50 protein-coding genes (2 of these 50 running past the window's edge) are annotated in these 56,691 nt (G+C 70.7%); 23 read left to right on the top strand and 27 right to left on the bottom strand.

Features of this window, described 5'->3' with window-relative positions:
• The 3 genes from ACESMR_RS21700 to tgt all read left to right on the top strand — a co-directional run.
• Positions 1 to 492, top strand: the final stretch of a protein-coding gene (locus ACESMR_RS21700) for a SpoIID/LytB domain-containing protein (protein WP_373049222.1). It extends 606 nt beyond the left edge of the window; 492 of the gene's 1,098 nt are visible here — the last part of the coding sequence; the start codon falls outside the window, past its left edge; it ends in the stop codon at positions 490 to 492.
• 95 nt (positions 493 to 587) lie between these two features.
• Complete coding sequence (gene queA, locus ACESMR_RS21695) at positions 588 to 1,640, top strand: tRNA preQ1(34) S-adenosylmethionine ribosyltransferase-isomerase QueA (RefSeq protein WP_373049221.1); 1,053 nt, start codon at positions 588 to 590, stop codon at positions 1,638 to 1,640.
• Positions 1,641 to 1,664: 24 nt separating this feature from the next.
• On the top strand, positions 1,665 to 2,807 hold the full coding sequence (gene tgt / locus ACESMR_RS21690; RefSeq protein ID WP_373049242.1) for a tRNA guanosine(34) transglycosylase Tgt: 1,143 nt from the start codon (positions 1,665 to 1,667) through the stop codon (positions 2,805 to 2,807).
• Between the two features lie 42 nt (positions 2,808 to 2,849).
• On the opposite strand, the gene ACESMR_RS21685 is transcribed toward tgt, so the two are convergent.
• From ACESMR_RS21685 to ACESMR_RS21675, 3 genes are all read right to left on the bottom strand, one after another.
• Positions 2,850 to 3,584 (bottom strand): hypothetical protein, encoded by a 735-nt coding sequence (locus ACESMR_RS21685; RefSeq protein WP_373049220.1) that lies wholly within the window; start codon positions 3,582 to 3,584, stop codon positions 2,850 to 2,852.
• A 158-nt stretch (positions 3,585 to 3,742) separates the two neighbouring features.
• The gene (locus ACESMR_RS21680; RefSeq protein ID WP_373049219.1) at positions 3,743 to 8,656 is read right to left on the bottom strand and encodes a sigma 54-interacting transcriptional regulator; all 4,914 of its coding nucleotides are present in this window, start codon (positions 8,654 to 8,656) and stop codon (positions 3,743 to 3,745) included.
• A 66-nt stretch (positions 8,657 to 8,722) separates the two neighbouring features.
• Entirely contained in the window at positions 8,723 to 9,859 is a 1,137-nt protein-coding gene (locus ACESMR_RS21675) for a KamA family radical SAM protein (protein WP_373049241.1), read from the bottom strand.
• A 367-nt stretch (positions 9,860 to 10,226) separates the two neighbouring features.
• Between ACESMR_RS21675 and ACESMR_RS21670 the strand changes: the two genes are divergently transcribed.
• The 3 genes from ACESMR_RS21670 to ACESMR_RS21660 all read left to right on the top strand — a co-directional run bounded on the left by ACESMR_RS21670 (position 10,227) and on the right by ACESMR_RS21660 (position 13,234).
• On the top strand, positions 10,227 to 11,462 hold the full coding sequence (locus ACESMR_RS21670) for a KamA family radical SAM protein (protein ID WP_373049218.1): 1,236 nt from the start codon (positions 10,227 to 10,229) through the stop codon (positions 11,460 to 11,462).
• Between the two features lie 159 nt (positions 11,463 to 11,621).
• Positions 11,622 to 12,089 carry a CHRD domain-containing protein gene (locus ACESMR_RS21665; RefSeq protein ID WP_373049217.1) on the top strand — a complete coding sequence of 156 codons (468 nt, stop codon included), beginning with the start codon at positions 11,622 to 11,624 and terminating at the stop codon, positions 12,087 to 12,089.
• Positions 12,090 to 12,205: 116 nt separating this feature from the next.
• Complete coding sequence (locus ACESMR_RS21660) at positions 12,206 to 13,234, top strand: CHRD domain-containing protein (protein WP_373049216.1); 1,029 nt, start codon at positions 12,206 to 12,208, stop codon at positions 13,232 to 13,234.
• Between the two features lie 63 nt (positions 13,235 to 13,297).
• Here the strand turns inward: ACESMR_RS21660 and ACESMR_RS21655 are convergent, their stop codons facing one another.
• Positions 13,298 to 13,684 carry a RidA family protein gene (locus tag ACESMR_RS21655; protein WP_373049215.1) on the bottom strand — a complete coding sequence of 129 codons (387 nt, stop codon included), beginning with the start codon at positions 13,682 to 13,684 and terminating at the stop codon, positions 13,298 to 13,300.
• A 135-nt stretch (positions 13,685 to 13,819) separates the two neighbouring features.
• Complete coding sequence (locus ACESMR_RS21650) at positions 13,820 to 15,985, bottom strand: RelA/SpoT family protein (RefSeq protein WP_373049214.1); 2,166 nt, start codon at positions 15,983 to 15,985, stop codon at positions 13,820 to 13,822.
• Positions 15,986 to 16,189: 204 nt separating this feature from the next.
• On the opposite strand from ACESMR_RS21650, the gene ACESMR_RS21645 reads away from it, so the two are divergent.
• Together ACESMR_RS21645 and ACESMR_RS21640 are read left to right on the top strand one after the other, a co-directional pair.
• Positions 16,190 to 17,116, top strand: coding sequence for an FHA domain-containing protein (locus tag ACESMR_RS21645; RefSeq protein WP_373049213.1), 927 nt, complete (start codon positions 16,190 to 16,192; stop codon positions 17,114 to 17,116).
• Between the two features lie 173 nt (positions 17,117 to 17,289).
• Positions 17,290 to 18,216 carry an FHA domain-containing protein gene (locus ACESMR_RS21640; RefSeq protein WP_373049212.1) on the top strand — a complete coding sequence of 309 codons (927 nt, stop codon included), beginning with the start codon at positions 17,290 to 17,292 and terminating at the stop codon, positions 18,214 to 18,216.
• Between the two features lie 73 nt (positions 18,217 to 18,289).
• Here the strand turns inward: ACESMR_RS21640 and dksA are convergent, their stop codons facing one another.
• Entirely contained in the window at positions 18,290 to 18,649 is a 360-nt protein-coding gene (dksA, locus tag ACESMR_RS21635; protein WP_373049211.1) for an RNA polymerase-binding protein DksA, read from the bottom strand.
• A gap of 207 nt (positions 18,650 to 18,856) precedes the next feature.
• Here dksA and ACESMR_RS21630 point away from each other — a divergent pair, with 207 nt between their 5' ends.
• Together ACESMR_RS21630 and ACESMR_RS21625 are read left to right on the top strand one after the other, a co-directional pair.
• Entirely contained in the window at positions 18,857 to 19,735 is an 879-nt protein-coding gene (locus ACESMR_RS21630; protein ID WP_373049210.1) for a DNA integrity scanning protein DisA nucleotide-binding domain protein, read from the top strand.
• Between the two features lie 54 nt (positions 19,736 to 19,789).
• The gene (locus ACESMR_RS21625) at positions 19,790 to 21,574 is read left to right on the top strand and encodes a histone deacetylase family protein (protein WP_373049209.1); all 1,785 of its coding nucleotides are present in this window, start codon (positions 19,790 to 19,792) and stop codon (positions 21,572 to 21,574) included.
• Between the two features lie 46 nt (positions 21,575 to 21,620).
• Here ACESMR_RS21625 and ACESMR_RS21620 read toward each other — a convergent pair whose 3' ends face one another.
• Genes ACESMR_RS21620 through ACESMR_RS21610 form a run of 3 tightly spaced genes read right to left on the bottom strand, consistent with a single transcriptional unit; the run spans position 21,621 to position 23,607 of the window.
• Positions 21,621 to 22,523 (bottom strand): TIGR02757 family protein, encoded by a 903-nt coding sequence (locus ACESMR_RS21620; protein ID WP_373049208.1) that lies wholly within the window; start codon positions 22,521 to 22,523, stop codon positions 21,621 to 21,623.
• 29 nt (positions 22,524 to 22,552) lie between these two features.
• Positions 22,553 to 23,269: a molybdenum cofactor biosynthesis protein B gene (locus ACESMR_RS21615; protein WP_373049207.1), complete on the bottom strand. Its 717-nt coding sequence runs from the start codon at positions 23,267 to 23,269 to the stop codon at positions 22,553 to 22,555.
• A complete protein-coding gene (locus tag ACESMR_RS21610) occupies positions 23,269 to 23,607 on the bottom strand; it encodes a Rieske (2Fe-2S) protein (RefSeq protein ID WP_373049206.1) in 339 nt (112 codons plus the stop codon). Before ACESMR_RS21610 ends, ACESMR_RS21615 begins: the two co-directional genes overlap by 1 nt.
• A 69-nt stretch (positions 23,608 to 23,676) precedes the next feature.
• Here ACESMR_RS21610 and ACESMR_RS21605 point away from each other — a divergent pair, with 69 nt between their 5' ends.
• Together ACESMR_RS21605 and ACESMR_RS21600 are read left to right on the top strand one after the other, a co-directional pair.
• A complete protein-coding gene (locus ACESMR_RS21605) occupies positions 23,677 to 25,431 on the top strand; it encodes a helix-hairpin-helix domain-containing protein (RefSeq protein WP_373049205.1) in 1,755 nt (584 codons plus the stop codon).
• Between the two features lie 82 nt (positions 25,432 to 25,513).
• Positions 25,514 to 25,888 (top strand): hypothetical protein, encoded by a 375-nt coding sequence (locus ACESMR_RS21600; protein WP_373049204.1) that lies wholly within the window; start codon positions 25,514 to 25,516, stop codon positions 25,886 to 25,888.
• 33 nt (positions 25,889 to 25,921) lie between these two features.
• Here the strand turns inward: ACESMR_RS21600 and ACESMR_RS21595 are convergent, their stop codons facing one another.
• A complete protein-coding gene (locus ACESMR_RS21595; protein WP_373049203.1) occupies positions 25,922 to 27,619 on the bottom strand; it encodes a mechanosensitive ion channel family protein in 1,698 nt (565 codons plus the stop codon).
• Positions 27,620 to 27,747: 128 nt separating this feature from the next.
• Positions 27,748 to 29,028, bottom strand: a complete 1,281-nt coding sequence (locus ACESMR_RS21590; protein ID WP_373049202.1) for a PTS sugar transporter subunit IIC — start codon at positions 29,026 to 29,028, stop codon at positions 27,748 to 27,750.
• A gap of 87 nt (positions 29,029 to 29,115) precedes the next feature.
• Between ACESMR_RS21590 and ACESMR_RS21585 the strand changes: the two genes are divergently transcribed.
• The 3 genes from ACESMR_RS21585 (at position 29,116) to ACESMR_RS21575 (ending at position 31,726) form a co-directional block, all read left to right on the top strand.
• Complete coding sequence (locus tag ACESMR_RS21585; RefSeq protein WP_373049201.1) at positions 29,116 to 29,967, top strand: hypothetical protein; 852 nt, start codon at positions 29,116 to 29,118, stop codon at positions 29,965 to 29,967.
• Between the two features lie 132 nt (positions 29,968 to 30,099).
• A complete protein-coding gene (locus tag ACESMR_RS21580; protein ID WP_373049200.1) occupies positions 30,100 to 31,005 on the top strand; it encodes a dioxygenase in 906 nt (301 codons plus the stop codon).
• 106 nt (positions 31,006 to 31,111) lie between these two features.
• Positions 31,112 to 31,726, top strand: coding sequence for a YceI family protein (locus ACESMR_RS21575; protein WP_373049199.1), 615 nt, complete (start codon positions 31,112 to 31,114; stop codon positions 31,724 to 31,726).
• A 149-nt stretch (positions 31,727 to 31,875) separates the two neighbouring features.
• Here the strand turns inward: ACESMR_RS21575 and ACESMR_RS21570 are convergent, their stop codons facing one another.
• The 8 genes from ACESMR_RS21570 to ACESMR_RS21535 form a co-directional block, all read right to left on the bottom strand.
• Positions 31,876 to 32,631, bottom strand: coding sequence for a NuoI/complex I 23 kDa subunit family protein (locus tag ACESMR_RS21570; protein WP_373049198.1), 756 nt, complete (start codon positions 32,629 to 32,631; stop codon positions 31,876 to 31,878).
• A 56-nt stretch (positions 32,632 to 32,687) separates the two neighbouring features.
• Entirely contained in the window at positions 32,688 to 34,109 is a 1,422-nt protein-coding gene (locus ACESMR_RS21565) for a complex I subunit 1/NuoH family protein (protein ID WP_373049197.1), read from the bottom strand.
• Positions 34,110 to 34,122: 13 nt separating this feature from the next.
• The gene (locus ACESMR_RS21560) at positions 34,123 to 35,934 is read right to left on the bottom strand and encodes a 2Fe-2S iron-sulfur cluster-binding protein (protein ID WP_373049196.1); all 1,812 of its coding nucleotides are present in this window, start codon (positions 35,932 to 35,934) and stop codon (positions 34,123 to 34,125) included.
• A complete protein-coding gene (nuoD, locus tag ACESMR_RS21555; protein WP_373049195.1) occupies positions 35,931 to 37,160 on the bottom strand; it encodes an NADH dehydrogenase (quinone) subunit D in 1,230 nt (409 codons plus the stop codon). Before nuoD ends, ACESMR_RS21560 begins: the two co-directional genes overlap by 4 nt.
• Before the next feature lie 36 nt (positions 37,161 to 37,196).
• A complete protein-coding gene (locus ACESMR_RS21550) occupies positions 37,197 to 37,772 on the bottom strand; it encodes an NADH-quinone oxidoreductase subunit C (RefSeq protein WP_373049194.1) in 576 nt (191 codons plus the stop codon).
• Entirely contained in the window at positions 37,769 to 38,335 is a 567-nt protein-coding gene (locus ACESMR_RS21545; RefSeq protein WP_373049193.1) for an NADH-quinone oxidoreductase subunit B, read from the bottom strand. The genes ACESMR_RS21550 and ACESMR_RS21545 overlap by 4 nt, the downstream gene beginning before the upstream one ends.
• Positions 38,336 to 38,359: 24 nt before the next feature.
• On the bottom strand, positions 38,360 to 38,722 hold the full coding sequence (locus ACESMR_RS21540) for an NADH-quinone oxidoreductase subunit A (protein WP_373049192.1): 363 nt from the start codon (positions 38,720 to 38,722) through the stop codon (positions 38,360 to 38,362).
• 108 nt (positions 38,723 to 38,830) lie between these two features.
• Entirely contained in the window at positions 38,831 to 39,670 is an 840-nt protein-coding gene (locus ACESMR_RS21535) for a PHP domain-containing protein (RefSeq protein ID WP_373049191.1), read from the bottom strand.
• An 80-nt stretch (positions 39,671 to 39,750) separates the two neighbouring features.
• Between ACESMR_RS21535 and ACESMR_RS21530 the strand changes: the two genes are divergently transcribed.
• The gene (locus tag ACESMR_RS21530) at positions 39,751 to 40,206 is read left to right on the top strand and encodes an RrF2 family transcriptional regulator (RefSeq protein WP_373049190.1); all 456 of its coding nucleotides are present in this window, start codon (positions 39,751 to 39,753) and stop codon (positions 40,204 to 40,206) included.
• Positions 40,207 to 40,307: 101 nt separating this feature from the next.
• Here the strand turns inward: ACESMR_RS21530 and ACESMR_RS21525 are convergent, their stop codons facing one another.
• Positions 40,308 to 42,500: a choice-of-anchor D domain-containing protein gene (locus ACESMR_RS21525; protein WP_373049189.1), complete on the bottom strand. Its 2,193-nt coding sequence runs from the start codon at positions 42,498 to 42,500 to the stop codon at positions 40,308 to 40,310.
• Positions 42,501 to 42,683: 183 nt separating this feature from the next.
• Between ACESMR_RS21525 and ACESMR_RS21520 the strand changes: the two genes are divergently transcribed.
• The 3 genes from ACESMR_RS21520 (at position 42,684) to ACESMR_RS21510 (ending at position 45,028) form a co-directional block, all read left to right on the top strand.
• Positions 42,684 to 43,133: a hypothetical protein gene (locus tag ACESMR_RS21520; protein ID WP_373049188.1), complete on the top strand. Its 450-nt coding sequence runs from the start codon at positions 42,684 to 42,686 to the stop codon at positions 43,131 to 43,133.
• A 124-nt stretch (positions 43,134 to 43,257) separates the two neighbouring features.
• Positions 43,258 to 44,307, top strand: a complete 1,050-nt coding sequence (gene clpX, locus ACESMR_RS21515; protein ID WP_373049240.1) for an ATP-dependent Clp protease ATP-binding subunit ClpX — start codon at positions 43,258 to 43,260, stop codon at positions 44,305 to 44,307.
• A 109-nt stretch (positions 44,308 to 44,416) separates the two neighbouring features.
• Positions 44,417 to 45,028 carry a hypothetical protein gene (locus tag ACESMR_RS21510; RefSeq protein ID WP_373049187.1) on the top strand — a complete coding sequence of 204 codons (612 nt, stop codon included), beginning with the start codon at positions 44,417 to 44,419 and terminating at the stop codon, positions 45,026 to 45,028.
• Between the two features lie 169 nt (positions 45,029 to 45,197).
• Here the strand turns inward: ACESMR_RS21510 and ACESMR_RS21505 are convergent, their stop codons facing one another.
• The 4 genes from ACESMR_RS21505 to dnaK form a co-directional block, all read right to left on the bottom strand.
• A complete protein-coding gene (locus ACESMR_RS21505; RefSeq protein ID WP_373049186.1) occupies positions 45,198 to 45,923 on the bottom strand; it encodes a transposase in 726 nt (241 codons plus the stop codon).
• Between the two features lie 554 nt (positions 45,924 to 46,477).
• A complete protein-coding gene (locus ACESMR_RS21500) occupies positions 46,478 to 47,023 on the bottom strand; it encodes a CvpA family protein (RefSeq protein WP_373049185.1) in 546 nt (181 codons plus the stop codon).
• A complete protein-coding gene (locus tag ACESMR_RS21495) occupies positions 47,020 to 47,562 on the bottom strand; it encodes a J domain-containing protein (RefSeq protein ID WP_373049184.1) in 543 nt (180 codons plus the stop codon). The genes ACESMR_RS21500 and ACESMR_RS21495 overlap by 4 nt, the downstream gene beginning before the upstream one ends.
• A gap of 5 nt (positions 47,563 to 47,567) precedes the next feature.
• Positions 47,568 to 49,148 (bottom strand): molecular chaperone DnaK, encoded by a 1,581-nt coding sequence (dnaK, locus tag ACESMR_RS21490; protein ID WP_373049183.1) that lies wholly within the window; start codon positions 49,146 to 49,148, stop codon positions 47,568 to 47,570.
• A gap of 153 nt (positions 49,149 to 49,301) precedes the next feature.
• On the opposite strand from dnaK, the gene ACESMR_RS21485 reads away from it, so the two are divergent.
• Positions 49,302 to 50,111: a class II glutamine amidotransferase gene (locus tag ACESMR_RS21485; RefSeq protein WP_373049182.1), complete on the top strand. Its 810-nt coding sequence runs from the start codon at positions 49,302 to 49,304 to the stop codon at positions 50,109 to 50,111.
• A gap of 11 nt (positions 50,112 to 50,122) precedes the next feature.
• On the opposite strand, the gene mrtX is transcribed toward ACESMR_RS21485, so the two are convergent.
• The gene (gene mrtX, locus ACESMR_RS21480; protein ID WP_373049181.1) at positions 50,123 to 50,911 is read right to left on the bottom strand and encodes a myxosortase MrtX; all 789 of its coding nucleotides are present in this window, start codon (positions 50,909 to 50,911) and stop codon (positions 50,123 to 50,125) included.
• Positions 50,912 to 50,985: 74 nt separating this feature from the next.
• Between mrtX and ACESMR_RS21475 the strand changes: the two genes are divergently transcribed.
• On the top strand, positions 50,986 to 51,912 hold the full coding sequence (locus ACESMR_RS21475) for a peptidase (protein ID WP_373049180.1): 927 nt from the start codon (positions 50,986 to 50,988) through the stop codon (positions 51,910 to 51,912).
• A 63-nt stretch (positions 51,913 to 51,975) separates the two neighbouring features.
• On the opposite strand, the gene ACESMR_RS21470 is transcribed toward ACESMR_RS21475, so the two are convergent.
• Positions 51,976 to 52,701, bottom strand: coding sequence for a transposase (locus tag ACESMR_RS21470; RefSeq protein ID WP_373049179.1), 726 nt, complete (start codon positions 52,699 to 52,701; stop codon positions 51,976 to 51,978).
• Between the two features lie 265 nt (positions 52,702 to 52,966).
• Between ACESMR_RS21470 and ACESMR_RS21465 the strand changes: the two genes are divergently transcribed.
• Entirely contained in the window at positions 52,967 to 53,098 is a 132-nt protein-coding gene (locus ACESMR_RS21465; RefSeq protein WP_373049178.1) for a hypothetical protein, read from the top strand.
• 120 nt (positions 53,099 to 53,218) lie between these two features.
• Here the strand turns inward: ACESMR_RS21465 and ACESMR_RS21460 are convergent, their stop codons facing one another.
• On the bottom strand, positions 53,219 to 54,976 hold the full coding sequence (locus ACESMR_RS21460; protein ID WP_373049177.1) for a TldD/PmbA family protein: 1,758 nt from the start codon (positions 54,974 to 54,976) through the stop codon (positions 53,219 to 53,221).
• A gap of 352 nt (positions 54,977 to 55,328) precedes the next feature.
• Here ACESMR_RS21460 and ACESMR_RS21455 point away from each other — a divergent pair, with 352 nt between their 5' ends.
• Positions 55,329 to 56,691: the start of a DUF4215 domain-containing protein gene (locus ACESMR_RS21455; protein WP_373049176.1), read on the top strand. It continues 4,754 nt past the right edge of the window; the window shows 1,363 of its 6,117 coding nt (coding positions 1-1,363); the start codon lies at positions 55,329 to 55,331; its stop codon lies off the right edge, out of view.

Genomic DNA, 56,691 nt, shown 5'->3' with positions numbered 1-56,691 from the left:
CCGATCGAGGCCTATTTCTTCTCCTCCTGCGGCGGCCGCACCGAGGGCGGCGCCGAGGCGCTGGGCAGGCCGCTGCCCTACCTCACCGTCCACGCCTGCCCCGAGCGCGCCGACACGCCGGGGGCGCGCTGGAGCCTCACCCTCTCCGCCACCGACCTGGGCAGGCGGCTCGGCCTGGGGCCGGTCCTCGACCTCTCGGTCGAGACCCGGACCGCGAGCGATCGGGCCCGCACGGTGGAGGTCCGCACCGCCAAGGGGCGCAGGCGCTTCACAGCGGTGCAGCTGCGCCAGCGGATCGGCTACGGCGCCCTGAAGAGCCTCGCCTTCGAGGTGGACGAGCGCGGCGGGCGCTTCCACTTCCACGGCAGGGGGGCCGGGCATGCAGCGGGCCTCTGCCAGTGGGGGGCGCAGGCCGCAGCGCAGGATGGCAGCGCCTACCGCGAGATCCTCGGGCGCTACTACCCGGGCGTCGAGATCCGGCGGATGTACTGACGGCCGAAGTGCCAGCGCGGAAGAGGTCCCCGCTCCGCAGCCGTTCCGTTTAGACTGCGCGGCCCCCGACGCCCCGGGCTGCGAGACGGCTTGTGATGAAGACCTCCGACTTCGATTTCCAGCTGCCCGACGAATTGATCGCCCAGAGCCCGCTCGAAGCGCGCGACGCCTCGCGCCTGCTCGTGCTCCCCCGTGCAGGCGGCGCCCCCTCGCACCGCGCCTTCCGCGATCTGCCCGATCTCCTCCTCCCCGGCGATCTGCTCGTGCTCAACGACGCCCGGGTGATCCCCGCCCGCCTCCGCGGCGCCAAGGTCGAGTCCGGCGGCAGGGTCGAGCTCCTCCTCTGTGATCCGCTCGGGCCGGTGGGCGACCGCGCCGCATGGCGCTGCATGGGTGGATCGTCCAAGCCGCTGCGCCCGGGCAAATTCCTCCGCTTCACCGACGGGGCCGGCGCCCTCGACGCGGAGATCCTCGCGGTGCACGAGGGCGGCTTCGTCGACGTCGCCTTCGCCGCGGATCCCGACGCCTTCCTCGACAGGCTCGAGGGGCTCGGCGAGCTGCCGCTGCCTCCCTACCTGGGCAGGCCGCCGGAGGAGGCGGATCGCGAGCGCTACCAGACCATCTACGCGCGGGAGCGCGGCGCGGTGGCGGCGCCCACGGCGGGCCTCCACTTCACCGAGGCGATCTTCGCGCGCCTCGTCGCCCGGGGGATCGAGCGGGCCACCGTCACCCTCCACGTCGGCCCCGGCACCTTCCTGCCGGTGCGGGCGGACGACGTCTCCGAGCACCGGATGCACGCGGAGCGCTACCAGGTCCCGGACGCCACCGCCGCTGCGATCGCCCGCACCAGGGAGCGGGGCGGCAGGGTGATCGCGGTGGGGACCACCGCCCTGCGCACGCTGGAGAGCGCAGCGGACGGCAGGGGCGGCGTGCGCGCAGGCCCCGGCGTCTCCGAGCTCTTCGTCACCCCCGGCTACGACTTCCGCGTGGTCGACGGCCTCGTCACCAACTTCCACCTCCCCCGCTCGACGCTGGTGATGCTGGTCGCCGCCCTCGCCGGCCACCAGCGCCTCCTGGCCGCCTACGAAGAGGCGGTGCGCGAGCGGTACCGCTTCTACTCCTACGGCGACGCGATGCTCGTGGCCTGAAAGGCCCCGCCCGCGTCCCACGAGATCCCCGTGGCACTCCAGTTCGACCTGCTCGCGAAAGACCCCGACTCCGCCGCCCGCCGCGGCAGGCTCACCCTGCCCCATGGCGTGGTGGAGACGCCGATCTTCATGCCCGTGGGCACCGCAGCCAGCGTCAAGGCGATCGCCCCCGACGACCTCGACCGCATCGGCGCCCAGATCATCCTCGGCAACACCTACCACCTCTTCCTCCGCCCCGGTCACGAGCTGGTGCAGCGCCACGGCGGCCTCCACGGCTTCATGTCCTGGGACAAGCCGATCCTCACCGACTCCGGCGGCTTCCAGGTCTACTCGCTCGCCGAGGCCCGCAAGATCAGCGAGGAGGGCGTGGTCTTCCGCTCGCACATCGACGGCAGCAAGCGGATGCTCAGCCCCGAGGTCTCGATCGCGGTGCAGGAGGCGCTGGGCGCCGACGTGATCATGGCCTTCGACGAGTGCCCGCCTGCAGGCAGCGAGCGGCGTTACTTCGAGCAGTCGCTGGCGCGCACCACCCGCTGGGCGAAGCGCTGCAAGGAGGCCTGGCATCCGGAGGGCAATTCGAGCCTCTTCGGCATCGTCCAGGGCGGGCTCCACGAGGATCTGCGCAAGGCCCACGCCGAGGAGATCTGCGCCCTCGATCTGCCGGGCTACGCGCTCGGCGGCTATAGCGTCGGCGAGGCGATCCCGGCGATGTACGCCAGCGTCTCGACGTCTGCGCCGCTGCTGCCTGCGGAGAAGCCCCGCTACCTGATGGGCGTGGGCACGCCGGAGGACCTCGTCACCTGCGTGGGCCTCGGCATCGACATGTTCGACTGCGTGCTCCCCACCCGCACCGCACGCAACGCCCGGCTCTATACGAGCGAGGGGATCGTCAACATCAAGAACGCCCGCTACGCCGACGACGCGGGACCGCTCGATCCGAAGTGCCGCTGCTACACCTGCACCCACTTCTCGCGGGCCTACCTGCGGCACCTCTACAACGCGGGGGAGCTGCTGGCCTACCGGCTCAACACGCTCCACAACCTCACCTACTTCGTCGACCTGATGGCCGAGGTCCGCAAGGCGATCGAGGAGGGGCGCTACGCCGCGTGGTCGAAGGCGTGGCTCGAGGAGCGGGCGCTCCGGATCCGCGAGAACAAGGCGGGCTGATCGGCCGGCCTGCCCGCTGCCGGGCAGGCCGCGGCTGCAGAATTACTCCACGGTCACGCCGACCATGGTCGAGGCGCCGTCGGGGTCGGTGGCGCCTGCATCCGCCCAGCGGGCGAAGAGCGCGAGCCTGTCCCCCCTGCCTGCGGTGAGACGCGCCTCGAAGCTGCCGTCCGCTGCGGCGATCACCGTCACGATCGCCGCCCGATCGGTGTTGCCGATCACCACCTCGAGGCCAGGCTCCACGGTCTCGGGCGCTGCCCGGACCAGGGCCTCGCCGCTCGCCTCCGCCCAGGCGTAGATCGCCCTGCCCCCGGCGCCGGGCCCCGACATGATGTGGGTGACGGGCGGCTTCGGGGTGACCCCCTCCTCCTCCGGCGCGACGCGGCGCTGGATCGCGGGGCCGTCGATGGGCGCGCGGCCATCGGGTCGCAGGCGCGGGTAGATGCGCAGCGTGTCGTTCGCCGCAGCAGCCAGGCTGGTGGCGAAGGAGCCGTCGTCGCCGACCGCCGTCTCCCGGGAGAAGGCGCCACTCGGGTTCTCCACCACGACGAGGACCCCGGGCTCGAGCGCGCCGGGCAGGCCGACGACCGCGACCAGATCGCTGGGAGGCTCCTCGTGGGACTCGCTCTGCAACCCGCTGCTGGCGGAGAGCAGAATCAACCCGTCCTCCGGCTTCCCCAGGGGAGTGGGGATCGGATCGATCTCCCCCTTGCCGCCGCAGCTGGCGGCGGCGAGGGCGACGAAGACGAGAAGCGCGATTGCGAGCAGCCTGCGCATGGGACTCCGGTGCCTCGGGACGGGGCCGGTGGGGGGACGGATGATTCAACCGACAGTGAAGCAAAAGGGATGCCGACCCGCAACCATCCGTTCCCTGGTCGACAAGGCCGGGGCGTTCCCCACGTCCCCGGGGCAATCCACCCCAATCCGACAGAATTTCAAGCCCGCTCCAGCCGGCGGAGCTTGTTGTAGAGCGTCTTGCGGTCGATCCCGAGGAGCCGCGCCGCCAGCGCCTTGTTGCCGCCGGTCTTCTCCAGGGTGCGCTCGATCATCTCCAGCTCCGCCTCCGCCAGCGGCACCGTCTCCGGCGCCCGCTGCTCGGCGGCGACGCGGGGCGTAGCCATCCGGAGCCGGAGGAAGGAGAGGTCCGAGGTGCGAATGAGGTTCCCCTCCGCGAAGATCGCGGCGTTCTTCAGGGTCGCCTCCAGCTCGCGGACGTTGCCGGGCCACTCGTGGGTGGCGAGGAACGAGATCGCCGCGGGCTCGATCCGGAGCTTGCGCTTCTGCCCCGCCTCCCCGCGGATGTTGCGGAGGAAATGCTCCACCAGGAGCGGGATGTCCTCGGGCCGCTCCCGGAGCGGCGGCACCGGCAGCGTCACCACGTTGAGGCGGTAGAAGAGATCCTCGCGGAAGAGCCCCTGCTCCACCTGCCCGGCGAGGGGCTTGTTGGTCGCCGCCACCACCCGCACGTCGACCCGCAGCGCCGCCCTGCCGCCGACCTTCCAGATCTCCCCGCTCTGCAGGGCGCGGAGGAGCTTGGCCTGCATGCCGAGGCTCATGTCCGCCACCTCGTCGAGCATCAGGGTGCCGCCGTCCGCGAGCTCGAAGAGGCCGCGCCTGTCGCGATCCGCGCCGGTGAAGGCGCCACGCACGTGGCCGAAGAGCTCGCTCTCCAGCACCGTCTCCGCCAGCGCCGCGCAGTTGACCGCGACGAAGGGGCGGTCCTGCCGCGGCCCCACCGCGTGGATCGCCCGGGCCACGAGTTCCTTGCCGGTGCCGCTCTCGCCCTGCACCAGCACCGGCACCGCCACCGCCGCCACCTTCTCGATGGCGCGGCAGAGGCGGCGGATCGGCTCGCTCTGCCCGACGATCCCCGCCAGCGGCTGATCGCCCAGCACCTCGCGGGCGGTGGCGAGCTCGGCGGCCTGCTGCTCCACCTGCTCCTCGAGGCGCGCCGCCAGCTTGCGCACCTGCGCCGCCGCCTCGTCCGCGCGCTGCCGTGCCGCCTCGGTCTCGGCGAGGAGCCGCGCGTTGCCCAGCGCGATCCCCGCCTGATCGGCGAAGGACTCGAGGAGCGCCACCGCCTCGTCGTCGAAGACGCGGCTGCGGAGCCGGTTGTCGAGGTAGAGGGCGCCGACCCGCTCGCCGCGGAAGGAGAGCGGCAGGCAGATCACGCTGCGCAGGCGCAGGTCGTGGATCGAGAGCTGATCCCGGTAGCGATCGTCGTGGAGCGCGTCGACCGCGTGCTCCGGCTCGCCGCTGCGGAGCACACGCTCCGCGATGGAGCGGGAGACCGGCACGTCCTCGCCGGGATCGGCGAAGCCGCGGGCCATGCGGATCTCGAAGCTCCCCTCCGCCGCGGGGAGGAGGACGAAGCCGCGCTCCGCGCCGGAGAGCTCGATCGCCGCGTCGGTGATCGCGGCGAGGAGGCGATCGGCGTCGCGCTCCTCCCCGATGCGCCGGTTGAGGGCGAGGATCCGCGCCGCGCTTCCGTCGGCTCCCGCGATCGGGCCCGAGAGGGCGAGTTCCTCCTGCGCCCGGCGCCGATCCGGCCTCGCGAGAAAGGGGGTCCGATCCTGCTGCGGCACCTCCGCCGCTGCGGCGAGGAGCCGCTGCGCTGCCACCGCCTCGGCCCTGGCGAGATCGCCCTCCCCCGCCGCACGGTGGGCGAGGTGGAGCGCGCGGTGGAGGCGCCAGCGCACGTCGGGACGGGGATGGGATTCCGCCAGCGAGAGCGCCTCGAAGAGCGCGCGGCGGGCGGCGGGCACGTCGGGGGCGGCGCCGAGGAGGAGCGCCTCCGCGCGCAGGAGCAGCGCGCGCATCCGGATCGCGGGAAGCGACGCGCTCGCCTCCGCCACCGCTGCGGCGCGGGCGGCTGCGGCGCCGGCCTCGCCTGCAGCGAGCTCGGCCTGGCCGAGGGCCACCTCGATGTCGAGCTTCTCGGCGGCGCCGGTGGTGCCGGCGAGCCCCTCCTCGAGGAGCCCGCGGGCGCGGCTCACCTCGCCGCCGAGGAGGCGGGTCTCGCCCTCCACCGCGGTGGCGATGGCGGCGACGTGGGGTGCACCCGCCTTCATCGCGGCGCTGCGTGCAGCGGTGGCTGCGGCGATCGCGGCCTCGAGCCTGCCGACGAAGCGGTGGAGCACAGCGAGGTTGAGCTCGGCGCGGGCCACCGCGTGTGGATCGCCGAGGGCGCGGCCCACTGCCGCGGACTGGCGGTACTGCTCCGCGGCGCTGGCGGTGTCGCTGCGCTCCTGCGCGAGGGCGCCGAGGTTCAGGTGGCAGGCGCCGACGCGGGTGAGATCCCAGGCGTCACGGGCGTGGCGCAGCGCCTCGCCGTAGAGCGCTTCGGCCAGCGCGAGCTCGCCGCGGCGGTGGGCGACGATGGCGCGCCCGTTCGCGGCGGTGGCCCGGCGCCCCGGGTCCTCGGCGTCGATCGCCGCGGCCTCCGCCGCCTCGTAGGCGGCGAGCGCAGCGTCGGCCTCGCCGGCGAGGTAGTGGGCGAGGCCCCTGGCGCCGTGGAGATCGGCGGCGATGCCGGCGCGCTCCGGCTCCGGCAGGGAGGCGATCACCGCGAGCCCTGCCTCCGCGCGATCCCGCGCCTCGCCGGCCCTGCCCGAGAGCGCCAGCGCTTTGGCGAGGCTGGCGAAGAGCCGCGCGCGCAGCTGCGTCCCGTCGGCCTCCACGCCCTCCAACTCCGACACCGCCTCCCGGTAGGCGCCCCGGCGGATCAGCACCTCGGCTGCGCCGATGGCCGCCTCCGCCCCGGCGCCCTCCGCGTCCGCAGCGCGGTAGGCGTGCAGCGCGCCTTCCACGTCGCCGAGCGCGGCCTGCGCTGCGGCAAGGGCGCAGCGGGCAGGGCCGTCGCCGAGGCCGCGCTGCAGCGCAGCGCCGAGGAGCTCGACGGTCTCGCGGTGCGCGGCGCAGGTGGCACAGGCGAGGCCTGCCCGCAGCGCCACCGCGGGACCCTCCGGATCACCGCCGGCGAGCAGATGCCGCGCCCGCGCGGCGAGGAGCACGGTGGCTTCCGCGCCCCGTGCCCGCGCGGCTGCGCCTGCGGCGTGGGCGGCGAGGCGCAGATGCACGGCGGCAGCCGCCGCTGCCGGGAGCGCCCCTGCCACCGCAGCGGCGACGGCCTCACCGGCGATCCGGCAGAGGCCACCCTCCTCCAGCACAGCGGCGCCCTCTGCTGCGAGCGCCTCGACCTGCAGCAGCGCCGCTTCCTCGGAGAGGCCGAGGAGACCGGCGAGATCCACCACGGCGAGGGGCCTGCCCCAGAGGCCGAGGAGCACCGCCGTGTCGCGGGCTGCAAGGAGGGCGCGTGCGGCGGTTCTCCCAGCAGCCTCCGCCCTGGCGGGGAATTGTTCGTCGACGATCACCGCCGGCAGCGGGGCGGAGCTGCCGACGCCGGGAGCCGCGAGGCCGGAGGAGGCGAGCGCGCGCAGCGCTTCTTCGATCAGGATGGGAAGGCCACCGCTCCAGCGGTGGAGCGAGGCGGCGAAACCCTCGGGGACGGCGCGATCCGGGTAGACCCCTGCGAGCCAGCCCTTCACCGCCTCGAGGTCGAGGGGCGCCAGCGCGATCTCGCGGAGCGCCGGCGCATCGGGCGCCTCCTCGGCGGAGAGCACCACCGGCACGCGCTGCGCGAGGAGCTCGTACATCGCCACCCGCGAGACAGGCTCGAGGGTGTCGGCGCCGTCGAGGAGAACGAGGAGGCGGCGGCCCTTCGCCGCCGCCGCGACGATCGCCGCTGCTGCAGCGCCGAGGGCCGCAGCTGCAGGGGCCTTCGTCGCCGGCGCGCTGCCGTCGAGCCACGGCGCGAGGAGGCGGCGGGCCGCCTTCGCGTCGCCGGGCTGGAGCAGTGCCGCAGCGCCGCGGAGCACGGGAAGGAGCGGCTCGAGGGGCGCCGCGCCGGCGCCGCCACGGAGCACGATCCAGCCGCCACCGGCGCGGCGGCGGGCGATCTCGCCGAGGAGGCTGCGCCTGCCGCTCCCACCGGGGCCGAGCAGCGCCACGGGCCTGCCGCCGTCGAGGGCCGCCGCGGCGTCGGCGAGCGCGCCCCGCCGCACGATCGCCGGCACGTGGGGGATCCAGGCGGCCACTCCCGCAGCTTCGTCGGCACCGTCGAGCACGCCGCGCGCCGCGAGCTGCGCCAGCGCGGCGCCTGCGCTGGCGGGGCGCGTCTCGGGGTCCTCGCGGAGCAGCAGCCGCACCACCTCGCCGAGACCGCCGGCGATCGCAGCGGCGGCAGCCTCACGCTCCCGCTGCTGCGGCGGCGGGCTGCCGGTGGCCAGCGCGTGGGCGAGGGCGCCCACCGCGTGCAGATCGGTGCGGCGATCCACCGCCGCCCCGCGGAGCTGCTCGGGGGCCGCCCACGCCGGGGTGGCGCCGACGGCGCGGCTCCACTCGGCGCCGGCGAGGCCGAAGTCGAGGAGCCGGGTTCGCCCTGCCTCGACGAGGACGTTGGCGGGCTTGAGGTCGAGATGGAGGAGCCCGCGCGCATGAACGAAGGCCAGCGTCCGGAGGAGCTGCGCCACGAGCGCCAGCTTGCCCGCCTCGTCCAGGGAGGCGCCGGCGGTGAGGAGGTCGGTGCCGTCGACGAAGTCGGTGACCAGGAGTGGCCCGCGGGTGGCGTCGTGGCCGAAGCCGTGGAGTTTCACCACGCCGGGATGCTGCAGCCCCGCCAGCGCGGCGAACTCGGCGCGGAGGTTCCGCTCCCGCGCCGCGTCCGCGAGGACCTTCACCGCACGGTGCGCACCGCCGGCGAGCCGGTCGGCGGCGAGGAGAACCTCACCACCGGCGCCAGCCCCCAGGGTCCGCAGCACTTCCCAACGCCCGCCGAGAATGACCGTCATCCCGACAGCTTACCAGCAGGGCGGGGAAAATCGCCACAGGCCCCATGCGGGCAGGCGCGGATCTCCTCACTTCCCCCGGTAATAGACCTCGTCGTAGGGGCAGCTGCAGTCGGTCTCCCGGGGCTCCGGGTAGCGGTAGGTCTCGCCCTTGTAGTTGCGGAAGACGGTCTCGCGCTCCTCGAATGCCTGCGCGTAGGGCGGCGAGAGGGTGACCTTGCCGCCGCCGGCGGGTAGGTCCACCGCCAGGTGCGGGATCGCCAACCCCGTGGTCCAGCCCCGCATCTGCTCGATGATGTCGATGCCCGCGCGGATCGGCGTGCGCAGATGCTCGAGCCCCTCGGCCACGTCCATCTGGTGGAGGTAGTAGGGCCGGACCCGCCGCTCCAGCAGGCGGTGGTTGAGGTCGGTCTGGATCCGGGCGTTGGAGTTGATCCGCCGCATCAGCACCGCCTGGTTCTCCACCGGCACGCCGTGATCGATGAGGAGCTCGCAGGCGGCGCCCGCCTCCGCGGTGATCTCCTTGGGGTGGTTGAAGTGGGTCACCACGAAGAGCGGCGCGTGCTTGCGCAGCACTTTCGCCAGCGCCTCGTCCACGCGCATCGGATTGCACACCGGCACCCGGGTCCCGATCCGGATCATCTGCACGTGGGGCACGGCGCGGATCGCGGTGAGCAGATCGTCGAGGCGCTGGGTCGGCAGGAGGAAGGGATCGCCGCCGGAGATCAAGACGTCGCGGACCTCCGGGTGATCGTGGAGCCACTCCACCGCCTCGGTCACCGCCTCGCGATCGATCTCGGTCTCCGGCTGGCCGGTGATCCGGCGGCGGGTGCAATGCCTGCAGTAGACCGAGCAGCGGTCGAGGGCGAGGAGGAGCACGCGGTCCGGGTATTTGTGGACGATGCTGGTGGCGGGGCGGTGCAGGTCCTCGCCGAGCGGATCGGCGAGCTCGCCGGGCGACACGTCCGCCTCGGCCCGCACCGGGATCGACTGCCGCCGCACCGGGCAGAAGGGATGATCCGGATCGATCAGCGAGAGGTAGTAGGGCGTGATCGCGAGCTTGAAGATCGAGGCGGTCTCGCGCACGCCGGCGCGCTCGTCGTCGGTGAGGGAGACGTAGCGCTCCAGCTCCTCGAGCGTCCGCACCGAGCGCCGTGCCTGCCAGCGCCAGTCCCGCCACTCGGCCTCCGTGACACCGGGGAAGATCGCGCGCCAGTCGCGGGCGGGGGCCTGTCCACGAGGCGGGGTGGTGAGCGGCGGGCGGCGCGCCTCGGGGCGGCGGGGCCCATCGACGAGGGGGAGCGCTGTAGAAGACTTGCTCACGCGGGGTACATCCTTCCGTGTTGGCTGGCTCACAGGCAGGGCGCCCCTATACCACACGGCGACGAGCCTTGACCCCTGCGGGAGCCTTCCGTACGTTGGCTTCGAACGGCGCCCGAACAGGGCGTTTTTGCTTTTCTGCCCGAGAAACGCATTTCCGGGGGTGAATCCCTCCCGCTCGGGCGTTGCATGGAAATGGGGATAGGCGACCGGATACCCGCCGTTGCCCCGATGGTTCGACAGGAGGACGACGATGAGCTTGCCCAACGCCCCCGGTGACGCTGGCCTGATCCAGCTGCAGAAGAAGGTTCGCCCCACCGCGCGCGATACCCTCTCCGAGAGCGGCGATCCGCGCCCCGTGCAGCACATCCGCGATCGCTTCCCCAGCGGCGGCCGCGGCCGCGCGTACCAGAACGTCGCCCAGGAGGATTGGGACGACTGGCATTGGCAGCAGCGCAACCGCCTCACCTCCCTCGCGGACCTCGAGGCGCTGATCGATCTCACACCCGCCGAGCGGGAGGCCTTCGAGCGTTCGCACGAAGCCTTCCACATGGGCATCACGCCCTACTACGCGGCGCTGATGGATCCGACCGATCCCAACTGCCCGATCCGCCTCCAGGCGGTGCCCCAGCTCGGTGAGCTCACCGTGCTGCCCACCGACCTCGAGGATCCGCTCGCCGAGGAGCGGGACATGCCGGTGCCCGGCATCACCCATCGCTACCCCGACCGCGTGCTCTTCTACACCACGCACAACTGCCCGGTGTACTGCCGCCACTGCACCCGCAAGCGCAAGGTCTCCGACCCGACCACCGCCGCTGCAAAGAAGCAGATCGAGGACGGCCTCGCCTACATCGAGTCGCACCCCGAGATCCGCGACATCGTGATCTCCGGCGGCGATCCGCTCTCGCTCTCCGACGATCGCCTCGACTACATCCTCGGGCGCCTCCGCGCGATCCCGCACGTCGAGATCTTCCGCCTCGGCACGCGCAACCTGGTCACCCTGCCCCAGCGCGTCACCGACGATTTCGCGAAGATGCTGCGCAAGCACCAGCCCGTCTTCGTCAACACGCACTTCAACCATCCGAAGGAGTGCACCGCCGAGGCCTTCGAGGCGTGCCGCAAGCTCGCCGACGCGGGCTGCATGCTCGGCAACCAGATGGTGCTGCTCAAGGGCGTCAACGACGACCCGAAGATCGTCAAGGAGCTCAACCACAAGCTCCTGATGATGCGCGTGCGCCCCTACTACATCTACCAGTGCGATCTCTCGCAGGGCATCTCGCACTTCCGCACGCCGATCGAGACCGGCCTGCAGATCATCGAGGCGCTCCGCGGCCACACCTCCGGCCTCGCGGTGCCCCACTTCGTGGTCGACGCCCCCAACGGCGGCGGCAAAATCCCGCTCCTCCCCGAGTACATGGTGGGCCGCGAGGGCAAGAAGGTGATCCTGCGCAACTACGCGAACGAGCAGTTCGAGTACATCGAGCCGTAGCCGATCGCGCGCAACCGATCGAAAAGGGGCCGCCCGGCAACACGCCGTGGCGGCCCTTTCCCGTTCGAACCCCCACGCCGCGAGCCGGCGCCGGGGAGGTTGCCGCTGCAGCCCGGCGGCAGCACCATTGCCCTCTCACCCCGCACGGGAGGTTTGCAGATGTTCCAGGCAGAGGCACGGCGCACGGCGTGGGCGCTGCTGCTCACCGCTCCGCTGCTCATGGGCGTGACCTGCGGCATCACCGACGTCGACGTCGAGGAGAAGACCCTCACCGTCGATCTCCAGGGCGACCAGGCGGTGCCGCCGGTGGAGACCAGCGGCACCGGGCAGGTCACCGCGCGGCTCTTCGGCAACAACCTCGCGTTGCAGGGCAATTTCAGCGAGCTACCGAGCCCGGTCCTCGCCGGCGACGAGGCCGCCGTGATCTTCGGCCTCGGTGAGCCGGGGGAGGCGGGCACGGCGATCAACGCGGCGCCGGCCTCGAGCCTCGACGGCCGCACCGGCAGCTTCACCCTCGAGACGCTGATCGACGACGAGCTCGTCGAGATCTTCCTGAACGGCGGCACCTACGTCGAGCTCCGCACCGAGGATCACCCGGCAGGCGAGCTCCGGGCGCAGCTGCGCTGACGCTACACAGCCAGTGTGGGCCCTTCCCACACGGGTCTCCCCCGCCTCCCGGCCTCGCAGGCGAATGCCAACCTGCAACGGTCACGAAACGAGCCGACGGCTTAGGGGGGATGGAGATGAAACGGCACGCAGGTACCTGGCTGGTTCTCATGCTCGCGGTGGGCCTCGTCGCTGCTCCCGGCTGCGACACCGACGACGACGGTGGCGGCGGCGGTGCGGGCGGCACCGCGGGAACCGGCGGTACGGGTGGTACGGGTGGCACCGGCGGAACCGGCGGCAGCCAGGAGGTGATCCGCGAGGTCGAGATCACCGGCGCCCAGGAGGTCCCGCCCGTCGCTACCGACGCCACCGGCGAGGCGACGGCGACGCTCGCGGGCAACACGCTCACCGTCGAGGGCACCTTCACCGGTCTCGGTTCCGACCTCTTCGAGGTCTCCGGCAGCCCGGCCCACGTCCACCGGGCTGCTGCCGACGAAAACGGTCCCATCGTCTTCAACCTCGACGTGACGGCAGGGCCCGACAACCGCAGCGGCACCTTCACCGGCACCGCGGAGCTCGATGCGACGCAGCGGCAGGATTTCCTCGATGGCCTGCACTACGTGAACATCCACACGGTGAACTACCCGGGCGGCGAGATCCGCGCGCAGCTCTCCGACGACGCGCCCGCGGAGCCGGATCAGCTCTTCGCGATCGAGCTCACCGGTGCGCAGGAGGTCCCGGCGGTGACCACCACCGGCAGCGGCGTCGCCTCGATCTCCCGCACCGGCGATACCGTCACCGTGAACGGCAGCTTCCGCGATCTCACCAGCGACCTGCAGGACGTCGAGGGCAGCCCCGCCCACGTCCACCAGGCCCCCGCCGGTGAGAACGGCCCGATCGCCTTCAACCTCGAGGTGACGGCGAACGACGACGACCGGAGCGGCAGGCTCACGGGAACGGCCGAGCTCACCGCGGAGCAGCAGACCGCCTACGAGGCGGGCGAGCTCTACATCAACGTCCACACCAGCGGGAATCCCGGCGGCGAAGTGCGCGGGCAGATCCTCCCGCCCGGCGGCGGCGGTGGCGCTGGTGGAGCTGGCGGTGCAGGCGGCGCAGGCGGCGCAGGAGGAGCTGGCGGCGCCGGTGGAGCAGGTGGCGCAGGCTGATCCCGCAGGAACGCGCAGGCCCGCATCCCGGGTGGGTGCGGGCCTGCGCGAACGGCACGGTCCTCAGATCACCGCGATGCAGTCGATCTCGACCTGCGCGCCCTTGGGCAGCGCGGCGACCTGCACGGTGGCGCGGGCGGGCGGGTTGTTGGGGAAGTACTTCCCGTAGACCTCGTTCACCTTCACGAAGTCGCCGAGGTTGGTGAGGAAGATCGTGGTGCGCACCACGTTCTCGAACTTCGCACCGGCAGCGGCGAGCACCGCCTCGAGGTTCTTCATCACCTGCTCGGTCTGCTCGACGACGTCCTGGGAGTTGAACTCCATCGTCTCGGCGACGAGCGGCACCTGGCCCGAGCAGAAAACCATCCTGCCCGCGTCCACGCGGATCGCCTGGCTGTAGGGGCCGATCGCCTTGGGTGCCTTGTCCGAGTGAATCACTTCGCGTGCCATGGTGTGCCTCCCGCACAGGTAAGAGGCGGCCTACCTAGCGCGGCCCACGGCGCCGGTCAACGCGGGACGACGGGCGCAGGAAACGGCAACGGCGCCAGGCGGCGCCGCCGGCCTGCAACCGCGCGCGGAAAGAGCTCAGACGCGCTCGACCGCGAAGACGCCCTTGATCCGCTCGATCGCCTGCATCACGCCCTGCAGCTGCTTGAGGTCGGTGATCGCCACCTCGAAGGTGTTCACCGCCCGGTCGTCGCCGGTGGAGCGGCAATTGGCCTGCGAGATGTTCACGCCAGCGGCGGAGAACTTCTGCGAGATGTCCGCGAGCAGGCCCGGCCGATCGGCGGTGAGCACGCGCACCGTGACCGGTCGCTTGAAGTCGCCCTTGATGTCCCACTGCACGTCGACGCGGCGCTCGTGATCGGTGGAGAGCACCTTCTCGCATCCGACCGTGTGCACGGTGACGCCGCGGCCGCGGGTGATGAAGCCCAGCACCGCGTCGCCGGGCACCGGGTTGCAACATCGCCCGTAGCGGACCATCACGTCGTCGATGCCGTTGATCCGCACGCCGGTCTTCGAGGAGCGGCCCACCGCCTTCTTGAAGATCTCGGTGATCCGCGAGACGGAGTCGGCCTGCTCCTGCGGCGCGGTGAGCTTCTCCGGCGGCAGCACCCGCTGCAGCACCTGCGAGGGTGCGGTCTTGCCGTAGCCCACGGCGGAGAGGAGCTCCTCCGCCTGCCGCATCCCCATGTCCTGGAGGATCTTCGGCAGCACGTCGCCCTTGAGGAGCTTGCCGAAGTTGAGGCCGAAGCGCTTGAACTCCCGGTCGAGGAGCTCGCGCCCCAGCGCCATCGCCTTCTCGCGCTGCTGCGACTTGATGTAGCCGCGGATCCGCGCCTGCGCCCGGCTCGTCTTGACGAAGGTGAGCCAGTCCTTGGACGGATGGGCGTTGGCGTTGGTGAGGATCTCGACCGTGTCGCCGTTCTTCAGCTTGTAGCGGAGCGGGACGATCTTGCCGTTCACCTTGGCGCCGACGCAGCGCTCGCCCACCGCCGAGTGGATGGCGAAGGCGAAGTCCACCGGGGTGGCACCCCGCGGCAGATCCTTCACGTCGCCCTTGGGCGTGAAGACGAAGACCTCGTCGGTGAAGAGATCGACCTTCACCGTCTCGAGGAATTCCTTGGGATCCTTGAGGTCCTGCTGCCACTCCATCAGCTGGCGGAGCCAGGCGAACTTCGCGTCGTCGTCCTTGCGGACGCTGCTCTTGCCTTCCTTGTAGGCCCAGTGGGCGGCGATGCCCTCTTCCGCCACCTTGTGCATCTCGTGGGTGCGGATCTGCACCTCGATGCGCTCGCCGAAGGGACCGATCACCGTGGTGTGCAGCGACTGGTACATATTCGGCTTCGGGATCGCGATGAAGTCCTTGAACCGCCCCGGCACCGGCTTCCACATCGAGTGGATGAGCCCCAACGCCTCGTAGCAATTGGGCACGGTGCGGGTGAGCACCCGGAAGGCGATCACGTCGTGCACGCCCTCGAAGTCGATGCCGGAGGCCCGCATCTTCTTCCAGATCGAGTAGAGGTGCTTCCAGCGGCCGGCGACCTGCACGTCGAGGCCGTTCTCCCGCATCTTCGCCGCGATGATCTCGCAGACGTCGTCGACGAAGCGCTCGCGCTCCCGCTTGCGGCGCGAGACCTTCTCGTCGAGCTCGGCGAACTCCTGCGGCCGGATGTAGCGGAAGGAGAGATCCTCCAGCTCGGTCTTGATCCAGCTGATACCGAGCCGGTTCGCCAGCGGCGCATAGATGTCGAGGGTCTCCTGGGCGATGCGCGCCTGCTTCTCGGGCGCCATGTGCTCCAGGGTCCGCATGTTGTGCGTGCGGTCGGCGAGCTTCACCAGGATGACCCGGATGTCCTTCGCCATCGCCACGATCATCTTCCGGAAGTTCTCCGCCTGCTTCACCTCGGCGGAGGCCTCCTTCGAGATCTGGAATTGGGAGAGCTTGGTGACGCCGTCGACGAGCTGGGCGATCTCTTCGCCGAAGAGCTCCTTGAGCTCGTCGAGGGTCGCGAGGGTGTCCTCGATGGTGTCGTGGAGGAGGCCCGTGACGATCGACGCCTCGTCCAGCTTCAGTTCCGCCAGGATGCCCGCCACCGCCAGCGGGTGGGTGAGATAGGGCTCGCCCGATTTGCGGATCTGTCCCTGGTGGACCTTCGCCGAGTAGACGTAGGCCTTCTTGATGACGTCGAGGTCCGGATCGGGGTGGTATTCGGCGATCCGCTGGAGAATGTCGTTGAGACGGAGCATGTAAGTGTCGGGGCGTTGACGATCCTAGCATCCCGCCAATCGTTCGCAACGTTCGGGGTGAGCAGGACAATCCTCGACGCACCGCATCAGCTACTCTACGACGCCGAAGCGCCGATGCAAGGCAGGGTTTTCGAGCCGCAGGCCCGAGCAGACGTGCCACCGGGCGCACATTCGGGTATTTTCATCTGCGGCTCTGGAGGTTCGGTGGGAAGCCTGCTCGCACAGCTCGGGACGGTCTGCGAGGCCTGTTCGACCTGGTGTGCCCCGGGGGTCCTCTCCTGCACGGGCTGCGGCGGCGTCCCGCGCGCTGCCGCCCTCCTCCATGGCCACCCGACACCGCCCCCGGCGCAGCGTCCGCCCACGCCCCCTGCCCCTGGCCCCGGTTGCGGCAGCTGCGGGCGGAGCCACCCAGCAGGCCTCCTCTTCTGCCCCGCCTGCGGCGCCCGGCTCGGCGGCGCCGCCCAGTCGACCTCGGTCCCGCCGCGGCAGCTCCGCCTCCACCCCGGCGGCGTGCGCCTCGTCCTCCTCCGGGGCCTGGGCCCGACGGGATCCCCCTGGCCCCTCGCCGACGAGGTGACCCCGCTGGGCAGGGAGCGCTTCCCCGCCGACGACACGGTCCCCGCGCAGGCCGCCACCCTGCTCCTCCGGGAAGGCCGGCTCTTCGTCCGCGACGGCGGCGCCGGCTGCGTCTTCGTGCGGATCCGCCACCCCGAGGTCCTCCGCCCCGGCGCGCTCTTCGCCGTGGGCGATCAGCTCCTCCGCTTCTCCTGCCGCCTCGACGGGCCGGCCCGCGGCGCCGCCGGAATCCCCGTCTTCGGCAGCCCCCTCCCCGCCGCCACCCAGCTCCGGATCGAGCGAATCCACCTGGGCGGCGTCGACGGCGCCGCCTGGATCCGCCCGGCGCCGGTGCAGCTGGGCCGGGTCGGGGGCCAGATCCACTTCCCCGACGATCCATTCGTCTCGTCGCGCCACTGCGAGGTCGACGCCGACCCCGAGGGCGCCACCCTGCGCGACCTCGGCTCCGCCAACGGCACCTTCGTGCAGGTCCCCGCAGGTGCGGAGCGGGAGCTGTCGGTGGGCGATACCCTCCGCGTCGGCCGCAACATCCTCCGGGTCGAGGGCCGCGCCTGACCCAGCCCGACGTCGCAGCCCCAAGCGGACGGTATCCCCTGCCCGACACGACGCCCTACCCTCGGCAGCGGTTCCGAAGCTGCCCTGCCGGGTCGGCACGGGTAGGATGGCCGCTGGTTTGACGGGTCCGGAGCGGGGCGTTATGCCCTCCATCCGCCTGTGCGAGGGGCCCCATGATCCATTGCAACGCCTGCGGCAGGGAGAACGCCGCCAGCTTCAACTACTGCCTCGACTGCGGCGGCGAGCTCCGGCCCGCTGCCCCGACGATCCACGCCCCCGCTGCGCCGATCCCCGTGGGTGCGACGCCGGGCCCCGGCAACGCCTTTCTCCCCGAGCGCAAATGCCCCGCCTGCGCAACAGCGGCCCCGGCGAGCTTCGCCTTCTGCGGCTCCTGCGGCGTGCGCCTCGACGCGGAGACGCCGACGCGCAGCGGCACGATGTTCATGCACGCGGTGCCGCTGGCGAAATCCCGCGCCCGGCTGGTGAGCATCCAGCCCGACGGCACCGAGGGCGAGGGCTTCCCCATCGACGAGACCGAGGTGGTGGTGGGCTCCGGCCCCGGCGCCATCCGCTTCGCCGAGGACCCCTACGTCAGCCCCCGCCACTGCCGCTTCAGCTGGGTCCGCAACCAGCTCCAGGTCGAGGACCTCGGGGCCGCGAACGGCGTCTTCCGCAAGGTCCGCGGCGAGCTGGTCCTCCAGGCCGGCGACCACCTCCGCCTCGGGCGGCAGCTCCTCCGTCTCGAGCCGATGGCAGGCGCCGCCAGGGCCCGCGCCGATGGCACGAAGATCTGGGGCTCCCCCGATCCCGGCTACCAGGCCCGCCTGCTCCAGCTGCTCCAGGGCGGCGGCATCGGCGAGGTCTTCCCGCTCAAGGGCGGCGACAACCTCCTCGGCCGCGAGCAGGGCGACGTCACCTTCCCAACCGACCGCTTCGTCTCCGGCAGGCACGCGGTGGTCACGGTCGGGGTCGACGGCTTCCGCCTCCGGGACCTCGGCTCCTCCAACGGCACCTTCGTGCGGCTCACCCGCCCCGCCCCCCTCGAGGCCGGCGACTTCCTGCTGGTAGGCAACCAGCTCCTGCGGGTCGACCTGCGCTGACGGCCGGCGGCGGGTGCAAACGCAAAAAGGCCGCCCGGGGGCGGCCTTTCGCGTTTCCGGCTGGTGCGGCGGATCAGGAGTAGGACTTCTCCTTCTTCTCCTGCTCCTCCTTGCAGCGGATGCACAGGGTGGTCACCGGACGCGCCTCGAGGCGCTTCACGCTGATCTCCTCTTCGCACCGCTCGCAGATGCCGAACGAGCCGTCGTCGATGCGGGCCAGCGCCTTGTCGATCTTCTTGAGGAGGAACTTCTCCCGATCGCGAAGGCGGAAGACCATCGACTGGTTGTATTCCGAGGAGGCGAGATCGATCTCGTCGGGGAGATCGTCGGTGTCGAAGTTCGACTCCTCCAGGGTCCGCTTCGCCGACTGGAGAAGGGTCTGGCGGGACTCCTCGAGCATGGTCTTGAAGCGCTGCAGATCGGTCTGGTTCACCTGGTCTCCCCCTGGCGGGGCAGGACGCTGTTCGTCGCTGCGGTGTCAGACTCCCCGCCTCACGGGGAGGGCCGGCGTTTGTACCAGCGCAAAACGACAGCGTCAAGCGGCTAGGGCCGCGTGACGACTACGTTTTTGCGGACTCGACCCAGCTGCCGTATGGTGGGCCGATTCCCCGGAGGACACTCCTCCGGGACCTGGAAAAGCATGGCCGAACCAACGAGCAAGCTCGACCGCGAATTTCTCCGAAGTGCCCTCACCCTGGCGGCACGTCCGGAGATCGACCATCTCCTCCTGATCTCCGACTATCCCCTCGCTTCCGAGGAGCTCAAGGGACGGAGCTTGCGCCGGAAGCTAATCTACGCGGTCACCACCGACAACCTCGCCCGCGATCTGCGGGAGGACGGTTTTCGGGCGGTGGTCATCCCCGGCTACGATTATTCGCGGATGGAGAAGACCAAGGTAGCCCTGGTCGCAGCGGCCTCGACCTTCGGCGAAGGCGAGATGGTGCTCTGCGTCACCGGCCACAGGCGCTCCCTCGACACCATGGTGAAGCTCCAGGTCGGCGCCGAGGTGGACGACTCCCTCTCGGTCGAGGCGCTCCGCCTCCCGCCGGAGTTCAACCCGCAGGTGGTCGAGCAGGTCCTCGGCCTCGCCCTCGCCATCGGCCAGGAGGGCTTCGAGGGCCACCCGGTGGGCACCATCGTGGTGCTCGGCGACTCCATCGGCGTCCTCGAGAAGAGCAAGCAGCTCACCATCAACCCCTTCCAGGGGATCAGCGAGGGCGAGCGCAACATCCTCGATCCGAAGATCAAGGAGGCGGTGAAGAACTTCTCCGTCCTCGACGGCGCCTTCGTGATCCGGGAGGACGGCGTGGTCCTCGCCGCCGGCCGCTACCTGCAGTCGGGTGGATCGGACGAGCTCAAAATCCCCCTGGGGCTGGGCGCCCGGCACGCAGCCGCAGCGCTGATGACCGCCACCACGAAGGCGATCGCCCTGGTGGTCTCGCAGACCTCGGGCACGGTGCGCATCTTCCGCGGCGGCGAGATCATCTTCGAGCTGCACCAGTCCAAACGCCGGATCTGACCGGCAGGGCCCCGTGGAAGGGAACGGGGCGCCATCCGGTTCCCCTGCCAAGCCATGTTCCGGATCCGCCGCATCCACGACGACGTCGTGCCCTCGAACCGCAGCGCCATCGAGCAGGTGCAGGAGATCCTGCGCGCCCAATTCCCCCTCGCTCCCGAGAGCGAGGCGGCGGGGCTGCCCGAGAAGCTGCGCAACCCGCTCAAATACCGCTTTCGCTCGATCCTCTTCGTGGCGGAAGACGGCGCCGGCAAGGTGCGGGGCTTCGCCCTCCTCCTCCACGCCCCCGATCTCAAGTTCAGCTACCTCGACTTCCTCTCGGCGGCGACCACCCGCACCGGCGGCGGCATCGGCGGCGCCCTCTACGAGCGTGTCCGCGAGGAGGCGCTCGCCCTCGGCGCCACCGGGATCTTCTGCGAGTGCCTCCCGGACGACCCCGCCCTCTCGAAGGATCCGAAGGTCCGCGCCCAGAACGCGCGGCGGCTCGCCTTCTACGAGCGCTACGGCGCGCGCCCCCTCGCCGGCACCGCCTACGAGACGCCGCTCACGCCCGGCGACGACAACCCGCCCTACCTCGTCTTCGACGACCTCGGGCAGGGCAAGCCGCTCAAGCGCGAGCAGGCCCGGTCGATCGTGCGCGCCATCCTCGAGCGCAAATACGCGCAGCTCTGCCCCCGCTCCTACGTGGAGATGGTGGTGGGATCGATCCAGGACGATCCGGTCCGGCTCCGCGCGCCGCGCTACGGCACCGCCGAGCCGATCCGCCCGCAGCAGCGGGTGCCGGAGGACGAGCGGATCGCCCTCGTCGTCAACGCCGAGCACAGCATCCATCACGTCCGCGAGCGCGGCTACGTCGAGTCGCCGGTACGGATCCGCTCGATCCGCAAGCAGCTCGACGCCTCGGGGCTATTCGCGGAGGTGGCGCCGCGAGAGTGGCCAGACCGCCACATCGAGGCGGTGCACGACCGCGACTTCCTCACCTACCTGAAGAAGATCTGCCTCGAGCAGGCGAAGGATCAGCCGGTCTATCCCTACGTCTTCCCGATTCGGAACGCGGCGCGGCCGCCGAAGGATCTGGCGGTGCGCGCGGGCTACTACTGCATCGACACCTTCACGCCGCTGCAGAAGAACGCCTGGCTCGCCGCGCGGCGCGCGGTGGATTGCACCCTCACCGCAGCAGACGACGTGCTCCGCGGCAGGCGCATCGCCTATTCGCTGGTGCGGCCGCCGGGGCACCACGCCGAGCGCCGCTCTTTCGGCGGCTTCTGCTACCTCAACTCGAACGCGGTGGCGGCGCACTATCTGAGCCGCCACGGCAAGGTGGCGATCCTCGACATCGACTACCACCACGGGAACGGCCAGCAGGAGATCTTCTACGAGCGGGCCGACGTGCTCACCGTCTCCATCCACGGCCACCCGCGCCTCGCCTATCCCTACTTCAGCGGCTTCGCCGAGGAGACGGGGCGCGGCGCCGGCGAGGGCTTCAACGTGAACTACCCGCTGCCGGAGCATGTGGACGGTCCCGCCTGGCGGGAGACGCTGCAGAAGGCGCTGCGGCGGATCCAGGCCTACGAGCCCGCCTTCCTCGTGGTGGCGCTGGGGCTCGACACGGCGAAGGGAGATCCCACCGGCTCGTGGACCCTCTCGGCGAAGGATTTCGAGGAGAGCGGCAGGCTCGTCGCCTCGCCGGGCCTGCCCACGGTGGTGGTGCAGGAGGGCGGCTACGACAGCCGCGTGCTCGGCACCAACGCCCGGCACTTCTTCACCGGCCTGTGGAAGGGGATCCACGGCGAGCGCAAGCTGCCGAAGCGGGCGGCGAAGGCCGAGGCTGCAGGCACCTGAGCGGCTTTACCCCGGGTGTTCCACTACAGGTGTTCGACCGCAGGTATCAGCCGCCCGCTGCTTCGAGCACCGCGTAGCGCCTGCCGGCGGTGCACTCGCGCTGCAGCGGGCAGCGCAGGCAATTGGCCCGCTGCCGGCGCGCCGGGCAGGCGCCGCTCATGCCGAGGTGGCAGAGGGCGAAGTCGTAGCGCACCGGATCGTCGGGATCGAGGCGCCGCAGCGAGGCGGTGATCTCCTCCGCCGTGCGCCAGCTCGCGTCGCGGCGGCCGGTGAGCCCGAGCAGCCGCGCCACCCGGAGCACGTGGGTGTCCACCGGGATGAGCAGCGCCGACCGCGGGATCCGCCCGGCCCACGTGCCGAGATCGACCGCGTCGCGGCGGACCATCCAGCGCACGTAGAGCAGCAGCCGCTTGCAGGCGCCGCCCTTGTCGGCGTCGGCGAGGAGGTGCTCGAGCGCGCGGGTCGGCCCCATCGAGCCGGCGACGATCCGCGCCCCCTCCTCGCGGATGGTGCGGGAGAAGTGGGCGAGCGCCGGCCGCAGCTCGCCCCGCGCCGCGTATTCGGCGCCGAGGAAGGCGCCGAGGCTTCCGCGCGTGCGCACCACCTGCCCCGCCCCTGCGAGGAGCGCGCCGATGTCGGCGGGCAGGTTGAAGCGGTAGCCGAAGGAGGCGAAGCGGTGCCCGTCCCGCGCAGGATCGAAGGCGCGCACGAAGGCTGCCGGCGAAGGCCCCATCTCCCGCAGAAGGCCGAAGAGCTTGGGCCGGAAGAGATCGGCCCTGCCGTAGGCGAGACCTGCGGCGAGGAGGCCGGCGACCTCCTGGTCGGCAGGATCCGCGTAGGACCGCGGCGCCTCCACCGGATCGAAGGCGACCCGGCCTGCGGCGTCGAAGCCGGCGACGAAGGGATCGAGCACCGCCCGGAGGCGGTCGGCGCGGTTGGCGGAGAGCATCGGGAGGAAGAACCGGCGAGGGCCGCCGACTACTTCGTCACCTCGCGCACCAGGTGGCCGAGCTCCGGGAGGATGAGCCGCTCGAGCGCGGTCCTGCAGGCGCCGGTGGAGCCGGGGACGGCGAAGAGCACGAGCCCCTCCGCGGTGACGCCGGCGGTGGCCCGGGAGAGCATCGCCGCGCTGCCGATCTCCTGGAAGGAGAGGAGCCGGAAGAGTTCGCCGAAGCCGGGGATGCGCTTGGCGAGGAGGCCGTCGATCGCCTCGAAGGTCGAGTCGCGGCGGCTGATGCCGGTGCCGCCGGTGACGATCACCGCCTCGGCGCCTGCGGCCCGGGCTGCGGCGATCGCCTCCTGCACCAGCGCCGGCTCGTCGCGGACGATGGCCCGGTGGAGCACGGGGTGGCCGCGATCCTGGAGGGTCTCGGCGAGGTAGCGGCCGGAGGTGTCGTTCTCGTCGGTGCGGGTATCGGAGGCGGTGATCACGCCGACCTGCACCCGGCGCGGCGCGCTGGCGCGGTGGATCCGCGGCGCCTCGCCTGCAGCGGGGCGGTGGCGGAGGCCGCCGTGCGCATGGTCGTGGCCCCCCTGCCCGCTGCCGAGGCCGGCGGCGCCAGCGGCGAGGCGGATCTCCTCGTCGCTCCTGCCGGGCTCGTGCCCCTTGTCGAGGTGCGGCCCGCGCTGCTCCCCGTGGGCGTGGTCGTGGTGGTGATCGTGGTCGTGGTCGTGCCCGTGATCGCCGTGCGCCATCACTCCTCCTCCGGCAGGTCGACGTAGACGTCGCCGCCCTCGACGGTGACCGGGAAGGCCTCCTGGTCCCCGCAGATCAGCGGCGAGGTGACGTTCCTGCCGGTCTCCAGGTCGAATCCGATCTCGTGGCAGGGGCAGACGGCGGTCGCCCCGCCCTCGGGCCGCCGGTCGAGCCAGCCCATGGAGATCTGGCAGCCCGCGTGGTTGCACCAATCGTCGATCGCGCGGTACCTGCCGTCGACTCGCCCGAGGAGCACCAGCCGCCCGCTTTCCGACTCGTAGCCCCGCATCTCGCCGTCCCGAAGGTCGGCGGGGCCGAGCCGCACCCGCTTGCTCACGATCCAAACCTCTTCCCGCAATGGCCATCCTCCATAACACGACGTTCGCGCGAACGGAGGGCGACGAGCATGGACCGACATGATGTGGCGCGTGCGCTGCGGGAGCTTGGCGACCTGCTCGAGGTCGATGGGGAGAGCGCGTTCAAGGTGCGCGCCTACCGCGTCGCCGCCGACCGGATCGCGGCGCTCGCCGAGCCCCTCGACGAGCTGGCGAGGCAGCGCCGCCTCGGCGAGATCCCCGGCGTCGGCCCGGCGATCACCCAGAAGATCGAGAGCCTGCTCACCGAGGGACGCATCCCCCTGCTCGACCGCCTGCGGGCGAAATACCCCGCCGGTACCGCGGCGCTCCTCCGGGTGCCGGAGCTCGGGCCCAGGTCGGTGGCGCAGCTGGTGGAGGCCGGCATCGACACGGTGGAGGCGCTGGAGGAGGCAGCAGCGAACGGCAGCCTCGGCCGCTTGAAGGGCTTCGGGCCGAAAAAGGTGGAGGCGGTCCTCCGCGGCATCGAGCAGCAGCGTCGCCACGGAGCGAGCAAGCCGCTGGCGGAGGCGCTGCCGATCGCCGAGGAGATCCTCGGCCACGTGGAGGAGGACCCCGCCGTGCACCGGGCGAGCATCGCCGGCGCGGTGCGGCGGTGGGAGGAGAGCGTGGAGGGGATCGAGCTCCTCGCCGCCACCAACGATCCGAAGCGGACCCTCGAGTGGTTCACCCGCTTCCCCGCGGTGGAAAGGATCCTCGAGCAGACCACGAGCACCTGCACCGTCCAGCTCCACGACGGCACCCGCGTCACCCTGGTCACCACGCCGCAGGAGGGCTGGGCCCCTGCCCTCCTCCTCCACACCGGCCCGCGGCGCCACCTGGAGCTGGTCTGCGACCGCGCCGAGAGGCTCGGCCTCGAGGTGGCGGAGACGGGCCTCTTCGGCAGCGACGGCAGGCGTCTCGATCCGCCGGACGAGGCGGCGCTCTACGCGGACCTCGGGATGCAGCCCGTCCCGCCCGAGCTGCGCCACGACGATCAGGCCTTCGCCGACGCACACCACGGCGAGCTCCCGGCGCTGCTCACCGAAGACGACATCCGGGGGATGACCCACTGCCACACAGTCTACAGCGACGGGAAGCACTCAATCCTGGAGATGGCGATCGCCGCCAGGCACCTCGGCTTCGAATACCTCACCATCACCGACCACTCGCAGACCAGCCACTACGCCCGCGGCCTCACCCCCGATCGCCTGCGCGAGCAATGGGACGAGATCGCCCGGGTCCAGGAGGAGGTGCCGGAGGTGCGGCTCCTGCGCGGCAGCGAGGTGGACGTGCTCGCCGACGGCAGCCTCGACTTCCCCGACGAGATCCTCGAGCAGCTCGACGTGGTGATCGGCTCGATCCACCAGCGCCACGGCCTCGACGAGGACGGGCAGACCCGGCGCCTGGTGCGCGCCCTCTCCCACCCGCTGCTCTCGTGGATCGGCCACCCCACCGGCAGGCTGGTGGGCTCCCGGGATCCCTACCCGCTGCGCATGGAGGAGGTCTTCGAGGCGGCGCTCGCGAGCGGCAAGGCCATGGAGGTGAACGGCACCCCGCACCGCCTCGATCTCTCCGGGGCGCACGTGCGGCTCGCGGTGCGGATGGGGGTGAAGCTGGTGGTCAGCACCGACGCCCACTCCACCCTGGGGATGAAGGCGCTGCGCTACGGCGTGGCCACCGCCCGGCGCGGACGGGCGACCAGCGCCGACGTGCTCAACACGCTGCCGGCCGACGGCTTCCTCGCAGCGCTGCGAGGCGGGCGGTGGCACCACGAGACGACGGGGGCCGTGCCGGCAGTGGATTGACAGGGCCCGTGGCGCTGGCCACGCCTGAAGGAGGAGCGGCGCCGCTCGCGGCCCGCCCCACGCAGGAAAGGGAGGGATCGACATGACGACAGGCGCGATGGTCCGCAACGAGGGCAGTGGAAGCTGGGCCCGGATCGCCAGCGCCATGGTGGGCGCCTGGCTCTTCATCTCGGCCTTCGCCTGGCGGCACAGCGACGCCCAGCTCTTCAACACGTGGGCGTCGGGCGCCGCCGCGGTGGTCTTCGCGCTCGTCTCGCTGGCGGCGCCGCAGGCCCGCTTCCTCAACACGGCGCTCGCCATCTGGCTCTTCATCTCGGCCTTCGCCCTGCCGACGGCGAGCGGCTCTACGACCTGGAACAACGCCATCGTGGCGGTGCTGCTCTTCGCCTTCTCGCTGGTGCCCGAGCGGCGGCGCCACCCGGGCGCCTTCACCCACCACCGCCGCGTCACGGTGTGAGCGCCCAGTGCGTGGGCAAGATCCGAGAAGCGGTCAGGCGCTCTTCGCCCGGGCCGGGGGCGCAGGGGCGGGCTCCTGCCCTGCGTACCAGCCGCCGGCGAGCTCGTTGGCGCCGGGCCTGGCGAGGGTGCCGCCGGGCCCGTGGGCCTGCACCACCTGCGCGAGCTGCTCGGGCGAGAGCGGGGGCTGCAGCTGCCGTGGCGCCCCGGGCTCCGCCACGTATTCGTGGTGCACCGTCCAGGTCGGGAAGGCGAATTGCACGCCCAGGTTTTTCGCCAGCCGCAGCACCTCGAGATAGACGTTGTGCCGCTCGCGGAGCTCCTCGGTCCAGCTCGCCACCTCGAAGAAGAAGTAGAGCATCACGTCGAGCGAATGGGCGCCGAAGCCCGAGAAATGGACCTCGTAGTAGTCCTTCCGCGTGTGGGGATTGGCGCGGAGGATGGCGCGGACGCCCTCGACGAAGGCCTGCATCTGCTCCGGCGTGGTGTCGTAGGTGAGGCCGAGGGTGACGTTGGTGCGGCGGTATCTGCGGGCGCCGTAGTTGTCCACCTTCGCGTCGGCGATCTTCGAGTTCGGCACCGTCACCAGCGAGTTGTAGAAGGTGCGGATCCGGGTGGAGCGGAAGCCCACCTCCTCGACGATCCCCTCGGTGCCGCCGTCGAGCACCACCCAGTCGCCGATCTGGAAGGGCCGGTCGGCGAAGATCATCACGCTGCCGAAGAAATTGGCGAGGGTGTCCTTCGCCGCCAGGGCGAAGGCGAGACCGCCGATGCCGAGGCCGGCGAGGAGCGACCCCACGTCGACGTCGAGGTTCTGGAGCACGAAGAGCGCGCCGAGGATCACCGTGGCGACCTTCATCGAGCGCCGGACCAGCGGCACGAGCTGATCGTCGAGCTTGGAGTCGGTCTGCGCCGCGCGGTGGGCCAGCCCTTCCGAGAAGACGTCGACCAGCCGGTAGGCGGCCCAGACCACGGAGATCACCGCGAGGACCCGCACCGCCACCTGCACCACCAAGGCCGCCTTGATCGGCAGGTGGAGCGAGGGATAGGCCACCGAGATCACGCCGGCCATCACCAGGGTGGCGCCGGGCGAGTCGAGGGCGCCGACGAATTTGCTGGCCCACGCCTGGCCGAAGCGGCCGACCAGCCGCTGGATCCGGTTGGCCACCACCACCTGGATCACCTTGCGCAGGAGCAGGCCCACGAAGACGAGGCCCACGAGCGCGAGGTACTGCCAGAGCTCGACCCCGAAGACGGCGCCGCGCAGGCTGCGGGGCATGCTGTCGATGAAGCCCTCGGCGACGCCGGAATAGGTCTCGAGGTGGAGGGCGTCGACCCGGTCGAGGACCGGGCGCGGCCAGCGCCACATGCCGTCCGCCTGCTTCTCCACGTAGAGCGTGGGCAGCTTCGGGTGGACCACCACCCGCGCCTCGCCGCTCTTGCGGTCGACGAAGTCCTCGCGGTCGGAGATCCGGGCCATCTCCACGTAGAGGCTGCGGCCGTCGTAGATCTCCTTGAGCCTGCGGGCCACGAGCTTGAGCTCGTCGGGCGAGCGCCCTTCGGGATCGAGGCAGCTCGCCGCCAGATCGAGGGAGCGGGACTCCGGCTGGAGCCAGCCGAAGAGCGACTCGGCCGCGTGGCGCGGCGTCACGCAATCGGTGGGCGGCGCAGCGCTCGCCAGCGAGGGCGAGGCGACGACGAGCGCGAGCAGCAGGGTCCGGAGAGCACCCACGACAAAGACCTCCAGATGGCTCCCGGCGGGAGCAAAGGGACGAAGCGCGTCTTCTAGCGACAAACGCTCGGCGTTCCAACCACCGAGCGGCAGGCACGATGCCCTGCGGGCCGTCGCTTCGGACCCGGTCAGGCCGCGAGCGATCCGGCGAGCGGCGCCTCTTCCGGCACCTCGCGAGCGAGGAGCGCGCGATCCCAGGCCCGGAGGAAGGGCCACCAGATCGCTGCGGCGAGGGCGAGGTTGCCGAGCTGCAGGACCACCGCCGCTGCGTCGCCGCCGGTGGCGAGGAAGGCCCCCACCGGCGCGGGCAGCGTCCAGAGCACGTCGAGGCGGGGCCGGGCCACCCAGCCCGCCGACATCGCCAGCCAGGTGGTGGTGGCGCTCACCAGCGGCGCGGCGACGAAGGGCACCGCGAGCCGCGGGTTCATCACCACAGGCAGACCGAAGAGGATCGGCTCGTTCACGTTGAAGAGCGCCGGCACGAAGCCGAGGCGCCCCACCGCCTTGAGGGTGCTGCTCCGCGCCCGCAGCAGGAGCAGCGCCGCCGCGAGGGTACCGCCGGAGCCGCCCTGCCACACGAACCAGAGGAAGAACTCCCGGGTGGCGATGTGGGGCGGCAGGCCGCCTGCCGCGGCGACCTCCATGTTCTCGGTGAGCATCGCCAGCCAGAGCGGCTTCACCGGCGCGAGGAGCGCCAGCGGGTGGAGGCCGATCAGCCACATCGCGCTGTCGACGAGGCACAGGGCGAGCACGCCGGGGAGCGAGTCGGAGACGCCGACCAGCGGCTTCACCAGCAGCTCGAGGACGGCGACGAGATCGAAGCCCGCCACGTGGACCACCAGCCAGCAGCCGGTGACGGAGGCGAAGCCGGGGACGATCGAGGCGAAGCTCTTGCCGATGGCGTCGGGTGCAGAGGGCGGGAGGCGGATGGTGAGGTTGCTGGCGGCGACGAGGCGCTGCAGCTCCACCGAGCCCAGGGCGATGGCGAGGGCGCCGAAGAGGCCGCCGGCGCCGAGTCGCGCGCCGGCGACGCCCCACCCGCCGGCCTCGAGCTGCACCGGCCCCAGGGCGACGAAGAAGGAGGCCACCGCCACCAGCGCGGTACCGAGCTCGTCCATCCCCCGCTGCCGCGCCAGCGAGCGCGCCGTGCCGAAGCAGACGTAGAGGGCGATGAGCCCGCCCAGCATCCGGTAGGGCACGATCAGGGTGGGCAGGTACGGCGCGGCCCACTCCTGCAGCACCCGCAGCGGCGGCTGGGCGAGGAGGAGGAAGGTCGAGCCGATGAGCACCAGCGGGAGCGCCGCCACCACGCCGTCGCGAACGGCGGTCAGGTGGGGCTGCCTGCCGAGGCGATCGCCGAGGCGCCGGAGCGATTCGCGCGCGCGCGAGCTGGCCTGGGGCGTGGACACCGGCGCATCCTGCCAGCGGGGGGAGAGCGGCGCCACTGGCACGCGCTCGCTCGCCCCGCAGCCCCGGCCCCGCTACCATCGGCCCCCATGCGCCGGTTCGCCGCCCTCCTCGCCCTCGCCTGCCCCGCCGTGGCCGCTGCCCACGGCGAGCTCCCCGTTGCCCTCGAGGCGCCTGCGGGCCCCGGCAACGTGGTCGAGGCAGGTGCGCCCTTCACCGCGCGCTGGCACGACACCGACGTGGGCGGCGGCACCCTCACCCTCTTCGCCAGGCGCACGCCGGCGCCGCCCTACGTGGCGAGCTGGCCGATCGAGGGGATCGAGGGCGAGGTGGTCTTCGGCCCGGTGGCGATCGAGGACCGGGCCAACGAGGCGGCGATCGACACCGCCGCCCTCGGCCCGGGCCACTGGTTCCTCTGGGCCGCCGTCCACGAGGCCGACGGGCACAGCCAGTACGTGCCGCCGGCGGGTGTGCTCACCGTGGTGGAGCCTGGCGGAACGGCTGCTCCCTCGGTCTTCGTCGACGCCCCCGCCCGCAACGACAGCGCCGCGGGGCCGGCCTACGAAGTGCGCCTCTCCACCTGGCCCGCCGAGGCGTCGGTGGTGGTCGACCTCTTCGGCTCCATCGACGACGTGGAGGGCACGCGGCTCCGGCTCCTCGCCACCGCCACCGGCGGCACGGATCGCCTGGTCCCGGTGGACGTCCGCTGCGCCGGCGGCGGCAGCGGCTGGCTCACCCTCCAGGCCCGGGTCCGGGGCGGCGGCGCCGCCTTCGCCGCCGGCCGCGTCCTCCTCGACGAGGACGACGTGGCGGGTGCCGCGCCCTGCCCCGCTGGCACCGGGGACGCCCCCGCGCCGGGCGGTGGCTGCAGCAGCGCCGGCGCGGCGCCAGCCGGATTGCTGGCCCTGCTGGGCACACGCCGGCGCCGCCGCACCCGATAGCCCCCGCCCCTCTGTTGCGGGAATCCTCCCTCGATGCTAAATCGTTCGACATCGATGCAACCAATGTCGAAGCATTGCATCCGACTCGGCGCCCGCCACGGTGGCGGCAGGCCGAGGGGGACGGAGCCCGAGATGAAGCCGATGGATCGCCGCCGTTTTCTCCAGCTCGCAGCGGGCACCGGCCTCGCCGCGCTCGGTGGCTGGGGTGGCGTGCGGGCCCTCGGCGCAGCGGAAGGTGGTGGACCGGTGATCTCGCAGCAGCCCCGCCGCGCCCCGGCGGTCTTCGTCTCCCACGGCTCGCCGATGGTGGGGATCGAGACCGATCCCTACACCGACGCCCTCGCCCGATTCGGCGCGGCGGAGGCGCCTGGCGCCATCCTCGTCGTCTCGGCGCATTGGGAGGCCGGCGGCCCGATCCGCGTCACCTCCGCGGATCGCCACGGCACCATCCACGACTTCGGCGGCTTCCCGCGGGCGCTCTACGAGGTCCGGTACCCTGCCACCGGCGCGCCCGCCCTCGCCGCCGAGGTGAGCGAGCGGCTCGGCGCCGCAGGCTTTCCGGCGACCCTCGACGCAGGGCGCGGCCTCGACCACGGCGCCTGGGTGCCGCTGCTGCGGATGAAGCCGCGGGCCGACGTGCCGGTGGTGGCGGTCTCGCTTCCCGATCCCCGCACCCCGGACGAGCTGCTACGGATCGGCGAGGCCCTCCGCCCGCTCCGCGACGCAGGGGTGCTGATCCTCGGCAGCGGCGGGATCGTCCACAACCTGCGGATCCTCGAGTGGCGGGAAAAATTCGCTCCCGCAGCGGATTGGGCCCGCGGCTTCGACGAGTGGGTCGCGGAGCGCCTCGCCGGGGACCGGGATCTGCGCGCCTTCCGGGAGGCGCCGAGCGGCAGGCTCGCGGTCCCGACCAGCGAGCATTTCGATCCGGTCTTCGTCGTCCTCGGCGCATCCACGCCGGGCGACGTCCACGAGCCGATCTTCACCGGCTTCCACTACGGAACGCTCTCCATGCGGACCTTCGCCCTGCGTTCCTGACTGAAAGATTCGGACGCCTCGAGCGTCCGCCCACCGAGGCGTCGCACGACGCCCTGTACGCCTCGCGCGGAAGGGATCCGCGCGCATCATTCACAAGGAGTAAGAAATGACCCGCATCCTCGCCAGCATCGTCGCCGCAGCGGCCCTCGCCGCCCCCTCCCTCGCCTTCGCCGCCGGCTGGGCCTTCGACGCCAGCCACAGCAACGCCTCGTTCAAGGTGAAGCACATGATGGTGAGCACCGTCCGCGGTGAGTTCACCAAGGTGAACGGCAACGTGCAGTACGACATGAAGGCGCCGGAGAAGATCGCGATCGACGCCACGATCGACGCCGCCTCCATCGACACCCGCGACGCGAAGCGCGACGAGCACCTCCGCGCGGCGGACTTCTTCGACGTGGCCAAGCACCCGAAGCTCACCTTCAAGTCGAAGAGCGCCAAGCAGGTCGCCCCCGGCGTCCTCGACGTGAACGGCGACCTCACCATCCGCGGCGTGACCAAGCCGGTCGTTCTGCGCGTCGAGGGCCTGAACCAGGAGGCGAAGGATCCCTGGGGCAACGTCCGCATCGGCGGCACCGCCACCACGAAGATCAACCGCAAGGACTTCGGCCTCACCTGGAACCAGGCCCTCGAGACCGGCGGGCTGCTCGTCGGCGAGGACGTCGAGATCGCCATCGACGTCGAGCTGATCAAGCAGGCCGACAAGGCCACCGCCGCGAAGTAGTCGGCGGCAGCAGCCGGATGAACGAAGCGGGGCACGCCAGCGATGGCGGCCCCGCTTCGTCGTTCCTGTGCACGCCCATCTCCCCCAGGAACGCCGAAGGGCCCCGTCGCCGGAGCCCTTCGTGCGTTCGCTGGCTGATCCGCCCCGGCCTACTTGCGGCCGGCGCCGATCACCGGCTTCTGGAAGTCCGCCTCGACGAAGCGCGGCTGCGTCGGATGGGCGCGGCCCACCGGGTGCTGCGCCTTCGACTCCACCGCCTCGGTGCTGTGCTTGGCGAGGCCGTGCATCGGCACGTGCTGCGGCGGCTGCTTCGAATCCGGGCGCTTCACCCAGGGATCGCTGGGGTAGCTCACCGCAGGCCCCTTGAGCAGGCGCTCGACGGGATAGACGAAGCCGTCGCGGCGGAACTCCGGCGGCACGTGGGTGAAGGTGTCCATGCGGATGGCGTCCTTCGGGCACGCTTCCACGCAGAGACCGCAGACCACGCAGCGGAGCTCGTCGATGACGAAGGCCGTCGGATACTTCTCGATCGGATCGTCGGCGTACTCGCCCGCTTCGATGTAGATGCACTGCGCCGGGCAGACCGTCGCGCACATGTAGCAGGCCACGCAGCGCGGCTTGCCGTCCTCGCGCGGCACCAGGCGGTGCAGCCCGCGGTAGCCCACCGGGTAGGGGATCTTCTCCTCGGGGTACTGCACCGTGGAGACCGCGTTGCCGAGGGTGCCCTTGCGGTAGACGACCTCGGGGTTGGCGTCGCGGTTGCCGAACCAGTTGCCGAAGAAGTGGCGGGTGGTCACCGCGAGACCGCGGAGGACCTCGGGGATGTAGAGCCGCTCGTACCACGAGAGGCCCTTGTCCTCCTCGATGTGGAACTCGCGCGGCGCGTGCTTGGGATCGTGGGCCATCTGGGGACCATCTCCCGCCGACGCCTCCGGGGAGGCGCCGGCGCTGGCGGATTCGATTAGTGACCGTGCCCGGAGGCCACGGAAGGAGCGGCGGTGCTCTCCCCGCTGTAGCGGACGCTGGTGGGCCGCTTCGACGGGTAGAGCGCCGTGATGCCGACGAGCAGGAGGAGCTGCACGATGCCCACGAGCGCGAGCAGATCGAGCGAGGTATCCAGCAGGATCAGCACACCCGTCACCACGATGTTCACGATGGCGAGGGGCAGCAGCACCTTCCAGCCCAGGGTCTGGATCTGGTCGTAGCGGAAGCGCGGCATCGTCCAGCGGATCACCAGCTGCACCCAGGTCAGGATGCCGAGCTTGGCGAGGAAGGTGAGGCCGAGGATCACGGCGAGCGGGAAGACGCCCCAATTCGCGGCGATCCACTGCTCCACGCCCCAGGCCGGCGGCAGCGGCAGGTGGAAGCCGCCGAGGAAGATCGCGACCACCACGCCGGAGAGCACCACGATCTCCATGAACTCGGAGATCATGAAGAGGCCGAAGCGCATGCCCGAGTACTCGACGAAGTAGCCGATGATCTCCGACTCGCCTTCCGGCGCGTCGAAGGGGGCGCGCTTGGTCTCCGCGAAGGCGGCGGTGAAGAAGAGCAGGAAGCCGAAGGGCTGGAGGAAGATGCCCCAGGCCGGCAGCACGCCGCCGAAGACGCCCACCGACTGGGCGGCGGTCATCGTCTCGAGCTGCAGCGAGCTGTAGGCCATCATGCAGCCCACCAGCGACAGGCCCAGCGCGATCTCGTAGGCGATCATCTGCGAAGCGCCGCGGACGCCGCCGAGGAGCGCGAAGCGGTTGTTCGACGCCCAGCCCGCGAGGGAGGTGCCGTACACCGCCAGCGAGGCGAAGGCGAAGATGTAGAGCAGGCCGATGTCGAGGTTCGGCGCCACGGTGAGCGCCACCGGGAAGGCGGCGCTGGCGCCGAAGGCATCGGCGATCCCGGCGATGAAGGGGATCTCCGCCGCGGGGATGGCGGGAGCCACCGGCACCACGGCGAAGAGCACGAAGACCGGCGCGAAGGCGAGCATCGGCCCCAGGGCGTAGAGCGTCCGGGAGACCGAGCCCGGCACCACGTCCTCCTTGGTCAGCATCTTGATGCCGTCCGCGAGGAAGTGGGGCAGGCCCGCCAACGGCCGGTTCTTGAGGCCGGGGATGATCGAGAACCGGGCGCGGTTCGGACCGATGCGGTCCTGCATCATCGCCGACCACTTGCGCTCGGCGAGGGTGAGCATCGACGCGATGATCATCACCGCGCCGAGGATCAGCGTCAGCGTGTTGACGACCGCCATGCCGATGTAGGCACGGCCCGCGCCGAAGAGCGCCTCGGTGACCACGCCGCCGAAGGCTGCGAGGAAGTAGAAGACGGCCACCGCGCCGAACGCCAGCGCGAGGATGCCGATGATGACGGATGTGACGAGTGCAGCGCGCATCGGGATCCCCTGATCAGGCGGAGGTGGGCGTCTTCAGCGGAACGAGCTGCCGCCAGCCGGCGGGACGGCCGTCGACGGTGCCACCGGTGAGCGGGGTCACGCCACGCAGGGTGTTGCGGGGCACCTTGTTCCAGTCGAAGTCGCCGAGGGCACCGGCGGGCAGACGCCGCGACTGCTCCACGAAGACCTCGCGGGCGGAGGCGTAGCGGTAGGCGAGCCCGAGCTCCGCGCCGATGGCGCCTGCCCAGAACCAGCCCCCCTGCACGTCGCCACGGGCGGGGTACGCCGGCAGGAAGCGCTGGGCGCGGCCCTCGAAATTGACGAAGGTCCCCTCGGTCTCGGCGTGGGTGGCGAGCGGCAGCACCACGTGGGCCGCCTTCGTCACCGCGGTGTCGTTGGCGGCGAGCGCCACCACCGAGCCGGCGTTGCCGAGCCACGCGGCGAACTGCTCGCCCTCGGAGGGCACGTCGACGCCGGCGAGGAGCACGGACTGCGCCTTGCTCTTGCCGAGGTCGTTCCAGCTGCGGAGCCCGAGGCCGAAGGCCTGCGCCGCGAGCTCGACGCCCTTGCGGTTCGGGTTGCGGTCCGCCTTCAGCAGGAAGTCGTCGCCCGTCTCGTCCTTGCGGCCCGAGACGAAGATCTCCTTCGCGCCGATGCCCTCCTTCGCGAGGAGCATCACCGCGAGGGCGTCCTCGAGGGAGAGGACCGGCGAGACCACCACGGCGACGTTGCCGCCCTTGAGCTTCTCGGCGGCGACGCGCACCGCCTCGGCGGGAGCGACGTCACCCTGCCCCACCCGCGCCTTCGCGACGCGGTTCTCGTAGAGCTCGTGGTAGCTGCCGCGGCCGATGTCGCACATCCAGTACTGGTTGACGTCCATGTTCTCCCGCGGCCGGTAGCGGTAGGGGACGCCCTGGAAGTGATCGAGGAAGGTGTTGCAGCCGCGGGCGCAGCCCGTGCAGACCGACGGCGTCGCCGTCAGGAAGTACGAGCGGGCGCGGAAGCGGTAGTCCTTCGAGGTGAGCGCACCCACCGGGCAGATGTCGACGACGTTGCCCTGGTAGTTCGAGATCATCTGCTTCCCGGGGAAGACGTCGATGACCTCGCGGGTGCCGCGGCCGAAGGCGCCGAGCACGGGCTCCTGCGCCACCTCGGCCATGAAGCGCACGCAGCGGGTGCACATGATGCACCGCTCCTGGTCGAGCGTGATGCTCTCCGACAGGTCCTTGCGCTTGTTCTTCATCCACTTCGGCATGTCGAGCCGCGACGGCCGGAAGTCGTACTCCATGAAATAATCCTGGAGCTTGCACTCACCGGCCTGGTCGCAGATCGAGCAATCCACCGGGTGGTGGAGGAGGAGGAACTCCTGCACCGCCCGCTGCTGCTCCTGCACGCGAGGCGAATTGGTCGTGACCTTCTGCCCTTCGGCCACCGGCGCCTGGCAGGCGGGGACGAGCTTGCCCGGGGGCGCGTTCGAGACCTCGACCATGCACATGCGGCAGTTCGCCGCGATGGAGAGGCCCTTGTGGTAGCAGTAGAAGGGAATGTCGACGCCGACGGTCTTGGCCGCCTCGATGATCGGCGTGCCGGGGGGCACGCTCACCGGGATGCCGTCGATGAAGGCGTTGACCATCCCGGGCTTCGGCTGCTGCGCTGCAGGCGACGCGGGGGCGACGTTCGGCGGCGGCGCCACCGGCTTCGCCTCGCCACCGGGCCGGGCCGCGGTATCCGCGGGCGGCGTGGTGGTCGGAGCCTGCTGAATCGCGGGGGCGCTGCCGGCGGGCACTGCCTCGCTCGGCGCGGTCGGCTTCTTCTCGTCGGTCACTGCTCCACCTCGCCACCGATCATGTTGATCGCGTCGAAGGTCGGGATGAGATCGGGGAGGAGGCTGCCCTTCACCATGTGCTCGAGGCCGCCGACCAGCTGGATGCCGGGGGCGCGGCAATGCACCTTGTAGGGCCTGCCGGAGCCGTCGCTCACGAGGTACCAGCCGAGCTCGCCGTTCGGCGTCTCGGTGTAGGCGTAGCACTCGCCCTTCGGGATCTTGATGCCCTCCATCACGATCTTGAAATGACCGATGACGCCCTCGATGGTCGAGTAGACCTGGGGCTTGGGGGGCAGCACGTAGCGCCAGTCGTCGATGATGTGCGGGCCGGGCTTCATCTTGTCGAAGCACTGCTCGATCATCGAGATCGACTCCGCCATCTCCATCATGCGGATGTAGTAGCGGTCGTAGTTGTCGCCGGTGGTGCCGAGCGGCACCTTGAAGTCGAGCTGGTCGTAGACCCAGTAGGGATGGGCCTTGCGGATGTCGTAGTCGACGCCGGAGGCGCGGAGCATCGGGCCGGTGAAGCCGTAGTCCACCGCGTCCTCGGCGCTCATCACGCCGGTGCCGCGGGTGCGGTCGAGGAAGATGCGGTTGTGCGTGAGCAGCGCATCCATCTCGGCGCGGAACTCCTGCACCTTCTCGAGCGTGTCGCGGACCTTCTTCTCCCAGCCTTCCGGCAGGTCGCGGTCCACGCCGCCGATGCGGCCGTAGGAGGTGGTGAGGCGCGCGCCGGTGAGCTCCGCCACGCGATCCCAGAGGAGCTCACGGGCCTCGATGGCGTAGAGGAAGGGAGCGAAACCGCCGAGCTCCAGCGCCATGGCGCCGCAGCAGGTGAGGTGGTCGCAGACGCGGTGGAGCTCCGCCGCGAGGGTGCGGATGAACTTCGCGCGCTCGGGGATCTCGATGCCGGCGAGCTTCTCCACCGCGGAGAGGAAGCCGAAGTTGTTGCACATCGCCGAGACGTAGTTGAGCCGGTCGGTATACGGCAGGCACTGCGTCCAGGAGACGTTCTCGCAGCTCTTCTCGAAGCCGCGGTGGAGGAAGCCGATCTCGGGATCGAGCTTCACGATGTTCTCGCCGTCCAGCTCGATGTTGAAGCGGACCGTGCCATGGGACGCCGGATGCGACGGCCCCATGTTGAGCGACATCGTCTTGGTGGGGAGGCGTGCTTCCAGTGCGGAGTCCGCGCCGGACGCTCCCTCGAAATCGCGCTGTACAGGCATCTTCTCTGCCTCTTCCGTCCTGCGAGAGGGCGGAGGCTACTTGATGACGGGAAGCTGGGAGGGACGCGGCGGGTTGGGCCGGCTCGCCGGCGGCGAACCGGGGCCAGGGCCGGGACCACGGTAGATGTCCTGGACGTCCGCTTCGGGGATGAGCGGCTGGCGGCCGCGGAGCGGGTAGTCCTTGCGGAGCGGGTGCCCCTCGAACTCCTCGTACATCCACAGCCGCTTCACCGGGCCACGGCCCTCGAAGCGAACGCCGTACATGTCCCAGCAGTAGCGCTCCCAGTAGTCCATGCCGCGCCACACGGAGATCACCGAGGCGACGACCGGATCCTCCTCGGGCACGCGGACCTTGAGGCGCAGGTGGTGCTTCTTCGTGATCGAGTAGAGCGTGTAGACCAGCTCGAAGCGCGGCTTCTCGTCGATGAAGTCGACGCAGGTCACGGAGAGCGGGAGCTTGAGATCGAGCTCCGGATCGTCCTTGCAGAACCGCGCCACCTCGAGGAGGTGGGCGCGCTCGATCACGAGGGTTTCGTCGCCGTGCAGGCTGTAGCCCTGCACCACCGCGTCGGGGAAACGCTCGGCGATCCGCTGGAGGGCAAACTCGCTCACTTGTTCACTCCGGAGACGAGGTCGCGACCCGCGGGACGAACCAGCTCGGGCTCGGGCGGGTGGCGGTCGATGAGCTTGTGAGACTGGGCCTGGATCTTCTCCTGGAGGAGGATGAGGCCGTCGAGCACCTGCTCGGGACGCGGCGGGCAGCCCGGGATGTAGACGTCCACCGGGATGATCTTGTCGATGCCCTGCAGCACCGCGTAGTTGTCGTAGAAGCCGCCCGACGACGCACACACGCCGAAGGCGATGACCCACTTCGGCTCGGCCATCTGCTCGTAGACGCGCTTGAGGATCGGCGCCTGCTTCAGGTTGACCGTACCCACGACCATGAGCAGGTCCGCCTGGCGCGGCGAGAACCGGGGAAACTCGGCGCCGAAGCGGGCGATGTCGTAACGCGCGCCCGCCATCGACATGTATTCCATGCCGCAGCAGGCGGTGACGAACGGGTACTGGAAGAGCGAGTACTTGCGCGCCCAACCGAGGCCGCGCGAAACCATGCGCTCGATGAAGCCCTGTGCTTCCTCGCGCCGGGTCGTAATCGCCTGGAAATTCTCGGCCATCTCAGTTCACCTCGAGGAGCGGGATCAATCCCACTCCATCGCGCCCTTCTTCCACTCGTAGACGAGTCCGATCACCACGGGGAAAAGGAAGATCCCCATGACGATGAACCCCGGCCAGGCCAGCTCCTTGAAGAGCACGGCCCACGGGTAGAGGAAGACGGCCTCGACGTCGAAGACGACGAAGAGGAGCGCAACCATGTAGAACTTCACGCTGAAGCGTTCGCGGGCGCTGCCCGACGACTCCGAGCCGCATTCGAAGGCGGTCGCCTTGATGGCCGTCATCCGCTTCGGCCCCAGCAGCCAGCTCAGGAAGGTGAGCACCAGGACCATGACCGTGGCGATGACCACCACGACCAGGATCGGAAACCAATTGGGCAAGTGCTCCATGACGCCGAGCCTTTCGTCCGCGGGGACCTTTGGGGGTCTTGCGAGGCGCGGAGGATAGGAACCGACCCCCACCCTGTCAACGACAATCCACTGCCGGACAAGGGTGTTTCACGGTACCATTGTGGAACGTGTCGCCAGGGCTTCGTAGCCAGCAAATTCGCCGGGTTCCATGCCCTCGGTGCCGAGTCGCATCCCGCCCGTTTCATCGGCGTGGTAGTCGGAGCCTGCCGTCGCACACAACCCGAGGGTGCGAGCGTGGAGTCGCAGGTTCTTGCGAACGTCCGGCGTCTGGGCCGGGTGATCCGCCTCGAGGCCCACCATGCCTGCAGCAGCCAGGGCGCGCAGGTCCTTCTCCACCAGGCCGGAGAGCGCCGGGTGGGCCACCGTGGCGCAGCCCCCTGCCCCGCGGATCAGGGCGATGGCCTCGGCGGCGTCGGGCATCGCCCGCTCCACCCAGGCCGGCGATCCCTTGCCGATCCATTTGTCGAAGGCGCCCTGGAAGTCCCTGGCGTAGCCCTTTTCCACCAGCAGCCTGGCGAGGTGCGGCCTGCCCAGGGTGCCGGGGCCGGTGCGGCGGGCCTCGACCTCCTCGAGCGTGACGTCGAGGCCGAGGGAGCGGCAGCGCTCCACCATCGCCGCCATCCGGTTCTCCCGCGCCTCCCGGAAGACGGCGAGCCGGGAGCAGAGGGTTTCGTCGGCCGGGTCGATGAAGTGGCCGAGGACGTGGATCTCCTTCCCCTTCCAGAGGGAGGAGATCTCGATCCCCGGGACGATCCGCAGCGCCCCGCCCTGTTCCTCTGCTGCCCGGGTGGCCGCGGCGATGGCGGCGGTGGTGTCGTGGTCGGTGACCGCGAGGACGGTGACGCCTGCTGCTGCCGCGAGGCGGACGAGCCCCTCGGGTGGGTGGACGCCGTCGGACGCAGTGGTGTGGCTGTGCAGGTCGATCACCGGTGGCCGTTCCTCGAAGCACCAAGCTATAAAGGCCGCCGGCGCCAGATGCACGGCTGCCGGGCGGAATGGGGAAGGCAATGCAGCACGTCCTGCAGATCAGCCGCAAGATCGACTATGGCCTCCGCGCGATGATTTTTCTCGCCGGGCGGCCGCAGGGTGATCTGATGCCCTTCCGCGACATCGCCAAGCGGATCGAGGTCCCCGAGGACTTCCTCGCCAAGATCCTCAAGACCCTGGCGGACGCCGGGCTGCTCGTCTCCCAACGCGGCAGCGGCGGCGGCTATGCGCTCGCCAAGCCTGCGGGGGAGATCTCGTTCCTCGAGGTGATCGAGGCGGTCGAGGGGCCGGTTCGCGTCAACGTCTGCCTGCAGGAGGGGGACGAGGCGGAGCACGACGCCTGCTCGGTGGCGCCCTCGTGCACGATGCTCTCGGTCTGGCGCGAGGGGCAGGAGCGGATGCTCGAGGTCTACCGCAAGGCGACGCTGGCGGAGTTGGTGGCGCCGAAGAGGCATCGGCTGCCGACGGTGGATTGAGACTGCTGGCGCGTGGGTGCGCCTGCACTGCGGCTGGGGCCAGAACGGACGAAGGGGAGGCACGTGGCCTCCCCTTCGTCGTTCTCACCTGGAGCGGTCGGTCAGTTGGAGATCGAGATTGCCTGGTTGAACTTGGTCTCGTGGGCCGGGTCGCAACCGGTGTCGGTGACGATCAGGCGCCACTCGAAAAAGCCGGCGATGTCGGGCCGGAACTCGATTACGCGGGTGCTGCCCGCAACCGGGAACCGGATGCACTCCCCACCGTTGTAGTGCGCGGGGCAGTTTGCGTTCGGGTTGGCAGGGTCGATGGGCCCCTCCAGACCGTTGAGGAACGAAGCGTCGGACGCAGCCGAGATGAGCTCCCAGCGGTAGCCCGCGATGCCGCGATCGTCGGTCGAGTTGAGGGCATCGAGCCGCACCCAGCTCTCCTTGCGCGGGAGGTCGGGCGAGGAGACGAACGTGGCGGTGGGAGCGTTGTCGACCTTGGTCACCGCGCGGAGCTGCACGAAGTACGGCGTCTCCTCGTAGAGGGGATCGTTGCTCGGCACCTTGAGGTAGGCGTCCGAGAAGCCGCCGGTGTTCTTGTCGCGGAACCTGACCTCGATCTCGCAGTACTCGTCCTTGGCCACCGGGTTGCCGGTGCAGTTGTTGGCGCCCACCTCGAAGAGGTCCCAGCCGTTCGGATCCTGCGGCGGATCGCCGTGGCTCGTGTCGGTGATGTAGGGGGTGCCGATCACCAGTTCGGCGAAGCCGCTGTTGGTGATGCGGACGGTGTTGGTCGAGGTGCCGCAGGTCACCGCGCAGGCGTCGTCACCGAAGCAGGTACCGGGCGTGTTGCCCTCGGCGCCGTAGCAGGTGCCGCCGGCGCCGCAGTCGGCGTCGTTCGAGCAGACGGTGGTGCACTGGTTGTCGATGCGGCTGCAGCTGTACTGGTCTCCGCCGTTGCAGAGGTTGGCCGGCATGCCGAACGAGACCATGTCGGGGTCGGAGCCGATGACGGGATCCGTACCGCCCTGGAGCGTCGGCTTGTTGAGGGCGCCCTCGTCCGAAACGATCTCGAAGTGCGCGCGGTCCTGGTCGGCAGGAGAACCGGGGGTGTAGCGAACGGTGACGAAGACCTCGTCGTCACCGCAGTTCGGCTTGGCGTCGGTGCCGGCGAAGGTGTAGCCGGAACCGATGGTCACCTCGGTGCGGTTGCCGGACGGCGTGTTTCCGTTGCAGGCGTCCTTCTCCATCTTGAGGATCGAGAAGTCGAGCGTGTTGGCCTTGTCGTTCTTGATCTGGACGGACGTGACGTTGATGGGCACCGTGCCGCTGTTGCGGATGGCGAACTCCATGTCGGAGGTGGTGCCAGGGGTGACCTCGCCGAAGTAGAGCTGGTTCCGGCTCACGACGAGCTTGGCATCACGGCCCGTACCCAGCACCGTCGAAGCGATGGCGATCGGCTCGCCTCTGTCGTCGGTGGTGTTGACGGTCACCGAGCCGGCGTAGGTGCAGTCGCTATCGGGAGTGAAAGAGAGCGAGAAATCATGGCCCTCGCCGCCACCGAGGCCGCCGGGAATGATGATCGGCGACTCGTCCATGCCGGTGGTGGAAATCACGTCGTCGCCACACATCGACGCCTGCGTCGTCAGTGTGATCGAGCTGACCTCGAGATTCCCGCAGCCGAGGTTCTCGATGCGGAGGGGCAGCGTGGCGGTGTCGCCCACGCGGGGCTGCCCGAAGCTGAGCGCCTCGAACCGGAAGGTGCCGTCGCCTGCGTCGTAGGTCGAGCAGCAGGCCTCGAGGCCGCCCTGGTTGCAGCGCGGGAGCGGCTCGCCGCCAGCGTCGGTGCCGCAGGCCATCGAGACCTTCGGCGCCACGGAGGTCGTGGCGACCTCGCCGCTCACCTCGATGCTGAGCACCGCGGGCTTGTTGCCCTCGCCGGTGTAGGCGACCTCGACGTTGGCGGTGTGGCGGTCGCCGAGCACGTCGCCGGTGGGCTGGTAGGTCACCGTGATCTGCTGCGAGGCGCCGGTGCCGCGCAGGGTGACGTTGGCGGGATCGACCGAGAAGAACTCGGCGCCATCGCCAGTGACCGAGAGGGCGGCGGTGAGCACGCCACTGGTCGAGTTGGACAGCGTGAACGTCTGGTGCTGCAGGCTTTCGCTGCAGACCTCGCCGTAGTTGAGCGCGGTCTTGTCGGCGGCGGGGACGCCGACGAGCTCCCTGGTGACGGGGTCTTCACAGCTGCAGCCACCAAAGGCCAGCGCCACCAGCACCGCCACGAGGGCAGCCGGAGAACGATTCCTCAAGGTACACTCCTCCAGACGAGTAGAAGGCGCGAGGATAGCGGCCTTGACGACCTGCCGTAAAGTCGCCAACGCATCGCCGCCCCCGCCCTCATCGAATTCGTCGCGGTTTCATGTCGCACCGCGCCGACATGGATCAGCTGCCAAAACGCTTTCGGGCTGCGCCGGGTCTGGTAGAAGGCGGCCGTGCGCCGTCTTCTCCTCCTCGCCCTGCTCCTCCCCGCCGCAGCCTCCGCTGCCCCCGCCCGCCTCGGCGACGTCTCGGTGGGCGCCGGTCCTGCCCTCGTCGTCGACCGCGGCGACGTTGGTCCCGGCGCCGTGGCGGAGGCCAACCTCCTCTGGCATTGGCTCTCCCTGGGCCTGCGGCTCCGCGGCGCCGCCGTCGATGGCGAGTTCCGCCCGGCTGCAGGCGTCGAGCTCGGGGCGCTCGGCCTCTTCGGCGTGGGGGCCAGCATCCAGGAGCCCGCCCCCTCGGTCGATCTGCTCTTCCAGGTGCCGGTGCCGATCTACAGCTGGCAGCAGACCTACCTCACCCTCGGCTACCGGCCGAGCTGGCTCACCGACGGCAGCGGCTGGGTCCACGAGATTGCGCTGCAGGTGAAATGGTCGAGCCTGCTCGTTCCCGAGGACGACTGAGGGGGGTGTACCTCTGCTGCCCGGCGTCAACCGGTGGACACCCACCGGAGCCGACCCCACCGTTTCCTACGTACCGGGGGGCCAACGCCAAACGCCGGGAGGGATGGTGGCCAGGCAGATCGAGATGGGGATGCCCCGCATTCTCACGCCGCGGGAGATCTACGAAAGGCTCGACCCCTACGTGATCGGCCAGGACAGGGCCAAGCGAGCGGTCGCCATCGCTGCGTACAACCACCAGAAGCGCCTCGCGCTCAAATCGCGCAGCGGCCGCTCGCTGGTGAAGAAGAGCAACATCCTGCTCATCGGGCCCACGGGCTCCGGCAAGACACACATCGCCCGGAACCTCGCCGGGATCCTCGACGTGCCCTTCACCGTCGTCGACGCCACCGAGTACACGGAGGCGGGCTACTACGGGAAGGACGTGGAGGTGATGGTCGCCGACCTGCTCATGCGGGCGAACCACGACGTCCACGAAGCCCAGCGCGGGATCATCTTCATCGACGAGGTGGACAAGATCGCCCGGCGCTCCCAGGGGGCGAAGACCGGCGCCGGCTCCCGGGACATCGGCGGCGAGGGCGTGCAGCAGGCGATGCTCAAGCTGCTGGAGGGGCGCGAGGTCTTCGTGCCCCTGAACGTCACCCAGCACTGGAGCAAACACGACTTCGTGCCGGTCGACACCAGCGACATCCTCTTCGTCTGCGCCGGCACCTTCTCCGATCTTCACGGCTACATGGGCGAGCGCTCGGTGGGCTTCGGCCGCGCCGCCGGGCCGCAGCGCATGAAGCGCATCCACCACAAAGAGCTGATCGAATACGGCATCCTCGCCGAGTTCCTCGGGCGGCTCCCGGTGGTGGTGCAGCTCGACGAGCTCACCGCCGACGAGCTGCTGCAGGTGCTCACCGTGCCGCCGGACTCGATCATCCGCGAGTACACCGAGCTCCTCGCCGCCGACGAAATCGAGCTCGAGTTCACCGAAGGCGCGCTGCGCGAGATCGTGGGCTACGCCGTCGACAAGAAGGTCGGCGCCCGCGCGCTGCGCGGCCTCGTCGAGGAGGTGATGAGCGAGCTGATGTTCGAGGCCCCGGAGCGCAGCGGCGAGACCATCACCGTCGACGCGCCCTGGGTGGCCAGGCGGCTCGCCGGTCTCGACGCGGACCTGATCGTCGAGCACTGACGCGCAGGCAATTCGATGCGCGGGTGAATCCCCGAGGCGCCGGCCGTGCTCCTACCGCACGGTCGGCCGGGATCCCCTCCGGACCAACGGCCCCGGAGAGGAAGCCCACGTGCGTCGCATCGTCGTCCTTGCCGCAGCCCTGATCGCTCCCGTCCATGCCGCCTCCGCTGCGGAGGCGGAGGTCGCGGCGGCGCACCACCCCGCAGCGATCGCCGTCGACTCCGAGGTGGGCTTCCACCACGGCGGCTACGGCGTTGCCGTCGGCCTGGACGCGGAGCGGGAGAGCTTCGGCCTTGCCGCCAACGTCGACACGCTGCGGCTCGAGGAGGAGGCAGGCGAGCACACGCCGTGGCAGGAGTCGGTGGTCATCGCCTCGCTGCTCCCCAGCTTCGAGGTGGCGGGTGGTCCTGCTGGCCACGTCCGCGTCGCCGCAGGCCTCGACGGCATCTTCGCCCAGGGCCACGCCTGGGTCGGCCCCGCCCTGGCGCTGCAGATCGACGCAGGCCTCTTCGGCCCCGTCGACGCCGAGCTGATGGCCGAGCTCACGCCGGTCCCCTTCACCCGCGTCGACGCCCAGGCCGGCCTCGCCCTCCACCTCGCCACCCTCGACCTCCGCGGCGGCTGGCGCCACCTCGAACTCCACGACAACGGCCTGGTCGACGACGAAGACCACGACGACGTGCTCGACGGGCCGTACGTCGGCGTGGGCATGCATTTCTGAGAGCGCCCAGTCCTGTCGGGAGGAGACGAGCGCCGGGACCATGCGCCCGCCACGGGGCACACGAACGCGGAGGCAAGGCGAACGCGGAGGCACCGCGAACGTGAAGGCGCCGCGAACGTGAAGGCGCCGCGAACGCGGGAGCACCGAGAACGCGCGGGCGAGACTCCCGCTAGACGGGGAACGCGAAGATTGGGGCAGCGCGCCGCGGCTTCGCCAGCCGCCAGCCCTTCTCCAGCAGCCAGCTCGCCGGCGGCGCCACCGGTGGGCTGCCGTCGTCGAAGCTTCGCCACCAGGCCGTCTCGTCGCCGAGCTGCTCGTGCGAGACGGCGAAGCGATCCACGTAGCTCGTGACGGCGCGCCCCTGCCGCTGGGCGTGGATGCGCGTGTTGCCGAGCACGTAGTCGATCGCGTTGCGCGCCTCGGTCGGCGAGCCCAGCGCATGCGCATGGAAGCGATCCACGAAGACCTTGCCCGCGCGCCCCATCAGCCGGTTGAGCCCCTTGGCGATCCGGACGCCGAGCCCCTGCATCGCGCTCGAGAGCGCCTGCGTACCGTTCGCCTCGACGATGAGGTGCAGGTGGTTGCCCTGCACCGAAAAGTGCGTGATCCGCGCGCCGAAGCGCTCCACCGCGGGCCGGAAGGCGCGGAGCAGCACGCGGAAGCTCCTCTTCGACTGCATACTCCAGACGTGATCGAGCACCCGCCAGGTGACGAGCACCGGGTGGTCCTCGCCGAGCGCGGGCCGGCGGCGGTGCTTCACCTGCGGCCGCGGCGCGACGCGCTTCCGCCCCGCCCGCTTCCGCTTCCCGCCGTGCTTGAAGCGCTCCTGAAGCGGCAGGTCCTGCTGCCCCTTCTTTCGGCTCCGCCGCCGCTTCGTTCCGAGCACCCGCGCCATCACCGCCCCCACGGTTGACTGGGCATAGATTCTCACGACGGCCGATCGGTGGACAGACCCCAGCCGGGTCGCGCACTCGCTGGACTTTCCTAGCTTTTTCCCCATGAAGCGTAGGCCGGCTGGTGCCGCGAGGACCGTGCACATCCTGCATCGGCCTGCCGTAGCGCAGCCGCCCGCTGCGAACGCAATGATGGAGCGCGAGGCGCCGCCTCTCGAGGAGCGGGCGTACCACGACGAGGCGCGACGCCGGCTGGCACTACCATCGGTCATGGTGGCCGCGGAGCCCGCCCGCGCGCACCGGTCGCGATCCAGGCACTGGCTCCATCGGGGCGGCTGTGCTGCGGAGCGCGGCGCGCCTGCACGGGACACGAGCTGAATGAGAATCGGTCGCGGCGGCGACTGCCCCGGCTCAGGAGCGCGCGCCTGCACGGCGTGCGACGCAACGATCGGGGCGGCGGAAGCAGCGAAGCGGGCGCCTGCACGGGCCGCGAGGCAGGCTGGGCGTTCGTCGGCACGGCAGCCGCCGCGGCACGAGAGCGCCCGCGGCGCTTTCGCTACTCCGCCACCGCCGCGGGCTCGACCGCCGCCGTGGGCGCTGCGCTCTTCCGGGCCGCGGCGCTGCTCTCGTCCTCCGCGCCGCGGAGGGCTGCGAAGAAGTTGTGCTCCCTTGCCAGCGACGCGGCGAGGCTCGATTCGCCGCCCAGGGGCAGGCGGACCTTCTCCTCGACGCCCACCAGGATCGACAGGAACACCCACGCGATCACCGCCGCCTGCAGCGCGCCGAAGAAGGCGCCGACGCCGCGATCCACCGCGCGCACGTCGTGGTTGCGGGTGAGGCCGCGGGCGATGCGCCTGCCGACGAAGTGCAGGAGCAGGTAGAGGAGCACGCAGGTCACGGCCACGGCGATCGGTGAGGCGATCTTCTCCGGGAGGCCGGTATAGGCGACGAGCACGGGGGCGAGCTGCTCGCCGACAGGCCTGCCGAGGAGCCCCGCGCCCACGGCGGCGACGAGCCGCGCGCCCTGCGCCAGCGCGCCGTCGATGGCGCCGATCGCCGCGAACACGGTCATCAGGCCGATGGTGACGAGATCGAGGATCAAGCGGGGGCCCCGCCCCTTGCACGGCGCTGCGCCTCCTCCGCCTTCTCCTTGTAGCGGGGGTTCTGCGGCTCGTACATGAGCGCGGCCTTGAAGCTGCGCACCGCCTCGTCGAGGCGGCCGGCGTCGAGGGCGACCACGCCGGCGGCGAAGAACTTCCTGCCGTTGGGGGTGGTGCCGACCTCCTCCTCGCGGGCCTTCTTGCGCTCGACCTCGCTCTCCTCGGTCCAGCGGAGCTTCTGCTCGCGCTGCGGACCGGAGACGTCGGCGAGGTATTTCCTGCGCTTCTCGTCGTCGCGGAGCACGGACCACGCCTCGGTGATCCGTTTGTAGACCTTGTGGACGTTGGCCTTGAGGGCCGGATCGTCCACGTGGAAGACGCGGTCGGGGTGGTATTGCCGCGACTCGCGGTAGAAGGCCGCCTTCAGCTCCCCGACGGAGGCGGTCTTCTCCACCTTGAGCACCTGGAAGTAGTCGAGGCCATCGAGGAGGCCGGCGACGGCCTCCGCCTCGATGGCGAAGGTGATCAGCGCTTCGTTCACCGAAATCAACCTCCGCGGGCCAGCTGCACCTGCTGGTTCGCCGCGACGGACGCGACGATCTCGCTCTCGGACATGCCGGAGGAGAGGCTGATGGTGGTGGTGGCCTGCTTGCCGGTCTCGCTGTCGGTGGCCACGACGTTCACGATACCGTTGGTATCGATCTCGAAGGCCACCTCGATCTTCACCTCACCGCGACCGGCCACGCGAAAACCGGAGAACTCGAATTCTCCCAGGGATTCGCACTCCTCCACCCGGCTGCCCTCGCCCTGCATCACCCGGATCCGCACCTTCTCCTGCCCGTCGCGGGAGGTGGTGAAGACCTTCGAGCGCTCGATGGGCACCGGCGTGTTCTTCTCGAGGACCTTCTCGCTGTAGCCGCCCACGGTGGCGATCCGCAGCGAGAGCGGGGTCACGTCGAGCAGGTAGGTGGAGGTGTTGGCGTCGAGGAGCGCGCTCGCCTGCAGCGCGGCGCCCATGCTCACCACCTGGTCCGGATCGATCCCCTTCATCGGCTCCCTGCCGAAGTAGTGGGTCACGGACTGGCGGATGATCGGCAGCCGGGTCGGGCCGCCCACGAGGATCACCGCGTCGATGTCCTTGACGGTGAGGCGGGCGCCCTGGAGCGCCTCGTCGCAGACCTTGAAGGTGCGCTGCACCAGGTCCATCACCATCGGGTTGAAGATCTCGGTGGTGAGGCGGGCGTCGAGGTTCATCACCTGGCCGCTGGGGTCCTGGCAGATGCCCGGGATGTGGACGTCGGCCCAGCCCTGCTGGCCGCACTCGATCTTCGCCTTCTCGGCAGCCTCCTTGAGCATCTGGAGGCACCACTTGTTCTGGCGCAGATCGAGGCCGGTGGACCGGAGGAAGTCCTCGGCGAGCCACTGCACCACGCGGTCGTCGAAGTCGTCGCCGCCGAGGTAGGTGTCGCCTGCGGTGGAGAGCACCTCGAAGACGTCCTTGCCGATCTCGAGGATCGAGACGTCGAAGGTGCCGCCGCCCAGGTCGTAGACGGCGATCCGCTGGTTCATGTCCTTGCCGAAGCCGTAGGCGAGCGCAGCGGCGGTCGGCTCGTTGATGATCCGCAGGACCTCGAGGCCGGCGATGCGGCCCGCGTCCTTGGTGGCCTGGCGCTGGTTGTCGTTGAAGTACGCCGGGCAGGTGACCACCGCCTTGGTGACCGGCTCGCCCAGGTAGTTCTCGACGATCGCCTTCATCTCCTTGAGGACGAGGGCGGAGACCTCCGGCACGGCGAGCTGCTTGCCGCGGATCTGGATGCGCACCGAGTTGTTCGGCCCCTCGACGATCGTATAGGGCACCATCGCCTGCGCCTTCTTCACCTCCTCGGAGAAGAAGTAGCGGCCGATCAGGCGCTTGGCCGAATAGACGGTGTTCTCGGCATTGATGACGACGTTGCGCTTGGCGGCGTTGCCCACCGCCACCGTGCCGTCTTCGAGGAAGGAGGCGACCGATGCGTGGGTGGTCTCGCCCCACTCGTTGGGGACCACCTGCGGGACCCCGTCGCGGACGATGCTGACGCAGGAGTAGCTGGTACCGAGGTCGATGCCGATCGCGATTTCGCCGCCCATGGCCACCTGTGGGGTCAAAGGTTGGGGCGCGATTGTAGGGGCCCCACCCGGAGGGGTCAAACCCGCATTGCTGCTGTTCTTTTTTGGCCCGGGCTGGATCCGGCCAGCGGGCATCGCCATTCTTGGGGGGAAGATTTCTCTGCGCGAGGTCCCATGGCACACCTCCTCGCCCTCCTGGGCAACGATCCCACCCTCCTCCACTGCCAGGTGCACCGGGTCCGGGATCAGGTGCACTTCGGAGCGTGGGACGCCCTCGGCCTCGGCTACTACGCCGACGACGCGGTGCTGGTGGCGAAGCGCCCGGGCGACGTGGGCCGCAACGACGTCGCCGAGCTCACGAAGGGGCTCCACTCGCCGGCCCTGGTGGCGATGGCACAGGGGGCGGGTTTCCGCTTCGACGAGGACGCGACCGATCCCTTCCGCTTCCGCCGCTGGCTCTTCGCCATGGACGGGGCGATGGAGGGTTTCTCCGAGGCGCGGGAGAAGCTCCTCGCCGAGCTCCCCGATCTCATCTCCCGGCAGATCCGCTCCACCACCGACCGGGAGCACGTCTTCGCGCTCTTCCTCCGCTACCTCAAGGAGCGCGGCCGCCTCGACGATCCCAACGCGCCCGCCTCCGATCTCGCCCGCTGCCTCGGCGATGCGATTCGCACCGTGGACCGGCTGGAGCGCGAGCAGGGCCTCACCCGCCCCTCGCCCCTGGCGCTGGTCGCCACCAACGGCAGGAGCCTCGTCGCCGCGCGGCGCGGGCGGCCGCTCTTCTACCGGCTGCAGGAGGGCGCGGGCAGCTGCGAGCCCTGCGAGATGAGCGGGCCGAACGATCCCAGAGCCGGCGCCCACCGGCGAACCAAGGCGGTGATCCTCGCCACCGAGCCCGAGGCAGGCGGCGGCTTCATCGAGGTCCCGGAGTCGAGCACCGTGGCGGTGGGCCGCAGCCTCGACATCAACATCGCCTCAATCTGATTCTGGCGGCCTCACCGCCCGAAGGCGGAGGCCTCGAGCGTCATCAACACCAGGTTCGAGATCGCGTGGACGATGATCCCCGGCACGATCGAGCCGGTGCGGGCGCGGAGCCAGCCGAAGAGGATCGAGGGGAAGAAGACGGCCAGGCGCCAGAAGTGGAGCTGGCCGAGGTGCCCCACGGCGAAGAGCACCTGGGTCATCCAGAAGGCCGGCCCCACCGGCACGCCGAGGAGCTTGCGCTTGCCCTCGCCCCAGGCGTGGCCGAGGCGGGTCTGCAGGTAGCCCCGGTAGAAGAACTCTTCGGGCAGGGCGACCACCAGGAACTGGTCGAGGACGTGGAGCCAGAAGCGCTCGGGGAGCCGGAAGGCGATCTCCGCGCCGGGGCCGCGGTAGGGCGTGAGCGCCTGCGCCAGCTCCCGGGGCAGGTGGGGCAGGAGCTCGAGGAAGCCGAAGAAGGCGAGGATGAAGGGCGGGAAGAGCAGGAGCGAGACGCCGAGGCCCCAGATCGCGTCGCGCTTGAACTGCGCTGCGGCGGACGAGGAGGTCCACGGCCAGTCGGGGACCGCGTAGTCGTCGAGGAGCTCGCCCCGCTTCCGGATCGCGTGGCCGGGGAGATAGAGGAAGAGCGCGGCGGCGACCGCTTTGACCTGCGCGCCGACCCAGGGGATGGCGAATCCGATCACCCGGGTGCCGACCAGGCCGCCGAAGGAGATCGCCCAGAGGACGAGGGCCTCGCGGAGGATCGCGCGGGAGCTCTGCTGCTCGGTGGGGGGCTGGACGGACGCTTCGCGCTCGTGCATCGCGCCGCACTCTACCTGCGGGGCGATCGTGGTACGAGGGGAGATTGCCGCATGCGCGGTGGATGGAGAGACGGGTGATCGCGTTCGTGCTCGTGGATGGTGTGGGGATCGGCAGCAGGGATCCGGGGCGCAACCCCCTCGCCCGCGCGCAGACCCTGCTCTCCCACTTCACGGACGGCGCGGGAACGCAGCTGCCGCGGGGCGGCGTCGTCGGCGCCGCGGACGCATGCCTCGGCGTCGAGGGCAGGCCCCAATCCGCCACCGGCCACACCACCCTGCTCACCGGCGTCAACGCCTCCGCCCACATCGGCATGCACCTGCTCGGCTTTCCCAACGAAGCGCTGCGGCAGCTGATCGCGGAGCGGAGCCTCTTTCGCGACCTGGCGGCGCTCGGCCGCAGCGGCACCTACGCCAACTCCTACCGCTGCCTCTACCTCGACGCGCTGGGGCTTCCCCACCGCTGCGTCGAGGCGTACGAGCCGCCGCTGCCCGTGCCCGCGCGCCGGATCCGCCCGTCTGCCAGCACCTGCGCGGTGAAGGCGAGCGGCCAGCCCTTCCGCACCTTCGACGATCTGCGGCGGGGCGAAGCGCTCTACCACGACATCACCAACGAGCAGCCGATCGGCGTGGGCTGCGACGTGCCCCGGCGCGCGCCGCGCGAGGCGGCGGAGGTGCTGCTCGACGTGGGAAGGCAGCACGATCTGGTGATGTTCGAGTTCTTCCGCACCGACGAGGCGGGCCACGCCCAGGACTTCGACGCGGCGGAGCTGGCGCTGGCGGAGCTCGACGAGTTCCTCCGCACCGTCGTCGCCGGGCTGCGGGAGGGAGACGGGCTGCTCGTCACCTCCGACCACGGCAACCTGGAGGATCTCTCGATCCGCCAGCACACGCTGGCGCAGGTCCCGGTGCTCGGCTTCGGCACCGCGGCTGGCGCCGTCGACGGAATCGGCTCCATCCTCGACGTGCATCCCGCCCTGCTCCGCCTCGCCGCGGCGCGCTGACCTGCTTGCGCCGCTGCCGCGCCGCTGAACGCTGCGCACGTGCCGGCCGCGCGCCCAGCTAAGCTACGCCGGGAAGGCGAAGGCGGGGGCCGTCCTCCTCGGCTTCGCGCGGCGCCAGCCCTTCTCCAGCAGCCAGCTCGCCGGCGGCGCCACCGGTGGGCTGCCGTCGTCGAAGGTCCGCCACCAGGCCGTCTCGTCGCCGAGCTGCTCGTGCGAGACGGCGAAGCGATCCACGTGGCTCGTCACCGCCCGCCCCTGTCGCTGGGCGTGGCTGCGCGTGTTGCCGAGCACGTAGTCGATCGCGTTCCGCGCCTCGGTCGGCGAGCCCAGCGCGTGCGCATGGAAGCGATCCGCGAAGACTTTCCCCGCCCGCCCCATCAGCCGGTTGAGCCCCTTGGCGATTCGCACGCCGAGCCCCTGCATCGCGCTCGAGAGCGCCTGCGTGCCACTCGCCTCGATGATGAGATGCAGGTGATTGCCCTGCACCGAGAAGTGCGTGATCCGCGCGCCGAAGCGCTCCACCGCAGGCCGGAAGGCACGGAGCAGCACGCGGAAACTCCGCTTCGACTGCATGCTCCAGACGTGGTCGAGCACCCGCCAGGTGACGAGCACGGGATGGTCCTCGCCGAGCACGGGCCGGCGGCGGTGCTTCACCTGCGGGCGCGGCGCGACGCGCTTTCGCCCCGCGCCCTTCCGCTCCCCGCCATGCGTGCAGCGCTTCTTCAGCGGCAGATCCTGCTGGCCCTTCTTCCGGCTCCGCCGCCGCTTCTTTCCGAACACGCGCGCCATCACCGCCCCCACGGTTGAATGCGCATAGATTCTCACGACGGCCAATTGGGCGATAGCCCCCGGGTGGGTCAGGCGTGGGGTCAAACCGGGTACATCCCTTACAGATCAGCCCATCGACCCGGTTGCGCCGCGGAGTTCCTCGCATTGCTCACGCCGGTGCTCGACGAGATGCGGAACGAGGCTACTTCGTAAACGCCGTCCTCCACCGCGATCCCTCGAATCCCGATCGCTTCCTCTCGACGAGACGTGGACGGATGCGCGCGACGTGGAGGAGGTGCAGATCGGGCGGGCGCACCGCAGGGCCTATTGGGAGCGCCTGCCGTCGCTGCTCGCGGCGCCGCGGCAGATCGCGGTTTGGGAGCCGGTGCGTTCCGATTTCGCCCAGGTCGCCGCGTGACGGCACGGCGGGCACGGTCCGCCGCCGGTCCGGCGGGAGGCCGCGCCCTCTACTCGCAGACCTCGACGATCGTGACGCCGCCCTCGACGAGCATGATGCAGCCCGCGGACGGGACGCGGCTCACTCCTTCTTCTGCTTCGCCCACGGTCCGGGAAGGATCGGCGAGCGCTCGTTCGCCTTCACCGTGCGCTGCAGCTCGAGCTCGGTGATCAGCGCAGCCGGCGCCACGGTCGAGACGGGCACGTAGCCCGACTCCGCCCCGCAGAAGCCGTTGAAGATGCCGAACTCGTCACCCGTGGCGACGATCTTGTTGATCGACGTCAGCGGCGTTCCGACGATCTCCACGCCACGCACCAGCTGCTCCTCGCCGGTCTTCACGTCCACGCGGTAGACCATGCGCGGGACGCCCTTGAAGGCCTGGTAGCCGTAGGTCGAGGTGTTGGTGTTGCCGCCGGTGATGTCGCGGATGATCAGGGCGTAGGGCTTCCCCTGCCGCTTCGCCTCCTCGATCAGGCGCTTGCGCAGCTCGGGGTACGGCACCTGGTTGTCGGAGAGGACGAAGAGGTTGGCCATCCGGGCCATCGGCTTGCGGTTGGACTGGGCGCGGCCGTGGCCGTTCGAGTGGGTGAAGCCCTTCACCGGCTTGCGCGAGAGCAGGAAGTTCCGGAGCACGCCCTTCTCGATCAGCGTCGTCCTCTTCCCCGCCACCGCCTCGTCGTCGTAGCGGTAGAAGCCGTTCAGGGTGCGCTTCTGGAAGATCCGTTCGGTGGGGTCGTCGACCACCGAGAGGAAGGTCGGCAGCACCCGGTTGCCGACCTGGCCCTTGAAGGTGCGGCCCTCGTTGTCGTCGTCCTGCCGCTCGCCCTCGAGGCGGTGGCCGATGGTCTCGTGGAAGAGGACGCCGGTGGCCTCGGGGGCGAGGATGGCGGGGCCGGTGTAGGGATCGATCACCGGCGCGGTGCGCAGCGCGAGCAGCTCGGCGATCATCTTGCCGGTCTCCTCCCGCATCGCCTCGAAGGAGGGCAGCTCGCCCTCGGTGGCGGCGTAGAAGTCCCGCGAGTTGTCGAGGAGCTGCCCGTCGGTGGCGCGGGTCACCGCCTGCACGTGGACGGCGTAGAGGGTCTCCTCGGTGACGAGCCGGGATCCCTCGCTGTTGGTCTGGATGCGGAGGACCTTGTCGCCGGTGACGCGCACCTCCGAGTCGAAGATCTCGGGGTAGTCGCGGAAGAGACCGGAGAGCGTCTTCGCCGCCTCCAGCCAGCGGGGCTTGTCGAAGGGGAACTCCACCGGCTCCTGGACGAAGCGGACCGGCTTCTCCTTCGTGAACGAGACCGCGCGCTCCTCCTCCTGCTCCGCCGCGTAGACCCCGGAGGCCTTGCGCTTGAGGAAGTTCGAGAGCGCCGCCTTGTACTTTTCGTCGGTGAGGAGCCAGAGCGCGTTGTGGAGCGCCCGGGGATCGGGCGAGAGCGGCGCGTCGTTCTGCGCCAGGTAGGTCGGGCCCTGGTCGCCGCCGAGGAAGAAGGGCATCTCCTCGTCACCCTCGGAGGAGTCGAGCTCGTAGCTCCCAACCCGGACGTCGACGGCGAGCTTCGCCTCCCGCTGGCTCCGGTCGTCGAAGAGGGCGCCGTAGCGGGCGACCACGCCGTGGGAGCGGGTGTCCTTGAGCTGGTAGGAGATGAAGTACGGGGCGTCGTGCCCCTCGAGCCGGAGCTTCTTCATCGAGCGGGCGAGCTCGTTGGCGAGGCCGTCCAGCACCTGCAGCCGCTCGTCCTGCTTCTTCACCGTGGTCCGCGTCCCCGCCTCCGCGGCCTGAACGGCGCCGGGTGCGGCGAGACACAGGGCCAGGGCGAGGGCAGAGGGACGCAAGCGGCGCAACATGGGGAACTCCTGCGGGTTTCTTCGAAGCGGAAGCCAGGAACGTACCCCAATCGCCGCCGCATCGGGAGCGCTTCGCTGCCTTCGGGCCCGGAGGGTGCTCGATGCACGACGCCGAGCCCCGCCGCAGGGCGTCAATTGCTTGCAGCTCAAACCGGATAGAACGAACACCAAGCATCCTGTCAACCATCTGTTGCGATTTTTTCACCACCTCACATATCGTTCGCTCGCCTACCGAAAGTGGAGCCCTGCGGGGCTGATGTGAGGGGATCGCTTGAAGCTGTCTAGTAGCTGGCTCGCGCTGGCCGTCGTGTGCCTCGTCTCCGTGGCATGTGGTGGCAGCGAAGAAGAACCCGTGTGTGGCAATGGCAAGGTCGAAGCAGGCGAAAGCTGCGACGACGGCAACGCCGACGACACGGATGGATGTCGCAACACCTGCACCGCCGCCACGTGCGGCGACGGCATCGTCCAGGCCGGCGTCGAGGAATGCGACGACGGCAACGACGTCGACACCGACGGCTGCCTCTCCACCTGCGTCGCCGCGTCCTGCGGCGACGGCGTGGTCCAGGCCGGCGTCGAGACCTGCGACGACGGCAACGACGTCGACACCGACGCCTGCCCCACCACCTGCCAGACCGCCGCCTGCGGCGACGGCTTCGTCCAGGCCGGCTCCGAAGAATGCGACGACGGCAACGACGTCGACACCGACGCCTGCCGCAACAACTGCGTGAGCGCCACCTGCGGCGACGGCGTGGTCCACGCCGGCGTCGAGGGCTGCGACGACGGCAACGAGGACGACAGCGACGCCTGCCTCTCGACCTGCGTCTCCGCCACCTGCGGCGACGGCGTCGTGCAGGCGGACGTCGAGGAATGCGACGACGGAAACGCCGACGAGACCGACGCCTGCCTCGCCAACTGCGTCGCCGCCCGCTGCGGCGACGGCTTCGTGCAGGCCGGCGTCGAGGTTTGCGACGACGGCAACACCGACGACACCGATCTCTGCCCCACCACCTGCCAGCCCGCCCGCTGCGGCGACGGCTTCGTGCAGGAAGGCGCCGAGGCCTGCGACGACGGCGCTGCCAACAGCGACACCGCAGCCGACGCCTGCCGCACCAACTGCCAGGAGGCCACCTGCGGCGACGGCACCGTCGACAGCGGGGAGCCCTGCGACGACGGCAACGACGTCGAGACCGACGCCTGCCGCACCGGCTGCATTCCCGCCACCTGCGGCGACGGCTTCGTCCAGGACGGCGTAGAGACCTGCGACGACGCCAACGCCGACGACACCGACGGTTGCCCGGGCACCTGCCAGACCGCCACCTGCGGCGATGGCTTCGTCCAGGCCGGTGTCGAGACCTGCGACGACGCCAACGAAGACGACACCGACGGCTGCCCTGGCACCTGCCAGACCGCCACCTGCGGTGACGGTTTCGTGCAGGCAGGCGTCGAGGCCTGCGACGACGGGAACGCCGACGACGGCGACCTCTGCCCCACCACCTGCGAGATCGCCACCTGCGGCGACGGCTTCGTCCTCGCCGGCGTCGAGGCTTGCGACGACGGCAACGACATCGACACCGATGACTGCACCAACGCCTGTGCGGTCGCATTCTGCGGCGACGGCATCGTCCACGAGGGGGCCGAGGTCTGCGACGACGGCAACACCGACGACACCGACGCCTGCCCTTCGACCTGCGCCGCTGCCACCTGCGGTGACGGTT

Origin of the sequence: Vulgatibacter sp. (genome assembly GCF_041687135.1) — a bacterium.
Taxonomy (GTDB): domain Bacteria; phylum Myxococcota; class Myxococcia; order Myxococcales; family Vulgatibacteraceae; genus JAWLCN01.
The sequence above is the reverse complement of the archived record's forward strand: the minus strand, read 5'-3'. Positions and strand labels throughout refer to the sequence as shown.

Excerpts from the sequence above, each read along its gene's own strand:
- ACESMR_RS21685 (WP_373049220.1), bottom strand. The coding sequence starts at position 3,584 with ATGCGCAGGCTGCTCGCAATCGCGCTTCTCGTCTTCGTCGCCCTCGCC.
- ACESMR_RS21585 (WP_373049201.1), top strand. The coding sequence starts at position 29,116 with ATGCGCCGGTTCGCCGCCCTCCTCGCCCTCGCCTGCCCCGCCGTGGCC.
- ACESMR_RS21660 (WP_373049216.1), top strand. The coding sequence starts at position 12,206 with ATGAAACGGCACGCAGGTACCTGGCTGGTTCTCATGCTCGCGGTGGGC.
- ACESMR_RS21640 (WP_373049212.1), top strand. The coding sequence starts at position 17,290 with ATGATCCATTGCAACGCCTGCGGCAGGGAGAACGCCGCCAGCTTCAAC.
- ACESMR_RS21600 (WP_373049204.1), top strand. The coding sequence starts at position 25,514 with ATGACGACAGGCGCGATGGTCCGCAACGAGGGCAGTGGAAGCTGGGCC.
- queA (WP_373049221.1), top strand. The coding sequence starts at position 588 with ATGAAGACCTCCGACTTCGATTTCCAGCTGCCCGACGAATTGATCGCC.
- ACESMR_RS21605 (WP_373049205.1), top strand. The coding sequence starts at position 23,677 with ATGGACCGACATGATGTGGCGCGTGCGCTGCGGGAGCTTGGCGACCTG.
- ACESMR_RS21670 (WP_373049218.1), top strand. The coding sequence starts at position 10,227 with ATGAGCTTGCCCAACGCCCCCGGTGACGCTGGCCTGATCCAGCTGCAG.
- ACESMR_RS21630 (WP_373049210.1), top strand. The coding sequence starts at position 18,857 with ATGGCCGAACCAACGAGCAAGCTCGACCGCGAATTTCTCCGAAGTGCC.
- ACESMR_RS21530 (WP_373049190.1), top strand. The coding sequence starts at position 39,751 with ATGCAGCACGTCCTGCAGATCAGCCGCAAGATCGACTATGGCCTCCGC.
- ACESMR_RS21470 (WP_373049179.1), bottom strand. The coding sequence starts at position 52,701 with ATGGCGCGCGTGTTCGGAAAGAAGCGGCGGCGGAGCCGGAAGAAGGGC.
- ACESMR_RS21565 (WP_373049197.1), bottom strand. The coding sequence starts at position 34,109 with ATGCGCGCTGCACTCGTCACATCCGTCATCATCGGCATCCTCGCGCTG.
- mrtX (WP_373049181.1), bottom strand. The coding sequence starts at position 50,911 with ATGCACGAGCGCGAAGCGTCCGTCCAGCCCCCCACCGAGCAGCAGAGC.
- ACESMR_RS21545 (WP_373049193.1), bottom strand. The coding sequence starts at position 38,335 with ATGGCCGAGAATTTCCAGGCGATTACGACCCGGCGCGAGGAAGCACAG.
- clpX (WP_373049240.1), top strand. The coding sequence starts at position 43,258 with ATGGGGATGCCCCGCATTCTCACGCCGCGGGAGATCTACGAAAGGCTC.
- ACESMR_RS21665 (WP_373049217.1), top strand. The coding sequence starts at position 11,622 with ATGTTCCAGGCAGAGGCACGGCGCACGGCGTGGGCGCTGCTGCTCACC.
- ACESMR_RS21485 (WP_373049182.1), top strand. The coding sequence starts at position 49,302 with ATGGCACACCTCCTCGCCCTCCTGGGCAACGATCCCACCCTCCTCCAC.
- ACESMR_RS21540 (WP_373049192.1), bottom strand. The coding sequence starts at position 38,722 with ATGGAGCACTTGCCCAATTGGTTTCCGATCCTGGTCGTGGTGGTCATC.
- ACESMR_RS21650 (WP_373049214.1), bottom strand. The coding sequence starts at position 15,985 with ATGCTCCGTCTCAACGACATTCTCCAGCGGATCGCCGAATACCACCCC.
- ACESMR_RS21620 (WP_373049208.1), bottom strand. The coding sequence starts at position 22,523 with ATGCTCTCCGCCAACCGCGCCGACCGCCTCCGGGCGGTGCTCGATCCC.
- ACESMR_RS21570 (WP_373049198.1), bottom strand. The coding sequence starts at position 32,631 with ATGGCCCACGATCCCAAGCACGCGCCGCGCGAGTTCCACATCGAGGAG.
- dnaK (WP_373049183.1), bottom strand. The coding sequence starts at position 49,148 with ATGGGCGGCGAAATCGCGATCGGCATCGACCTCGGTACCAGCTACTCC.
- ACESMR_RS21575 (WP_373049199.1), top strand. The coding sequence starts at position 31,112 with ATGACCCGCATCCTCGCCAGCATCGTCGCCGCAGCGGCCCTCGCCGCC.
- ACESMR_RS21615 (WP_373049207.1), bottom strand. The coding sequence starts at position 23,269 with ATGGCGCACGGCGATCACGGGCACGACCACGACCACGATCACCACCAC.
- ACESMR_RS21680 (WP_373049219.1), bottom strand. The coding sequence starts at position 8,656 with ATGACGGTCATTCTCGGCGGGCGTTGGGAAGTGCTGCGGACCCTGGGG.
- ACESMR_RS21505 (WP_373049186.1), bottom strand. The coding sequence starts at position 45,923 with ATGGCGCGGGTGCTCGGAACGAAGCGGCGGCGGAGCCGAAAGAAGGGG.
- ACESMR_RS21580 (WP_373049200.1), top strand. The coding sequence starts at position 30,100 with ATGAAGCCGATGGATCGCCGCCGTTTTCTCCAGCTCGCAGCGGGCACC.
- ACESMR_RS21625 (WP_373049209.1), top strand. The coding sequence starts at position 19,790 with ATGTTCCGGATCCGCCGCATCCACGACGACGTCGTGCCCTCGAACCGC.
- ACESMR_RS21655 (WP_373049215.1), bottom strand. The coding sequence starts at position 13,684 with ATGGCACGCGAAGTGATTCACTCGGACAAGGCACCCAAGGCGATCGGC.
- ACESMR_RS21460 (WP_373049177.1), bottom strand. The coding sequence starts at position 54,976 with ATGTTGCGCCGCTTGCGTCCCTCTGCCCTCGCCCTGGCCCTGTGTCTC.
- nuoD (WP_373049195.1), bottom strand. The coding sequence starts at position 37,160 with ATGCCTGTACAGCGCGATTTCGAGGGAGCGTCCGGCGCGGACTCCGCA.